Genomic DNA, 54,837 nt, shown 5'->3' on the forward strand with positions numbered 1-54,837 from the left:
GGGTAGGAGGGTGGATGAGTGGGAGGGTTGATGGGTAGGAGGGTGCAACGGGTTTCATAGGGTGCATTAGGCCGCAGAATCCCTTGGGGAGAGCCGTTAACCTAAGCCTGGCCGTAATGCACCGCCTAAGGATTTCGCCATGCCAAAATCTAAAATCCAAAATCAGTAATGGTTGCTGGCTTTGCGATGGTGCACCGCCGTCAGCCCATCGGGTTTCGCCACCCGCCCGGCCCTGGCGGTGCAGTAGATCACCCAGTGGTCTCCGGCTTCCAGCCGATGGGTGACGGTGCATTCCAGGTAGGCCAAGGCTTCGGCCAAAATGGGGGAACCGTTGGCGGCGGCATAGGTGGCAATGCCCTCAAAGCGATCGCCACCTGGAGGAAAGCGCTTCAGAAAGTGCTTCATCAATCGCTGGTAGTGGCCTTCTTCCAGCACGTTGAGCACAAAGGTGTCGCCCCCGTGCAGCAGCGATTCAATGGCGCGATCTTTGGCGACGGCGATCGCCACACCGGGGGGCTCGATGCTGGCCTGAATTACCCAGGAGGCCAGCATGGCGCTGCTGACGTCGCCCTTGCGGGCGGTCAATATATAGAGGCCGGTGCTGAGGCGGCCCAGGGCTTGATCGAGCCCCGAATCGTGTGATTGGGTTTGTTTTTGGCTGAGATCGCGGTTGACCCACTGGCCCAGGTCGGTGCTCGCCTCTTCGCAGAGTTTGTCGGTGGTCTCGGTAGGGGCGGCCTTGATCAAAATCGGCTCAAAGGCTGGTTTCAGGCCCAGCTCCTGAAAGCGGTTGCGCAGGGGAAAGATCGGTTCATCCTGACCGCCGCCGGTTTCAAACAGCCCGATAGCCTGCTTGGGGTGGGCCGCCGCCAAAATCGTGCTAAGGATCGGCCCCAGGTCACGAGCCGACTGCGGCGGCATGCCTAAAATCAGGCCAGCAGCGCTGGTCACCAGCTCTCGCACGGTAGCAATATCGGTATCGAGCAAATCCACGAGTTCTACGGCGGTGGCAGTTTTGAGCAATCCCTGGCCCAGGGCGTGAGCAATGCGATCGCTAAACCCGTATTCCCCGACATAAAAGATCGCTACGAAGGATTCGGCCTGAGCCTGGGTCTCGCTCCAGATGCGGTAGCGCCCGGTCCAGTCGGCCACATGGTGGCGCAGCAGCGGGCCGTGGCCCGTGGCAATTTGGTTGAGCTCAAAGGGCTCCATCCGCTTCAGCGCCGCCAGTACCGAGCGGGCGTTTGGCCCCATTAAGCAGTCGTAGTAGAGCTGAAAATCGGCCTCCAGCAGTGCGGGTATCTCGTCGTAGAGAGTGTCATCGCAGTAGTGCAGGCCAAACACATCGCAGGTGTACAGCACCTCGGTGCCGCTGTCGTAGGTGAGGATGGTGTCGGGCCAGTGCAGATTGGGGGCCGAGATAAAGGCCAGCTCGTGGCCCAGGCCCAGATCCAGGCGATCGCCGCTCTTCACCACCTGAGCCGCAAAGGGTCGATGAATCTGGTTCTGCAAAAACTGAATCGCCACCTTCGACCCCACCACCGTAATCTGGGGAGCCAGGGCCAATACATCAGCAATCAGCCCACTGTGGTCAGGCTCGGTGTGGTTCACAATCAGGTAGTCGACCTGCCGCAGATCAACCTGTTGCCTCAGCTCACGGAAATAGAGATCTTTAAACTTGGCATGGGCGGTATCGATCAGAGCCGTTTTCTTGCCCTTCAGGAGAAACGAGTTGTAGGTGGTGCCATTGCGCAACTCAAACTCAATATCAAAGCGATCGCGATCCCAATCTAGGCAGCGCAGCACCGTGGAGTCAGCGGCAATCTCCGCCACCTGAACACTCAGCCGACCCTGTACTAGGTTTTTCGAGGGCACATCCGTGAGAGCAACCATGAGTTATCTCTATCCTCATCGAGATTACGATCTGAATGGCTCAATGATTACTCACAGGGCAAGTTTTGTAAAATGTCAATATCAAAACTGTTGCATCAGTTTTTTATATGGCTAAATCTCAATGCATTTATTTTGCAAATGTATTAAGTAATCTCAAGGGCAGGCGGCAACGCTTGCCCTGCCCTGGCTCCTATTGCGATGCAGAGGGGCGGGTTTTGCTGGATCAATGAGACTCCCAACCTTGTCTCACCGCCGGGATGGGTTGACCGGAGGCGCTGTCGAGCACCAGGGTGTTGAGCACGAGGGAGACGTAGCGCTACTGGTCGGCACTCACACCAGGATGCAGCCATCTTGATAGCGGGCGATCGCAACCTCGTTTTTTGCTCCGTCTACTCACCAAGTACGGCGTGCTGTCGGCGGCGGATATAGAGCGGCAGAGTTTGCCCGCTGGCCAGTTTGCCCTGGTGCCCGAAATGCCCCTCACCTGCGAGTATTACGGGCTAATTTTGCCCAACAATGCCCCCCAGTGGCGCAACACGCAAAACCAGTCCAGTTTTTGCGCGAGGCGGCGGCGGTGCAAACTATCCTAGACGAAGATATGCGCGACTTAAACTATTGTCTCAACCGCTAGTAAGCTAAGGCAATTAGTGGTCTATCAGACCTAAGTTTGGTAGCTACTGGATTAGCTACTTAGGATCAAGACGACTGAGGGGCTAACCCAGTAGCTACACAGTTTGGTTGTAGTCACCATCCATACCTCAGCTTCGCTGACTGGCCTTAAACCATTTCCACGGCGGCTACCAGGCCGAAGATAATAAACAACAATCCGCCGCCGGTTGTCAGCCAGCGTTCTGAAATGCGCCCGGCGACGAGTTTGCCACAGGCAACGGCGATCGCAGCACACACCGCATGCCCCAGTGTTGCCCCCAGCACCACCCCCACCGGGTGGTTAGCTGCCGCCAGGGCAATGGTGGCAAACTGAGTGCGATCGCCCCATTCCGCCACAAAGGTCAGGCTAAAGGATTGGATCAGCACGGTTCTAACCGACCATTTACTGACCTCAGCCTCGCTCTCTTCGACGGCCTCTAGGGCCTCGGCCTGCTCATCGGCCAGGCTACCGCCTCCGACCATGCGACTGGCATCGTATAGCAGCTTGAAACCAAATCCTAGAAATAGAGCTACCGTCAGCCCCTGAACGTAATGCTCAGGAACAATGGTGACTACCTGGCCAATCGCTACCGACAAAACCGTCATCACAAACAGCGCGGCGGTAACCCCTACAAACACCAAACGGCGGGGATGGCGGGTGGCCAAAATCATGCCGATAAAAAAGGTTTTATCCCCCAGTTCAGATAGGGTGATGAGTAATAAAGCAGCGGTAAATCCGGTCAGTGGGTGCATGCTCGTCTCCAGGATTGTAGACCTGAGCGGGCATGATGGATACTCAAAAGAACTCCACCAAGCCCACGTCAGTTGTGGACTCAGTGAAGGTCTCGCTTGCGAATGCACGGTGTTAATTCACGGTGCTAATCACCATCTGAACCAGGCTCATCGCCAGTATGTTGACTCAGATGATCGAGCTGCAACGCAGCTCTAAGCTACTCCCCTTCATGACCTTAACCGTATCATGAATGGCAGATTTAATCGTAATCAAAAATACTGATTAAATCTATGAGAAGCAGGCTTTTATTTCATAATTCAATCATTTTTGAGCTAATCCCGTTTCATTTTCTATTCATTTTCTCTTGTTTGCCATGGAGGTATTTCCTGGCGTATGATATTCTCCGGCAGGCAAAATACTTTATATTTTCGAATAAAATGCCCAAATCAATCCCCTATCAGCCTTTAATTTTGAGGCTTTTGCACAGCATTGCTGGCTTACTGGCGATTGGTGCTTTGCTCACCGGCTTTCTAGTTTACAACACCTATGACGGTCGGTTTGGCTCTATTCCTTTACCTTCGCTGCCAGATATTCAAGGCATTCATGGTACGTTTGGTCTTTTCTTTTTGCTAATATTCCCCGCTCTTGCTATTTATAGTTTTCATTGGGGATATCGACGATTATTGTTTCCTGACTTTTGGGTGCGGCTCACGCATCAAGTAGGTAAACCCGGTTGGTGGGTCAATCTTCAGCGACTTTTAAACACCGCCATGCTCTTAGCTAGCACATTAGCTGTAGTTACCGGCAGAATGATGCAAGAGGCATGGTTGCCCGCTGGCGAGCTATATCATGTTTGGTACCGACTGCATTTGACAGCTTGGCTGGTGCTATTGCTAACGCTGTTGGGCCACATTGCCATGAGTCTTAAGGTCGGCGGGATGCCTTTGCTGCTGTCAATGGCTCAGACAAGATACCGACCTGAAGAGTCGCCATTGCTGTGGATAGGCTATCTACAAGAAAAACTCCGCGAGCGATTTGGGCGCTAGGTCTCAATTAAGAATTCTCGAAGAACCTGTATTTATGAAACGAACAAACGTTCCACTAAAGGCTGTTGAGTTAGTAGTAATTAGCGGCATTTTTGCTGCATTTTTTTTGCCGTTGTTTGCCTATTTAGCCAAACTGTAGCAACTGCCCAATAGCTACGCAGTTGCTACAGTTTGGCGATCGCAACTATTCACAATATTCAGCCAGCTATAGCTCAGCGGCGCAGGCTAAGAGCTAATTTCTAAACGAAATCTTAAAGCTTGCTTCCTTGCTTAGCGTCTCAACAGGCGCAGACCACTGAGGGTGACGATAACAGTAGATCCTTCATGTCCCAACACGCCTATTGGCAAGGTGATGTGCCCGCTCAAGGTACCGATGATTAGTACCCCAATCAGCCCCAGGGCAAAGACGATATTTTGTCGCACGATCGCCCGTGCCCGCCGCCCTAGGCCAATAGCGTGTTCTAGTTTTTCCAGGCGATCGGCCATGAGCACAACATCGGCGGTTTCTAAGGCCACATCGCTGCCCGCAGCGCCCATGGCAATGCCGACTGTGGCCAGAGCCAGGGCGGGGGCATCGTTAATGCCATCGCCGACCATCGCCACGCTGCCATACTGCTGCTGCAATTGCCGTAGAATCGTGACCTTATCGTCAGGCATTAAATCAGCATGCACCTGATCTATCCCCAGTTGTTGAGCCATACTTTGAGCCGTACGGGCATTGTCACCCGTTAGCATCACCACTTGCTCAATGCCCAGCTGCTTGAGGCGGGCGATCGCCCTTGCCGCCTCTGGACGCACTCGGTCGGCCACCGCAATCAAGCCCAGCACTGTACCGCCGTGGGCTACCCAGACCACTGTTTTGCCCTCTGCCTCCCACTGCTGGCTTTGCTTCGTTAGACGCGGGGCAACGGCCTGCCCACGAGCTTGAACCTGGGCACTAACAAAGGCTGCTTTACCTACCACCGCAGACTGCCCAGCCACCTCTCCTGTGATGCCCTGACCTATCTGAGCCTGACCGTTAACCGCCGCTTGCCAGGTCAGGGCTCGGCGCTGCGCCGCTTGCACAATCGCCGCACCAATGGGATGCTCCGATAGGCTCTCCAGGGCGGCGGCCACAGTGAGCAGCTGATCCGGGTCGTCAGCCAGCACATTCACCACGTCGAGCTGGCCAGTCGTGAGGGTGCCGGTTTTGTCAAAGGCGATCGCTCTGATTTGACCCATCTGCTCCAGCTGCGCCCCATTTTTGAATAAAATGCCCTGTCGCGCCCCGTTAGCAATACCAGAGAGCAGGGTCGGCATGATTGAGGCCATCAGCGCACAGGGAGAAGCCACGACCAAAAACACCAGGGCGCGGTAAATTGTTTCCTCCCAGCTCCAGCCCAGCAGCAGGGGTGGCAGCGTGGCTAGCAAAACGCCCACCAGCACAATTACTTGGGCGTAGCGGCGCTCAAAGCGCTGCATAAATTTTTGGGAGGGAGGCGCTTCGGTTTGGGCCTGCTGCACCAGGCGAATCACCCGTTGAATTAAGCTGCTCTCCGGCAGCTGGTGGAGTGTTAGGCGCAGCGCGCCGTAGCCGTTGAGGGTGCCCGCCAAGACCTCGTCGCCCACGGTTTTCTCAACCGGAATAGATTCTCCCGTAATCGACGCCTGGTTTACCGTGCTGAAACCTTCGGTCACGATCCCATCGGTGGGCACCAGCTCCCCCGGCTTGACCAAAACCTGATCGCCGACTTGCAGCGCTGAGATTGGCATGACCTGCTCGTGCCCCTGGCGGAGCACCGTTGCTGTGTCAGCCGTCAGGCTCATTAACCCTTGAATATTTCGCTCCGTTCGTCCCATGGCATAGCCTTCTAGGGCACCACTAATCGCAAAAATTAGAATCAGGACGGCCCCATCGACAATCAAGTTGTACTCTTGCTGCCACAAGCCCAAGCTGGCGGCTCCTAGGGCGGCGATAATCATCAGCAGGTCTACATCCAGCTCTTTTTCCTGCACCAGCGTTGTCAAGCCCTCACGGGCGCTCTCAAATCCACCAATGACATAGGCCGCCACTAGAAACAGCAGGGCACCCCCCACCCAGCCCAGGGCCAGGGTTTGCCAGCCCAACCCGACTAAAACCGCGCAGGCGATCGCCGCCCCCGCTTCGGGGTGCTCGTTGAAAAAACCTTTGCACAGGTCGCCGAATCGAGACTTCGACAGCGCATGCAACGGGGCAGTAGACACCATGGGCCAACCTGAGACATCTTTACTCTGCCAGGCTAAACCTTGACATTAGTGTCAATGTCAAGGTTTAGCGTAAGCTAAGCCTATGACGACCGAATTTCTGACCATTAAAGAACTCACTGATGCGGTAGGCGGAGGCGTCACCCCCCGCATGGTGCGGCACTATCACAATCTGGGGTTGCTACCGCCCGTTCCTCGCTCAGAGAGCAACTACCGACTCTATACCCAGCGGGACATACAGCGCTTACAGCGGGTGGTGGCGCTGAAGCAGCAGGGCTTTCAGCTCTCTCATATTGGGCAAATTCTAGAGAGTGACTCTGAAGCAACCGCAGACGCAAGCCTAATGACCCAGCTACAGCAACAGTATCAGGCTGTAATGCAGCAGATTGCCCGCCTGCGCCATACTGCTTCGGCTTTGGAGGGGCTGCTGGGGCGCGATCTAGATTGTCAACGCACCCAGGCTCAAGCTCTGGCTCAGCTCAGGCAGCTTGATGTAGAAACCCAGGTGGGTCTAAGCCAGATCGATCAGCTCTGGGCCAGCCTTGATGCCGAAACCACCGCCCACCCCGAAGCCTTTCAAGAATCGCTTCAGCGCCTGCTGCCCAACCTCTTGCACTACTCTGAAATTACCCAGCACTTGATCCAACAACTGGTGCTGGCCTGCGGCGATGTGAGCTTAGTTGACCTCATACGAATCAGTGCAGCTGCGATCGCAGCTGCACGCACCGCTCTCAGCAGCGGGTGTGAAATCATCACTGATGTGTCTGTTGTAGCCACGGCGATTGACCAAACTCGGCTAGCCGCTTTGAGCTGTCCGGTTACAACCTTGATTGACGATCCTCACATTACCGCTGCCAACGAGGCTGAACAGGCTTTTTGGCTCCACAAACGGTGGCAACAACCATTACATCACTGTTCACCGGGTAGTGTGCTGGTGATTGGATATGCCCCTTCAGTGCTGCTCACCGTCTGTCAGTTAATAGAGCAACAGCGTTTTCAACCCGCTCTGGTGATTGGTATGCCCATTGGCTTTAATCATGCCCCTGCTGCCAAGCGGCGACTGATGGCCACATCTATTCCTTACATTACGATTCAAGGGAGTCTTGGAGGCGGGCTGTTGGCTGCCGTGACTTTGAACGCCTTAATCGAAACACTGCTTGAGAAGCCAGATTGCCACTGCTATCTGACTCGGCCCTAAAAGCTATCGATCGCCCCAGGCAAAGATACTTTGTTTAGTTTTAGCAGTTATGCCTGGAGCGTCTACAACAGATAAAGGGCGATATGACAGACCCTGATCGTTACTCCTGCGTAAACGCGTTTAACTGCTGTAGGCTTACGCAGTAGGACTTGGTCTCTCTGCTGTATTCAAGATTTACCATGGGAAACCGCTCGGCTCGGTTTTACACGCTGCTCTCGATTGGGGCCGCTGTTTTAACGATTTTGCTGAAAGCAACGGCCTACCGGTTGACGGGTTCGGTGGGGCTACTGTCTGATGCTGCCGAATCGGTAGTAAACCTGGTGGCTGCGATCGTCGCAACTTGGGCCGTAACGTTTGCGGCTAAACCGCCCGATGACGAGCATGCCTTTGGGCATTTCAAGGCGGAATATTTTTCTAGCGGTGTCGAGAGCGTGTTGATTTTGGTGGCGGCGGGCAGTATTGCCTTTGCCGCCTGGGGTCGTCTGTTTGCCCCCCAACCCCTAGAGCAGGTGGGCATTGGCTTAGTCTTATCGCTGGTGGCAACGGCGATCAATGGGGCACTGGCTTTCGTTATGCTGCGGGCCAGTCGGCGGTTGCGCTCCATTACCCTGCGGGCAGATGCACATCATCTGCTAACCGATGTCTGGACATCGGTAGGGGTAGGCGTGGGGATCATTCTGATTCCCATTACGGGCTGGCTAATTCTTGACCCGATTATTGCTCTAGTTGTCGCGGCAAATATTGTTTTGGCGGGGCTGAGATTACTGCGCGAAACGGGGATGGGCCTGTTAGACACGGCCTTACCGGCTGAGGAGCGCCAAATTGTTGCCGATACGTTGCAGCCTTTTGAGGCCGAGGGGACCCGGTTTCATGCTTTAAGAACTCGGGTGGCCGGTGCCCGGCGGTTTGTCTCGCTACATGTGTTGGTGCCAGGTAGTTGGACAGTTAAGCAAGGGCATGACCTCTGTGAAGCAATTGAGCTGGCGATCGCCCAATCACTACCCGGCACATTTGTGTTTACCCATTTAGAACCTTTAGAAGATCCGGCATCTTGGGCCGACCAAGCTTTAGAACGCCCGCTACTTTGAGCCTGATTGAGGCTTGACCACCCTCGTTAGGGGCCAATGGCGTTACTCATCCAGGTGTTTGGCCACTTCTCGGTAGAGGGACATAATGTGGTCGTCGGCCAGGCCATAGTAGACGTTGCGACCCTGGCGACGGTAGGTAACTAGACGCTGCGATCGCAGCACCCGCACCTGGTGCAACACCGCCGATTCACCCATCTTCACTTTTCTCTAAGATACTGAGAATCGTTACCACTGAACATCTGTTCAGTGGATTGAGAGCATTAGCCTCACGGGGTTTGCTCGCTCCCATGCTGCACCTGCTGCATGAAGTACAGGGTTTGCTGATAGCCTTGGCGATCGCCCTGGGCCTGAAACAGCGCCGCCGCCTGGCGCAAATCGGCCATGGCAGCTTGAGGGTCACCGAGCTGGTACTGCAAGATACCGCGATTGCCGTAGGCTTCAGCTAACTCAGGATTGAGGCGAAGCGCGGTATTGAAGTCTGAGAGGGCGGCTGCGGCATTGCCCAGTTCGGTATAGATTTTGCCCCGGTTATAGTGGGCATCGGCATTGTCTGGGGCCAGGGCAATCGCAGCATCTAGGTCGCTGAGGGCCTGGGGTAAGTTGCCGGTGGAAGCCAAGACAAGGCCGCGATCTAGATAGGGCTGGACAACATCAGGGGCTAGCTCAATGGTCTGGGTCAGATCGGCGATCGCCGCCTCGGCATTGGTCATATGAGCGTAGGCCTCTCCCCGGTTGTACAGGGTTTCTGGATGGTCGGGGCGAAGCTGAAGCGCTCTGGAGAAGTCAGCAATGGCGAGCTGATAATCGCCCAGGTCGTGGTAGGCAATGCCGCGATGGAAATAGGCCTCAGCACTGGTGGCATCGGCTTGAATGGCCTGGCTGTAGGTTGCGATCGCCGCCTCTAGTTGCCCCTGCTCTGCCTGCTGTCGGCCTTGAATGAGAAGATTGACGGCAGCTTGCTCCACCGCGTGGGCAGGCCGCATCCCCACTGCACTTCCAGGAGCTACCACAAGGGCCATTCCTAGAGCTACTGCTAACATTCTTTGGGTTTGCATGGCTTTTCTCCTACCCGCACGACTGAGCTATGGGTCTTAACCGCGAGTCTGTACCGTAAGGCCCAGGCAACACTCCAAACCAGCGTCTTGTGACGCTTTACAAGCTGAACTAACCCCAATGAATCCGAGATTTTGGCGTTTCTGAGGCGAGCCTTTACGCTTGGGGCAGAACCTGCTCCCCTCCAGTGTAACGACCGTTTTGAGGATAAGATTTTCTTTGAAACAAGATGAAAGGGGCGATCTTGATGCCATAAAATCAGGCAAAATCAAAGGCTGACTCAGCACACTGTGAGATGCTGCATGAAACAATATCGACCGCTGGTGAGTCTAATCGGCATGGTAGGTGGGTTACTGCTGGCGCTTCCAGTCGAAGCGGCTCAGTTTAGGACTTGGCACTTTGACCCTCAGCAAAACCGGCTGGAGTTTTCGACCGATGCCGCCGTGCAGCCCAGAGCGCAGCTTCTTTTTAACCCCACTCGCATTGTGGTGGACTTGTCCGGCACCACCCTAGAGCAGCGGACAATTAACCAGACCGTTGGCGGCGCTGTTCAAGCTATTCGCATCGGGCAGTTTGATGCCCAAACGACCCGGCTGATGATTGAGCTAGCCCCTGGCTACACCCTCAACCCAGACCAAGTTGTGGTACGAGGGGAAACGCCGCAGCAGTGGGTGGTGCAACTGCCCCCACCCCAGGGTGGAGCGTCCCCTCAAGCCAACCCCAGCCAAGTCAATGCCACCCCAGTCGCTGGAGCCGCTACCCAGGTCGAAGGGGTGCGCACCACCCCTGACGGCTTTTTTATCCGCACATCCGGGGCAAGCCCAATGATGACGATCGTGCGCAGCAGTGGCACTCAGGTAGTACTTCAGCTCGAAAATGCTGCCGTAGCAGCGGCCCTAACCGGCCAAACCCTCCCCGCCAATGAGTTTGGGGTCACCGCCTGGAGTATTCAGCCGGTGAGTGCGGCAGTACCGACCCTGCAAATTACCCTCACGGTGCCCGCCAACAGCGCCGACTGGCAAGCCTCGGTCAGCAACGGCAGCGGCATTATAATTTTGCCGCCCAGGGGAATCGCCATCGCTGCCGTTCCAGCCAGCTCAGTCGCGGCACCGGCCCAGGCACCCGCAGCAGCGTCGCCCCCTATTGCTGTACAGCCGCTGCCTCAAGATCCAGTGGTGCCACTCCAGCTTGAGCCCGCGATACCGGCTATCCCAGCGGTGCCGCCGCCGAGTAGCGGCATTCCCAAACAGGCCATCACGATTGTGATTGACCCAGGCCATGGTGGGGGCGATCCGGGGGCGATCGGCGTGGGCGGCCTGCGCGAAAAGGATGTGGTCTCTGCGATCGCCTATGAAGTCGCCAGAATTTTAGAATAGAGCGGTGCTCAGGTGATTCTGACCCGCTCCGATGATCGGGAGATTGGCCTAGAGCCTCGGGTGCAAATTGCCGAGCAGGCCAATGCTGATCTCTTTGTTAGCATTCACGCCAACTCCATCAGCCTGAGTAGGCCCGAGGTAAACGGGCTTGAGACCTACTACCACAGTTCAGGGAATCGTCTTGCCCAGGTGATTCATCAATCAATCTTGAGTCTGGTGACCATACCCGATCGCGGGGTACGCCAGGCTCGTTTTCACGTCCTCGTAAACACCTCTATGCCATCGGTTCTGGTCGAGACCGGGTTTGTCACCGGGGCTCAAGATGCCCGTAATTTCAACGACCCAGCCTGGTGCAGCCGTATGGCTCAGGGCATTGCCGCAGGCATTTTGCAGTACGCCCAGCGATCGCTCTAGCTCTCAAATCTCCCTGTGGTGAGGCGAACCAGCGCCTAGGCAAATAGGGCCAAATCAACGGGCAATAGCAGCATCTGCAAGACAAAATTCAGCGTTAGTAGCGCCGTTGCGAAGCTGACATTGCCCTTGGCAATGCCGGTAAACACCAGATACCAATCGTTACAGGGGGGCACCATCAACATCAGCAGGTCCACCTGCAAATCGTCGGATCTCCCAACTTTGGGCCGGGGGCATCAATAACTGATCTAGAGTACCGATGTCTTTTTCGCGAATCACCGTAGTAGATGACATCAGCGACCCGGTTGAGGTTTAGCGCTACCCCAATCACCCCCGACACAAAAAACCAGCCGCTGGAACAGCCTCGGATTGTAGAAAACCCGCACTGTGACGTTTAGGGGGTTAAGGCAGTTTGACCTGCCCTTAAACGCATCGTCTCATGCAGATGAATTGGGGCAACTGCTGCTAGGATTCGCTGCATATCCTGAAAGGCCAATAGATCCCGTTCCTGAATCCCTGATGCTGCTGTAATCCGGATCGAGTCTGCCTCAAGTTGTCCATCAATCTTGAGTGGCCTGGCTCCCAAAGACTTCAGCGAGAACTCGTGGGACATTAGATTGTAGTCAGACGCATAGCGCTTCCCTGATAGCCGCCAGCCCCCTGGGGTTACTTCTTGCGTGGCTCCAGCCTGATGGTTGAGGGCAAAAATCTGCATCGCGATCGGTAAAATATAGCGGGCCAAATCAAGTTGCCCCATGGAGCTTTCTTGCGCCTGAGGTAATACTGGGCCGTGGTCTTGGGACTGTCTCAGCAACTGCCTGCACTGCTGGGCCGTCAGCAGATTCACCCGTCGGAGCAGTTCATCTTGTTCGGGGGCATGGTCTACCCCCAGATGCCGTTGTAATCCTTTGAACGAATAGGCTGCTCCTAGCTTGTAACCTGGAAAAGCCATTCCGTCTAAGCCATAGCTAATGCCATCGATCTGGCCGTCGCGGGCATAGAGCCGCACAGAGATATCCTCCGCCTTCAACCGGGTTACCAACATCAGCATCGAGGGCTGGTCTGCGGTGTGCTGCTGGAGCGACCGCCACAGCTTCTCCTTCGTCAGTTCCCCGCCGGTACGTTCCTTCAGCCGGTATTCTCCTGTGGTCAGGTTGTAGCGGTCGGGCTTAGCCCGAACCTTCGTCTGCTCTAGGTCAAAGGCTTCCTCCAGTTCCCGCTCTAGATGCTTCAGTCGAATTTTGATAAACGCATCATTGACCCACCGGGCACCCATATCGACGGCACTGGTGACAATATGCCAATGCTGCACCTGATGTCGCGCCTGACGATCGTGGTGCTCCACCACAAAATACTGGCAGTTTTGATGTCCAGTCCTTTCCAGCACGGCGTTGGAAATGGCGCTGATCTCCTCTGGGCTCTTATGCTCCTGGGGCGACAAGCTCACCGAGTAATGCACCATCGTCTTTTTTACCCGAGGGTTGTAGTCATGGACAAAGCGGAATTCCTCCGCCAGTTCCTCAGCATTTAGCCCCACCATGTTAGTTGCCAGGATGGGCTCAGCTTGTGCTTGCTCCTGTTTCTCAGGGGATAGGACATAGCTCGTTAGCCCGTAAGGGTTGGAACCTTTGGAATAGTTGATGTTCATGATTTTGGTAATACCTTTTCGATAGCGTCACCTAGTCTTCTCAGCGCAATCTCTCGCCGCACCTCCCAAATGAGTTCCAGGACATCTTCAAGCTGATGACCTTGCCCCTTGCTCTTGAGGGCTTCTGTGAGTTCTGCGAGCTGTTGAAACAGGCTCAGGTTAATGAGCGGCCCCTCTACCTGCCGCCGCCGCTTCAGGCCGCAGTCCAGCAGATAGGTGCTCATGCTGGTTCCGGCCCCGACCGCATACTGCCGGATCTGAGCCTTCTGTTCGGGGGTGCATTGCACCTCAATGGTTTCTGTTCGTTTTGTGGTTTTTGGCATGGCTAAAACTCCAGGAAATGGCCACAGCTTGCTGTCCTCCCAGCCCTCCTCCCACCGATAACGTCCGGGTCTACCCCAGCGACAATTCCGAGAACTACTCCAGCGACAACTTTAGGGACTACCCCACCGATAAAGGCGAGACATACTCCAGGAACTACTCTGAGATCTATTCCAAGAACTACCCTGGAGGTTACTTTGAGCATTATCCAGATGTAACTTCGAAGACGATACTGAGATAAAAGCCCCTACTGGAACCCGGGAAATTTATCCATTGAGGAGCAGGAAAAAGTTAACGCTGAGACGCACTGCAAGCTAAGGCTTTGAAAAAGATAGGAGACGTTCTAGAAAAGGCCTCAAGCTGAGATTCATTGAGAAAACAGCTCGATGGACTATCCGTTAATCCAACCCTTTCAAAAAGCCTCCATAAATTTCAGTGTACGCATCCGGGAGATTTTGTCACTACCTTTTTCAAAATCATCTCAACATTGCCATAAAGTTTTCCTATAACTGCCACAAAATTCTCTGGGCTATCCCCCATGATGAAATCACTGCATGGACAAGTACGGTGGCTCTTAAGTTCAATAAGCAATCGCTCCAAGACTTCCATGAGCGTCTGAGTTCAGTCGATGCCAGTTGGCAAGACGATTTCACCTTGAAGGAAATGGTCAAAAAGTCGCTGAAGCCCATTAGCAAAGCCAGACGCTACAAGGTGAGTTGGGAAAAGATTGCGCTGATGCTCCAAGAAGTCACAGGCGGAGAACTCGACATTAGTGCTGCGAGTGTTCGGCAATACTATTTTGAGTTAACGGATAAATCAGCTAAGAAGGAGAAGACTAATAAACCAAAACCTAAGTCATTTAAACAAGATAGGAAGACCCCTGAAACCCGAGTCAACCAATCTGGAGAACAATCAGATCATTCAGGAATAGACTCTTCAATCACTGCCGATAAATCTAATGATTCACCACAAAACCAACCTTCTGAAGAACAGCCAGAAGCTGATGAAATGTCTCAGGAGATCTCGACTAATGATGCCGTAAACCCTAGCGATAATCTTCCCGCCAGTCCTCAGAAAGAATTGGGTACATCCCAGCGTAAACCCCCATCCGAAATTCAATCCTCATTCAACTTAAGGAGACCGTAAATGGCCTGTATCCATCTCGTCGATGGCGATAAGGGCGGTGTCGGCAAAAGCTTTGTCTGCAGCACCCTGATCCAATACTTCCTCGATCGCAACATCGACTTCATCCCCGTCGAAGCAGACCGCTATAACCCCGATGTCGCCAACCGCTATGGCGATCTGACCTTCCAGTTCGCCATCTTCAGCGATGACGAACGCCAAACCCAAGCCGATCAGCTCCGTGACCTGGCCGTGAAGCAACCGCTGATTATCTCGTTGCCGTCCCAGGTCGGTCAGCCCCTGAATGACTGGCTTGAGATGGCCTGCTTTGATGCTGCCGAAAACGGGGTCAGCTTTGTGCGCTGGTTTATCACCAGCGGCACCTTTGAATCGCTCAATCTGTTTCAAATCGCCCTGGAGCGCCACGGCGGCAACTTTCCCCATGTGCTGGTCAAAAACTGGGGGGTCAGCGATGACTGGAGCGAGCTGGCGTCACTGAGCGATCTCAACAAGCTGATGAAGCGCCACAAGGTGCAGGTCATCGACTTTCCCCGCCTGCCCTGGCAGGAAACCAACCTGATTCAAAAGAAAAACTGGACGTTTGCTGAGGCCAGAGCCGCCGCTGACTTGCCTTCCATGAGCCGCACCAAGGTCAAACGCTTCCTCAAGGAGGCCTACACCGCCTTTGAATCCGCAGGACAAATCCCCGATGCCGCAACCCCACAACCAGCCCCAAAAACACCACCCGTCAAAACTCGATGAGGCCAGTGATGCCCTGATGCACCTGGCAGCCCAGATGGGCATTGACCCATCCGATCCACTGGTGCTCGTTGCCCGAGGTAATGCCCGATTAGAGGAGAAAGTAGAGCAATGGACGCAGACGAATTTACAGCTGCTGGAGCTGCTGAGCCAGCAGGTGGAGGAACAGCAGCGCTCAGCCCAGCACTACAGCAGGCTCATTCACTACTTGAACGGATTCGACGGGCAACTGCTGGGCTTGCAGCAGCAAATCGAGACAGCGCTGTCTTCCTTGAGCAGATGGGCTCCCGACACCCCGATTGGGACGGAGCTGGCTCAGATCAAGCAGGCTACGACAGCTATTCAGCAGACTACCCAAGCCTTAGGGACAACACTGAAGAGCTTATCGACTGGGGATTCCAGGCTCCAGCCGCCCAACTTGAGCCCGTCAAAAAGCCTCCCGAGGTGGAGCTTTAGGGCTGGCGCAATGGGTGGGCTAGCGATCGCGCTGGTAGCCCTCAGCCTCTGGCAGTTCAACGAAGTCGAGTTCATCAAGCAGCGAGTGACCTGGTCGCAGATCAAGCTGCAGCGGATTGAACACCTGATGGGTATCGATTCGAGGGGATAAGCGTTTCGCATTGAGACGCGGCTGAAGTCTTTTGAAAGTTCAAGTGTACTATTTAGGTTGAAGGCAACGATGAGGTGACTATGCCAAACTTGCTGCTAATTGAAAGCCCCGGCAAAGTGAAGAAGCTGGGGCAAATCCTGGGGTCAGGCTGGGTGATCAAGGCCAGTATGGGCCATGTGCGCGAACTCGCTAACGATGGTGACGATGCTCTGGGCTTTGACTTGGGGGCAGGCTCCATCGACTGTCGCTACCAGCCCCGAGATGACCGTGCCAAAAAGGTGCTCGCCGAACTCCGGCAGGCGGTCAAAGCCGCCGACCGGGTCTACATCGCCACCGACCCCGATCGCGAAGGCGAAACCATTGGCTGGCATCTGCAGCAGGCGCTGAATCTCCGCAATCCTCAGCGGGTGGTCTACAGCGAGATTACGCCCCAGGCGGTGAGGGCGGCGATCGCCCATCCCCGTACCCTCAACCAAGACCTCGTCGCCGCCGGACGCGCTCGGGATTGCCTTGATAAACTGGTGGGCTATACCGGTAGTCGCCATGTGGTTTGGCCCCTGAACAATGGCGCAAAATCTATGGGGCGAGTCCAGAGCGCGACGCTGCACCTGCTTTGTGTAAGGGAGCGAGAGATTCAAGCTTTTACGCCCCAGGATTATTGGAGCGTTTGGGTTATCTACGGAGAAGGGTTCAAGGCCTTTTACCGCAGTAGTCCCAAGCTCCAGCGAAAGGCTGCGGGCAAAGATGCCGAAGACAAAGGGGCGGACAAAGAATCGGAGCGGGTGACCTCCCAGGAGCGGGCGGATGAACTGGTGGCGATCGCCCAAACTCACTCCCACCAAGTTCTGCATATCGAAGGCAAACAGACTACCCAATCGCCTCCGGCCCCGTTCATTACCTCGACCTTGCAGCAGTCCGCTGGCTCCAAACTCCATTTCAGCCCTGAGCACACCATGAAGGTGGCCCAATCGCTCTACGAAAAGGGCCACATCACCTACATGCGCACCGATTCGGTGATTCTTTCCGCGCCCTTTTGTGAATCGGTGCGTCAGTACCTCCAGCTGCACGATTCCACCAACGTGCCGCGTAAAACCACCCAGCACCGGGCCATCAAGGGATCTCAAGAGGCCCACGAAGCGATTCGCCCCACGGAGGTCAATCACCTCCCCCAGCAGCTTCAGGGAGAACTCTCCTCCGACCAAGCCAGGCTCTATGAGCTGATCTGGAATCGGGCGGTGGCCTCGCAATGTGCCCCAGCCCGCCTGCGCAAAACGCGCATCGTCACCCAGTCCGGCGACGCCTACTGGGAAGCGCGAGGCCAGGTGCTGGAATTTGCCGGGTACACCCGCTACTGGAATAACCTCAGTGCAGATTCGGTGTTGCCTGCCCTGAGCCAGGGGCAAGGACTCCAACTTGACCAGGCCCAGGCGGATGCCAAGCAGACTCAGCCGCCGCCCCGCTACAGCGAACCCAAGCTGGTGAAGGTGATGGAGCAAAAGGGGATTGGTCGCCCCAGCACCTATGCGCCGACCATCAAAACCCTGCGGCAGCGAGAATACGTGGGCCTGCTTCAGGGCAAGCTCCAGCCGACGGCATTGGGACTGGAGCTGGATGGAGCGTTGGAGAAGCTACTGCCGGATTTGATTCAGCCGGAGTTTACGGCGCAGATGGAGACGGCCTTGGATGCGATCGCAACGGGAGAACAAGACTGGCAGGCCTACCTGATTGGTTGGAATCGGGGATATTTTGCGCCTGCGATCGCCCAAGCCAAATCCCAACTTCTCTCCCTCTCGACCTTCGCCGAGCATTCCCCGACATCGGGAGCAATGCCTGCTGAGCGATCGCCAGCCCCCACGACTAAACCCACCAACGGACAACCAACCAAAACCAAGTGCCCCACCTGCGGCGAGGCAATGGCCAAAGTCCCCTCCCGTTCCAAGAAGATGAAAGCCAAGCACTTCCTCAAATGCTCCGGCGCGGCCTGCGGTACGGTGATGTTTTGGAATGCCAAGGCCAAACGCTACGAACTGCCCCAGGCCCAGCGCCAGGCTACCAATTCAGAATTGTTTACCGATCATCCCTGCCCCGTGTGCGGTGCCCTACTAGAGCGCTATACCTACACCAAAGATGGGCAAGACAAAGTCATGCTGCGCTGTTCTCTGGTTGAACATCGTCGCGGCAAATGCAAGGAGGTTGCCTTTTTTCAAAGTCGTGGGGAGTTTTGGTCACCTGAATTTGGCACGCTGAAGCTGCCAGAGCCCCAAGTTTAGGTATGGACAGACGCAGCAAGATCAATCAAATGCTGGACAGTGTTCCAGCGATCTGCCTGAAGACCTCCTGAAAGCGCAGTTTGGCTATTTCGAACTGAGGCCATGTATGGAAAACACAGGCTGACTTACCTGGCCTGCTAACCGCTGACTGAGCAGGGTGTATCGTTCCTGTGCCTTTACCTGTCGTACTGCCAGGCCAATCGCCTTCTTTGGCCCTACCAGAATGGCCAACTGCTTGGCGCGGGTCAGCCCGGTATAGAGCAGATTACGGCTCAGCATCAAGTAATGCTGCATGTAGATTGGCAGAATCACCACCGGATATTCTGACCCCTGGCTTTTATGAATCGTCACCGCCCAGGCCAGGGTAATTTCATTCAGGTCCGCCCGATCATAGGTGACGCTGCGCGCCTCAAACTGAACGGTCACCTCCTGCTCCTCTAAGTCGATGGCGGTAATGGTTCCCAGATCGCCATTAAACACATCCCGGTTGTAGTCATTCACCTGCTGAATGACCCGGTCACCGACCCGTAGCGTCAGCCCGCCCCGGTTGATTTCAGCTTTGTCTGGTCCAGGGGGATTGAGCACCCCCTGCAGCACCTGGTTCAGGTTGCGTGTGCCCACGGCACCGCGGGTCATGGGGCAGAGCATCTGGATATCTCTGACCGGGTCAAAGCCCAGGTTGGGAATCAGATTTCGAAGGATATCCTGGATGCCCTGTACCCCATCCTCGGGTTCTGGTGCCCCCAGCCACAGGCAATCGGTGACTGGGGAAGCTGACACCGATTCTAGGGCCGGATATTGCCCCTGGTTAATGGCATGGGCATTCTGCACGATGCGACTGGCCTGGGCCTGGCGAAACACCTGGGTGAGTCGGATGACCGGCACCTGTTTGGAGGCCATTAGATCCCCCAACACGTTGCCCGCCCCCACACTGGGGAGTTGGTCGATATCGCCCACCAGCAAGAGCTGAGCCGTAGGAGGAATGGCCTTGAATAGGGAGTGGGCCAAAAACAAATCCAGCATTGAGGCTTCGTCCACCACCACCGCGTCCACCGGCAGCGGATTTTCGGTATCCCGTTTGAACCGCATCGTACTTGGGTCAAACTCCAACAGCCGATGAATGGTTTTTGCCTCTTTGCCCGTGATCTCACTCAGGCGCTGGGCCGCCCGTCCGGTAGGGGAGGCCAGGGCCATTGACTTCCCCATGGCCTGCCATAGGGCCACGATGGTGCGGGTGGTAAAGGTTTTGCCAGTCCCCGGCCCCCCGGTGAGAATGCAAACCCGCTGGCTGCTGGCCAGGGCCACCGCCTGCCGTTGTTCCTCCGAGAGGGGCAGGCCCGTGGCGGCGATAAATCGATCGATCCAGCGTTTGACCCGGGGACTGTCGACCTCAAGCGGTTCCCCTAACAGGGTCTGCACCCGCGCCGCCAGGTGTCGTTCCGCCTGGTAAAACGCGGGTGCGTAGCAGACCAGACTGTCGTCCTGAGCCTGGGTGACTAACTCTCCGGTCTGGGCCATGTCTGCAATCAGGGTGGTGAGCACCTGCGGGTCGGGATGGTGATCCTCCAGCGTGAGACATTTGACCCCTTGGCTCACCAAGTCTTCCTGGGGTAGAAAGCAATGGCCCTCCTCAGCCGCTCCATTTAGGACATGCACCAGACCACTGCGGTACCGAAAGGGTGACCCCGGCGCAATGCCAAGGTTTCGAGCAATGGTGTCTGCTGTGATGAAGCCAATACCATAGACATCCTGAGCCAGTTGATAGGGATTGCGGCTAACAATCTCGATCGCATCTTCTCCGTATTGTTTGAAGATTTTGACGGCATAGGTGGTGGATACGCCATGGCCCTGGAGAAAGAGCATCACCTCTTTGATCACCTTCTGGGTTTCCCAGGCGGTTTGAATTAGCTTTACCCGCTTGCGGGCAATACCGGGCACTTCCTGCAGGCGTTCGATGTCATGTTCAATAATGTCGAGGGTGTCTAAGCCAAAGTGGGCCACAATTCGTTTGGCGGTGACCGAACCCACACCTTTAATTAGACCGCTGCCCAGATACTTTTCGAGGCCCGTCAGGGTGGCGGGTTTGGTCTCGCGATACTTAAAGACCTGGAATTGTTCGCCGTATTTGGGATGATTCCGCCACTGCCCCGTCAAGTGCAGGGTTTGCCCCGGTTGAATGTTGGCAAAGCTGCCCGTTACGGTGACCGGTTCTGAGGTGCGCGGCACCTTGAAGCGCGCAATGGTGTAGCCAGACTCTGCCGCGTGGAACGTTAATCGCTCCACCACACCCTGTAAATATTCGGCCGGCTGTTCACCCATGGCCCTGACCGCCAGACTAAAGGCTGATACTAACGTTCTATTGTAATCAGTGGCTTCTCTCTAGTCATCCGCAAATTTGTGCTCAAGGCCAGGCTCATGTCACCGAGGCGACGATGGATGATCGCCAATTACCGATTGGCAAACCAAACAACATAATCCTTGACGGGCTGGTAATTAGCAGATTTCAAATTCGTGACTTCTAAGTCACATAGCGGGAGGTGATAAATTCGACCGTCACGTTTAACCCCAACCAGAATGCCGTACAAATCATCGACGCTGAGCATCCCTTGCGCCATGACCTTCTGGCCCACTTGCAAAGATCCTCGTTCTTGAACCTCTGCGATTTCCGCCTCAAAGGGAAAGCTTAGGCAGGTCTGCAGATGATTCTCCCAGGCGTGCCACATCGCAGTCTCATTATTCGAATCAACGCTGGCCAGTACTTGCCGGATACCAACTCCTTCTGGCCCGAGGTGGTCGAAGGCATGTTTGTCTTGCAACTGCTCGTAGACTCTGGCGACTTCCGCCGGAGTGTCTCGTGCCTCCGCCGGTTCAACCTCAGTCATCTCTAGATAAAGTTGCTCCCAGCCAAAGCCTTGCTCTTCGCATTGGGTGATGAAGTTACTAGGCATTTTCTTGAGCGTTTGGCTATCCCAATCGATGCAGACCAGATTGTCATCGGCTTGAATCTCGGAGATGCGGCCCTGCCAGCCGCCAATATCAATGCCAAAGTCAGGGTCGGTGACCTGGGCTTTGACGACAACTGAATCGCCGATTTTGAACGGAGCAAGTTTTATCATGGGGTAAACTCACCCTAAGCTCAGAAGGGTATCTGGCTTTCGATCATAGCGGTATTATGAGGCCGTGGCGCGGGTGAGGAATCGTCTGGATTCACGCTACCCCCCCAACCTGTAGCTATTGTTCACGATTGGCGACCTGCTGAAACACGATACACAACGTCTTGATCATTCTGGCCCATGGCAACCTCCACCCCCACTTACCTCAAAACCGTTAAGGAAGGCTTGAACTTCCACACTGTAGATGAGATCAAGAAGCTGCTGGGTCTACTGCCAATTCAAGACAAGCCGACCCGGAAAGCGGAACTTGTGGACGCCGTAGCCAATTACCTGTTGGGTCCTGGCTTGAAAATCCAGTGGCAAGACCTGGACGAACTGCAACAGGCGGCCGTGGCTGAAGCCCTTTATCGCACCGGAGGTCGCCACCAGGCGGAGCAATTTAAGGCCAAATATGGGGCATTGCCCCAGTGGCACGATCGCAGTTCCATGTATAGCTACAAGCGACCAGCGGCCAAGCTTGACCTGTTTTTCTACCCCACCGGCAACTATGCGGTCTCGAATTTGTTGCCCGAAGATCTGCGACTCAAGCTCAGTGCCTTTGTCCCTGAGCCCAAGGCCCTCACTCTGCCCAGCGCTGAACAACCGCCCCAAACCTTTCGAGTTGAACGTCGGTCCTTCGATTATGAAAAGCGTCAGTCTGTAGAGACGGCGGAAGAGGTGCCGGTGGTGTGCTGTCCCATGGAGCAAGTGGCTCAGCAAGACCTGCTGGCGGTGCTGCGGCTGATTCACCTGGGTAAAGTGAGCGTCAGCGACAAAACCCTGATGCCCAGCAAGGCTACGCTAAACACCATTGCCCCCCTCCTGCAGGGCGGCGACTACTACAGCGAAGCCGATGAACCCGACAACCATGGCCCCATTGGCCATGACCCGATTGGCACCATCAAGCCCTTTGCCTGGGCGATGCTGGTGCAGGGGGGCGGACTGGCCAGCCTAGATGGCAAGAAGCTGCAGCTGACCAAGGCAGGCCAAAAGGCGATGGGGGCTGCCCCGGCGAAAACCATTCAGGCGATCTGGAAGAAGTGGCTCAAAACCACCTTTTTAGATGAGCTGCGTCGGGTGGAGTCGATTAAAGGTCAAACCGGAAAGGCCAAGCGCAGCTTGACGGCGGTCAGCGGTCGCCGGGCTCAGATTGTAGAGGCGCTGGGGCATTGTCCGGTGGGAGAATGGGTGACCTATGATGACCTCAAGCGCCACATGATTGGCAGTGGCCAGACCTTCGAGGTCAGCCGTAACCCCGAGAATCTTTACATTAGCGAGCCTGGCTATGGCTACCTGTATGAGGCCGGAGGCTCCTGGAGCATTCTGCAAGATGCCTATATGAGGTGTTTTCTGTTTGAATATGCCGCTACCCTGGGGCTGCTGGATGTGGCTTATATCACGCCCTACGATGCCCCCCGAGGCGACTTTGATAGCTTCTGGGGTGCCGATGACCTCTCGTTTTTGAGTCGCTACGATGGCTTGCTGGCATTCCGGCTCACCCCTCTGGGAGCCTTTTGTTTTGGGCTGAGCGATGCCTACACCGCCGCGCCTATTACCACTGAAAGTACCCTGCGGGTGTTGCCCAATCTCGACGTGGTGATGACCGGAGCGCCTCTCAACCCGGCAGAACTCTTGATGATGGAGACCTTTACCCGGCAAACAGGGGATGCGGTCTGGAAGCTGGACCGAGAAGTGGCCCTGAAAGCGGCTGAGGCGGGGCATTCGCTGCAGGAGTTTTACGACTTTTTAACCCAGGTCAGTGCTGAGGCTCTGCCCAAGACCGTCGAGCAGTTTTTTGCCGACTGCCGCAGCCGTTCCCAGAGTCTGCAAGATCAGGGGATGGCCCGACTGATTGAATGCGCCGATGCGACTTTGGCGGCACAGATTGCCCACGACTCGCGCACGAAGAAATATTGTCAGTTGGCAGGGGAGCGGCATTTGGTGGTGTTGTTAGATCAGGAGACTCGGTTTCGGAATGGGTTGCGCAAGCTGGGGTATAGTTTGCCGATGAGTAAGGGTTAGGGATAGTGCGGTGCATGATGCTTTAGGCCCCATGACTCTCTCAACTATGCCAACAACTTCTCCGGTCTTGGTCGGGTAGGCGGCTCAGTAAGAAGGGGTGAACTCTGTAGCAAAAACCACATAATAGTTTATGGACACTAGACCTGAAAAGATGGAGAAAGTTTCTCGCGATCTTGCTGATTTAGGTAGATAGGCAGAAGGTTTCTCGCTATCTACCCTGTCAAGGTTAATATAAATTAACTCTCTAATAAGATTGTTATGTGCCGAAGCTATCCCGATGTATGGAGAGAAATCTCATAGATGAAGATACGTATACAGAAGTTCAAAAAAATTGATGATGTTGAAGTTGAGTTGTCATCAATTAACATTTTTATTGGGACAAACAATTCCGGGAAAAGCAGCTTTATACAAGGAATCCAATTCGCAACCTCTGCCTGTCAGACACTTGATTTGCTAGGTGCAAACTGGGTAAAAGGTAAATCCAAAACCCTTGCATTAGACTCAAAAGATTTCCTGTATACGCCGACTAATGATATTTCTTATTTATATCATGGAAAGCGTCTATCGGGTTCAAGACGAAAAGAAGATCGAAATTGGATCGAGTTTACCTTGAATAATGGCAACGAATCAAAACTTAGAATATCTCGAGGTAAAAATGGTGGGTTTACAACTCTATTGGAGGGCAAGGCCTTAGGAGACGAATTGTGTTCAATAGAAAATCCATATTGCGTATATGTGCCAGGGATTGCAGGAATTCCAGTTCTAGAAAAATACGAGGTACCAATAGCAGTTAAAAAATCCGCAACAAGAGGGGATTCAAATAATTACTTAAGAAATATTCTGTACACAATAAACAGTGATGAAAATAAGTGGTCATCATTTCTTCAGTCGGTCAACTCTGTTTATAGTGATGTCGATTTATCCGTAGACTTTGATGAGCATGCTTCCGAATACATTTATGTGTATGTATCTTCAAGTGGTATCAGATTACCTCTTGATTCGGTTGGCACCGGATTACTCCAAGTAATACAGATATTTGCTTATATTGAATATTTTTCACCAAAGATTGTACTTCTAGATGAGCCAGATTCGCATATTCATCCTACCAAGCAGAAAGAACTAGCTAATGAATTGGTGAAGAGATTGGCGAACAACCCAGAGTTGAAGGTGGTGTTTTCCACGCACTCTCGCTACATATTAGAAGCCTTAGAAAATGAAGCGAAAGTGGTTCATTTTCAATCAGGAAATGCGTTGGATGATGTAAAAGGTAGCAATATCCTGCTCGACATAGGAGCCGCTGATGCAGATTATCTCTTTTCTAAGAAAAATTTGAAATACGTTATTGTTACCGAAGATAAAGTAGACAATATTTCAGAGAAAAAAGAGTTTATAAAAAAGTTTTTAATAGCCAATGGCCTCCCTGAGGATGAGTTTGTTCTTCATTCCTACGAAGGTTGCACAAAAGTGGAGTTCGCTAAGATTCTTCAGGGATTTGTAAGAAAACAAATTCCTACAGCAAAAGTTATTCTCCATATCGATAGAGATCAGAAAGTCGAAGGAGACCGTGAATTAGAGAAATTAAAAGAAGATTGTCAGAATAGAGGTATATTGCTATTTGTAACAAGATTCCAAGAAATTGAGTCCTATTTTTGCACGCCACAAAATATCCAAAAAGTATACGGAATCACTGTTGAACAGGCTAAGGGAGAGTATGACAGGATAGTCGCTTCGCTAGAAGAAGAGACACGACGAAAATTGACAAATTTTATCTTACGAGATCGCCCAGAATTAGGTAAAAATAAAGAAGGCAAAATAGATATTGCCCAGGCTAACAGTATTGTAGACGAGTGGTATGCGAAATATGGGACAGAGCTAACCCCTGGAAAGGAGATGCTTGGGGCAGTTAAGAAGTTTGCTCAAGAGATACTAAAGGACGACCCGAATAAGATAGTAGGCTACTCAGACGGCCTAGCATCTGAAGATTTTCAAGCGTTATTTTATGCTCAATAAGCACCTAACGAGGCGCTGCTACGGAAAATTTACTCGCTAGCGCTCCTAAATCTCCGCAGAGCGCGGCGTTAGGCGTCACCGAAAAATTATGCCCAGTATCAAGTGCACAGCGAAACTGGCTAGACGAGCCGGTCTCAGCCTTCCCCCTCCAAGCGAAGATACGTCTGATGACTGGCACGCCAACGTTTTCACATTTGATCGTCGTTTTTATGTCATCTTCTGCGAAGATCGATCGAGACTGACTTGCCTCGCAGGACCAGTTCAAAAAGCTGACCTTCAGGATTTGGCTCAAGTCCTTAGAAATGCCCTTATGGCCGTTTTGAGTCATGAAGGTTTCAGTGAAACATCTATCCAATACGCACTGTCGAAAATCGAAGATATGTCTATGGCCAAAACTAACAATCGATCCGTTCTAGGCACCATGAACGACAACATCTTTCATATTGAGACCTATGCTTATCAGGCAGGCGGCGTAGAAAGTATTGGTCTGGCGAATCTCGCCGCCACCGTAAACCACATGCCAATGAGCCCCCTGAAATGGAAGTACGCCATTGAAGAGTATCGCCGGAGCATCATTCACAGCGCCGCCGACACCCAACTCCCATCTTGAGCCTGATGACCTATTCCCCCGACAATGCGCTGATCATCCAGAGCGATCGCACCGTTCTGCTCGACGTCCACGCCCCCAAAGCCGAGGCGGCCCAGGCGGCGATCGCGCCCTTTGCGGAGCTGGTCAAAAGCCCCGAACACATCCACACCTACCGCCTCAGTCCTCTCAGCATTTGGAATGCCCGCGCCGCCGGAATGCCCGTTGCCGATATGGTGGCGGCCCTTCAGGACCATGCCAAATACCCCATGCCCGAGTCGGTGGCCCAGGAACTGGAAGCCCTCGGTCAACGGTATGGCCTGACCACCCTGAAAGCGGGAACGGGTGGAGATTTGCTGTTACAGGTCGCCGATCAACCCCTGGCAGAACTGCTGCAGCGCCAGGAGCAGGTGGGGCCACTGCTGGGAGAGCGGTTGTCGCCCACCACCTTTGCGATCGCCCTAGGCTATCGCGGCGTTCTCAAGCAGGCGCTGCTGACCGCAGGCTATCCGGCAGAAGATCTGGCCGGTTATCTGACGGGGGATGCGTTGCCCCTAGACCTCCTATCGACCACTCGCAGCGGCGAACCCTTTCACCTGCGGCCCTACCAGAAAACGGCGGCAGATCTGTTTTACCAGGCCGGGCATGCCAGGGGTGGCAGCGGGGTGATCGTCCTCCCCTGTGGTGCGGGTAAAACCATGGTGGGCATGGCGGCGATGGCGGTGATCCAGCAAAAGACGCTGATCCTCACCAGCAGCCTCACCTCCGTCCACCAGTGGCAACGGGAACTGGTGGATAAAACCACCCTAACCGCCGACCAGATTGCCAAGTATAGCGGTCAACAAAAAGCCACTGGGCCAGTTACCCTGGCCACCTACCAAATCCTCACCTATCGGGCCAGTCAAGACGACGACTTTCTGCATCTGGGGTTGTTTGATCAGCAATCCTGGGGGTTGATTATCTACGACGAAGTTCACCTCCTGCCCGCGCCTGTCTTTCGCATCACCGCCCAACTCCAGGCCCGTCGTCGCCTGGGCCTAACGGCTACCCTAATTCGCGAAGATGGCCGAGAAGGGGATGTGTTCACCCTGATTGGCCCCAAACGCTACGACGTGCCCTGGCGTGAATTAGAGGGGCAGGGGTTTATTGCCGCCGCCGACTGTACAGAAATTCGCATTCCCCAAACCAAGGAACGGCAGATGGAATACGCCACGGCGGGACGACGGTACCAGTTTCGCATCGCCGCCGAAAATCCCCTCAAGTTAGACGTGGTGCAAGCCGTGCTGGAACAAGAAGCTGGCCACCGAATTTTAATTATTGGTGAATACCTGGATCAGCTCCAGGCCATCGCCCAGCGGGTAGACTTTCCCCTGATTACCGGCAAGACCAGTCAGCCAGAGCGCGATCGCCTCTATGCCAGTTTTCGCAATGGCGAGATTTCCGGCCTCATCCTCTCGCGAGTCGGCAACTTTGCCCTCGACCTGCCCGACGCCGATGTGTTGATTCAGGTCTCTGGTAAATACGGTTCTCGCCAAGAAGAAGCTCAGCGGTTAGGTCGGGTGCTGCGGCCCAAGTCGGATGGCCGCAGCGCTCAGTTTTATACGCTGGTGTCGCAGCGCACCTGTGAGGAGGAGTTTGCCCAGCATCGCCAGTTGTTTTTAACAGAACAGGGCTATCGTTATCACATTCAGTTTTGGGAGGTTTAGCCGCGTTAAGGGCTGCCCAGGGGGCCACCGACTCATCGGTGCCACTGCGGGCCAGCAGTTGGATGTGTGCAAATTTAGGGCCAGACTGTCAATCTGAGTCGCCCGGTTCGCCTGAACTGCCCCTTGGAATGTCCCAGTTTTTTTCTATTGAACGATGGGTGATAGGTTAAGCTCAGCGCTGATTTGTCAAGAGATGTTCGAGAGGATGCCCAAGTAGGGGCTGAGGTGAGGTTTTTCGGGGGTTTACGGAGAGCTTTAATGACGCAGAGGTTAAAGTTTTGGTAGTGCATTAGTGTACCTGGAGTTTAGACTAAGCCCACAGAAAAAAGCGGCCTGAGCCAGGCTCAGGCAGCTTTTTAGCCGAAGCTGAGAAAGCACAACCAATCTCAGTGATGGCCTATGACCTACAATAGCTTGTACGGATTCCGACACCGCGCCCATCAGTATCTGGGCCGGGCTCACGACGCGACCTTTGAGCTGGTCGATGCGGTACTGACGACCCGTCATCTCTATAGCTTTGCGGAACTTTCGCAGTCGCCTCTGTTTCGACGGCAGTGGTCGAGTGCCTATGAAGCGCTCCAAGATAGTCGCCCTCAACGGCAGCGGTTGAGGCGACTGTATCTAGAGCAAATTCCAAACAAGGGTCCCATTGTTCTAGCAGGAGACCATACCGGGTGGCCCCGCCCGGAGGCCAAGCGGTTGCGGGAACGCACCCATGAGCATCAGGCCAAGAGCGGCGGGAACCTGGGACCGGTAAGTCTCGGGCAAGGGTATAGCACCGTGGCCTGGATTCCTGAAACCGAGGGCAGTTGGGCGCTGCCCTTACGCCATGAGCGCATCACGAGTTGGGAGAGCCCGATTAGCTTAGCCGCCTTTCAACTCAGACAAGTGTGCCAACACTTACCCCATCGACCCTTGAGCCTGTGGGATAGCGAATATGGCTGTGCCAGCTTTGTGCTGAAAACAGCGGACATCCAGGCTGACAAGCTGATGCGCCTGCGCTCTAATCGCAATCTCTGGGGGGCACCGCCCCCCTATTCAGGTCACGGACGGCCCCGAGTCCATGGCGACTGTTTCAAGCTCAATGACCCAGCGACCTGGCGAGAGGCCGACGCTGGGCTAACCGTCGTGCATCCGACACTGGGGTCGGTGCGGGTGCGCAGCTGGCACCCGATGCATTTTCGCCAGGCAGCGAAGCATCCGATGACCCTAATTCAGGTGCAACGGCTTGACGAGGACGGACAGCCCCGCTCGACTCGGCCGTTGTGGTTAGTCTGGGTTGGCGACACGATGCCCGACCTTGAGCACCTGTGGCAACGCTACCTCAGGCGCTTTGCCCTAGAGCACTGGTATCGATTCCTGAAGCAGCGCCTCCACTGGACGGTGCCCAAACTCGGTGAACCCAAAGCTGCCGAGCGCTGGAGCGATCTGATGCCCTTGGCGACCTGGCAACTCTGGCTCGCCCGAGACCTCGTACAGGATTCCCCTCTGCCCTGGCAGAAAACCCTGCCTCTCCTCACCCCCGGACGGGTCGCTGATTCCATTGCCACACTTTTAGCCCGTTTGGGGACACCGACCACTCCCCCCAAACCCCGAGGTAAGTCTCCGGGCTGGCCCAAAGGCCAAAAGCGTAACCGCAAACCTCGCTATCCCACCGTCAGAAAACGCGCGAGTCGTCCTAAAAAAACCTCAAAAACCGTCGCTTAGCTCTCGGACCATCCTCGAGTAGTCGATATTTCTCCCCTCTGACGGCAGGGGGAAATTCGCTTTAGTCTAAACTCCAAAGTGTACGGGACGGAGGAAAATCAGGCTACGCCATCGCGATGAAAAGGAAGCCAGTCCCATGACGATTGAGATGACCTGTCCCACCTGTGGGTCTCACGATATCTCCAAGAACGGCACCACCCACCGAGGGAAACAAAACTACAAGTGTCGGGACTGTGAGCGTCAATTCGTCGACAATCCGCAATGGCAACCGAAGCCGAAGGAGACGAAGACACTCGTGAATCGGCTGTTACACGAGAAGATTCCACTGGCGGGCATTGCCCGGGCCGCTAGGGTGTCACAGAGTTGGCTACAAGCCCATGCCAATGCCGTCTATGCAGCGGTTCCTCAAACGGCGGAGGTGTTACCCAAACCCGAAGGTTCCTTGAGGGTGCAGATGGATGAACTGTGGTCATTTGTGGGTCACAAAGGGAATAAACAATGGGTCTGGTTAGCGATGGATGCCGAGACCCGCGAAATCCTTGGGTGTCATATCGGGGATCGTTCTCGGGAATCGGCCATGGCGCTCTGGCAGTCTATTCCAGCAGTCTATCGACAATGCGCCAAGGTCTATACCGACTTCTGGGAAGCCTACGTCACGGTCATTCCGAGTAAACAGCATGAGGCCGTGGGCAAAGACAGCGGCTTGACCAGTTATATCGAGCGCCTGAACAACACGCTGAGGCAGCGGGTTTCCCGACTGGTGAGGAAGACCCTGTCGTTCTCCAAGAAGATCGAGAATCACAGCGGAGCCATCTGGCTGTTCATCCATGACTACAATCGCCAAATCAGACAGAAGCTGGCAGAGCAAGGTCATCCCGTTTTTTCTTCTGCCCTGCACTAAAATGCACTACCAAAGTTTTGTGGGGCAACCAAATAGGCCACGGGGTCAGTGGCTAAGCCCCGATTGTACGCTTGCCTGGGGAACTGCAAATAGCTCCTGCTTGAGCACCTGAGCATAGATGCTGTCTCTGGTGCTTTCCGCGATCGCCTTCCAATCCTCTTGGGAGAGCACCTTGCCAAAAACTGCTCGAATCTCGGTGTGAACCGTCTCGGTCATCTCCCATTCCCCCTGCGGTTTCGAGAGCTTCGCTTCCAGCAGCGCCATCAAAGTTTCCTGAATATCAGCTTCGGGCTGATGAAGCCGCGCCATAACCAACTCCTGGCCCTTGACTTCAGCCGCCTCTGTCCCAATACCCAGATCCCACTCAGTCACCAGCTGCTGCCATGCTTGCATCACCATGGAACGCAGCTCGGTAAAGTGGCTGTAACCCTTGGGGTTAGCCATCACTGCCCCCAAGTGGGAACCCCAGCCGTATCCTGCCAGCGCCTCACAATCCACCGACTCTTCCCGACGAGCCGACGCTTCAAACCAGGCGTCATCGTCCAGTAAATCCATGACATTGAAGTCATCCTGCATCATCATTCGTTCCTCGAATCGACGGTACTCAAGGCATGTCAGGGTAGGTCAGAAGGTTAAGGGCTCGAATAAATCGAAAGTCGCGCTGATTCTTGCTGAGGAGAGGAATTTGGTTCTCGATCGCCGTAGCAGCAACCAAGGAATCAGCAATTAACAGGCCATGGCTGAGGAAATAGTCTTGCAGTAGTTGGGTGGCACGTTCGCTGACCTGGCTTGTGAGAGTCAGCACCTGGAACTGAGCCAGGAATCGGGTCAAAGCCTGTAGTTCGGCTTTATTACGACATCCAACTGTCAGTTCCATAACGGTAATCGTAGAGACCGCCAGGATGGATGTCTGGCTTTCATAGGCGAGGCGGGGCTTAGCGATCGCGTCGTTGTTGGCGACATCGATGAGGATGTCAGTATCTACCAGGAGTTGAGCCATATCAACTGCGCCAGTGCTGTTGCCGCACTTGCCGCACCCAGGTCGTGCTGTCTTGCATCTCAGGGCGATCGCTCCACATACCTACAAACGGCTCATTGTCCAAGTCAAGGGGCTTAGGAGAAGGGCTCGCAGAGGCGGAATAGCGTTGCTTAAGGAACGCCACGAAATCGACTACAAGCTGCTGAGCGGTAGTCGGCAAGGTGGAAATATCGTCTCTTAGTTGTTCAAACTCAGGCATGGGTGTTTCTCTGGATCAAGCGGTGGTTAAGACGAAGCCAATTTCAGGATGGGCTGAACCTGTTGTCTAATTTCTCCCCAGTAATGGAGGCGATGTTCCCAGTAGAGGTTTTGGGCTGCAAGAGCATGACGGGTAGTCAGTTGTCTCTTAAGCGCCGCAAAGGACTACCTCTATTGAATCTCAATTCCACAGGATTAGCGGCCAAGCTCATCGAGACATCTTGAGCTGGACAGGCTCCTCAGACAGATCAAACATCACCTCAAAGACCCCCTGCGGAATATGTCGCCGCATGGCCCTGAGGTGGTCATCCGCATCCTGCCGGTTCCGAAAGCGAGTAATGACCGATCGCTGCACGGCGTCTCGAATCATCACGATCGCCCAGGGCCGACAATCAGGATGCAGCTCGGCGTCTGAGGCTAGAACCTGTCGCCAGGACAGCCGCTCTGGAGCCAGCACCGACTGGACAATTTCGGTGATTTGCTGTCTCACCGGACTCTCATCGATGGGATGCAGCACCCAGCCACTAATAGGGACGGGCTGAAAGCTGAGCCGGTAGCTTTGAGCATCCGTGGCCGTAATCGCCCAAATGGGCTGCTTGGGCTGTTTGCGTGTGCGAAAGCCAACTTGATGAAGGGCGCTCTGAATGCGCTGAATCTCGGCGGCGACTCGGTGACCTTCTGGGCCAGTCTGACATGGTTGAAGCATGATGTAAAACCTCGATGGCATGGGCGTTGAGGTGAGCGATTCAGGATCATTCGCTCACCCTACGTAGAGGATTTTTGAAAAGACAGATCCAATGGATCTTGAAAAAGGCAGACTTATATGCTGGTTCCACCAGGGTGTTCTGGTTCTGAACTCGACAGATCTGGGCACAGCAGTTGCAGCAGGTCAGTCGGCATCGTCTCGAAGTGCTCCAGCAGGAAGTCCATTAGCGCTAGATGCCACAGATCACTCGCCTGGGGCGAGCGATACTCCGGGCCTTGCTTAAACCAGCGTCGTACTGTGACCGGAGAGCGCGAGCAAATAGCCGCAATGACTTCGTAGCTAACGCCCCATTTGCTGTAGAACGCCCTGGGCGAGAGGCCCAAGCGGCACTGGGTGTAAAGCTGAATCAATTCCAATTCCCGATCAGTCAAGGGGCGAGTCATGGCATTGTCTCCAGGTCATCTTCCCAGGCGCTATCGGCCAGTACCTGTCCGGTGGGATCACTCAGCCAAACCAGGTAGTTCCAGGCCCAGCAGCCCCGGTGATGAGCATAGGCAAAGTAGCGACCGATGACGGTGCCGGTCGTCAGGGTATCGGCAGTCCAGCGAACAGGGTCGCCGTACAGAAACACCGGCAACGGCGCTGCCTCAGGGAAATTGACCGGTAGACACCGCATGGGATGGCGAACCCGGATTTTGATCGGGGGCAGATCAAGGCTCTCTCCAGAACGCAGGGCATGGAGATAGGTCGCAAGCAGCTTGCCAGAGAGCGATCGCGCCAATTGATGAATCAGCAACGCCGCCAGCGCTTCGGCTTCCTCCACACTCAGATGCATCCAGGCGGCATCAAAGTAGGTATCGGAGAAGTTGCCCAGGCGATCAATCAACGCAGAAACGTTAAAGTCTCGGGTAGGGGCGGCTTCAATCGGTGTAGATGACATAGAACATCTCCAAAAGAAAAGCCCCCGATGGGTGTCATCAGGGGCGGTGGCAAAGATTGAACGGGTTTACAGAAGCGAAAGCTGGAGGGATTCTCCGAACTTCAGCTCAATGGTGTCGCCGGTTAAGGCATACCAGCGTTCGCGAAACTTACTCAGGTTGCGGCACTTGTCCTCGGCCTGGTGAATGGTGGCAACAAAGAACTCTTCCCAGGCGGGATACTGCTTCTCAATGCGCTTGTGGACGTAGAAACGTTGACCGTGCTGCTCAATTACGGGTTTGCCGTAGCGCTGAGCCAGTTCGCTCAGGCAGGAGTCGATGTAGGTGTGGTCGCCCGTTGTCACCACACAGTTGTAGCGATCGGCATCGACGCGAAACTTCCCCGGCTTGTCTTTGACCGGCAGCTGTCGGTAAATCCGGTAGACGTGATACAGCGCCCAGGTTTCTTGGGCCAGCCGTTGTTCGTAGCGCTTCAGGACGGCCTGGAGGTTATTGCGAACCACTAGGTCGTAGGCGGTTCCCGAGGAAAACAGATGCATCCGGGGATTGTGGGCCAGGGCATTTTGCTCCATCAGCAGGGCTTGAGCGGCGGCTTCAGGGTCTCGCTGAAACCGCTCGACCGCCGTGCCACAGTCCTGAAACGGGCAAAAGCTACAGGCGGATTTTGCGAACCAGATGCCCCACTGGCGGTAAAGATACTGAAGGCAATCGTCTCGGCTCCAGCCCCATTCCACCAGGGGATAGATGTAGTCAAAGCCCCGGCAGCTATAGCCATCTGACTTGGCCACGCGCTTCGACTCTTCGCAGTTGTAGCCCAGATAGGGGCCAAAAGCATCGTCGATGTGATCAGCTAACCAGGCATCGAGCACTTCCCCTTTCCACCGCTGGGCGCAGATGTGGGGCCGTCCCAATCGCGGCACTGTGCCGGAGAGCAGCAGGTTTTGACTCAGCTTGAAATAACCCTCAATATGCAGCGTCTCCGGCGTTCGGGTGTCAGAGAGAACTACGTAACCGTCGCGCTTGCTGGCAGAGGCTTTGGCCACCTGCACCACGCGAACCCGGTGCTGTCGCAGCAGAGGAAACAGGTACGTTTCACAGAGGGTTTGGGTGTAGGGCATCTCATCACCCGTTTGGGCTGTGAGCACCACCAGGTCTGAGAGATTGGCGCACGGTCGATGCTCCGGCTCCAGCAGCCAGCGCAGCAGAATCGCGGTGCTCTCCACCCCCATGCCCCAGTTCAGGATATGGAGGTAGCGGCGAAGCACCAGTTGCTTGAACAAAAACAGCCCTGGCTCAAGAACAAACGCCAGGGCATACCAGGTTTTGGGGGATAGCATGATTGACCCCGAATGAAGAGTCGTGAGGGGAGTTATGGATACTAGGCGACGCGGTCTTGCTGTTCGTTCAGTTGTAGAAACCCAGGGCCATTGCCCTCGGCATCACACTGGGCAATAACGTAGAAAACGCGGGATTCGTCGGTCTTGGTGATGATCAGGTAAGGGTAGCCATCCTGGCTCAGGGCCGCGTGGCGCACCTGACCACCAATCAGAGCTTTGAGGTCGTCTTCGTAGGGCAGTGGCATGGTGAAGTCCTCTGAGGGGGATTAAGAAAACAGCCCGAAGAAAGGTCTCCGGGCTGTGAACATCAGTTCTAGAAGTCGTCGTAGCCAAAGGCGGGTTCATCCGATGGGCTTTGGGCAGGAGTGGTCATCGCGCCCTTGCCGAAATCAGCCCAGGACTCGAAGTCACGCAAGATGCGCTCTTTGATCGCCTCGTCGTAGCCCACAAAATAGGACTTCCAATTCTCGGCGGTAGGCTGCCCGTAACCCGCTACGGAACAGACCCAGGACTTTTTCTCCTTGCCCTTGAGTGCTGGCTCCACGCGCACCGCCAGCACCGAAAGCGCCATGAAGCGATCGCCCCGTGGCCGCTTCGCTCCCGTCGCCGCTCCGTAAGCCTTGCTCATATCGCTGTGGAACGCCCGCACGGTATCGCCAAAGCTACCGCAGAAGGAACCCTTTGTGGTCAGCATCAGCGGGGAGTCGTGCATCAGCTGCTTATCTTTGGTGATCAGGTAGACCAGATAGCGCTGCTTCAGCAAGTGGATGGTGCGGTCGTAGGTGGACTTTTGAAAGTCACTGATGAACTCGCCGCTTTCGCGGTTATACATCAGCAGCTTGGACTTGCCCAGAATCAGCAGTCGGGCCAGCAAAGAGCGATAGCCTTCAGCGGTTTCTCCCCGCTGAAAGGTGGCGGTGTGCAGCGACCAGTCTTCGTTAGGGACAAAGAAAGAGGCCTCCATATTCTCAGCGGTGATGAAGAAGCCTGCCTGGTTGGGGTCTTGATAATTCAGCATTTGCAGGTAGGGCAAGGATTCGCGCCCTTCCTCGTAGTCAGCGGTATCAAACTCGTCGTGCTGGGGCACAGGAGCCAGCGTTTCAGCAGCGTGGGGATTGTGGCCGTTTTGAGCAGCGGCGGTCACGGTCGTTGACGTAGTCATGGGAAGTCTCCTTGGAAAAATGAAGTGAAGGGGGCAAAGCCCTAGCTCTACCCCGGTAAATAGGAATGAATCGGTCTAGAACTCGTTGTCGCAGATGCAAGGCTTGGGACCGTCCACATAGCCAAAGGCGAAGTGCTGCCTGGGTGTGTAGTGGATGAGCCGCCCGATTGGGTCTTTGGGCAACTCTTTGAGCTTGGCGACATAGCCTTCCAGATAAGCGTCGTGGGCATATTCCGGCAGGCGACCCATGGCAGCATCGGTGCTGCCATCGAGGTAGCGCTCGGCGTAGGCGGCCTCGGCCTGCTCGGCCTGCTCGGTTTGGATAGAATCAGTGAATGCAGGTAACACGGTCATTTCTCCCAAAATGAAAGTGAATCCGGCAGTGCCCCGGTGGTCGTTGGTAGCGCTCCGGGGCATCACCGTATGCAAGTGAAAGTTGGACTTGGTCAGTTTTCAGTCGTGGGGGACATCGGAATCAGCTCCGGCGGCTGCGGTATCAGCAGGTTCCCCGTACTTTGTGGCTCCGGCGTCCTGTTCAATTCCCTTCCTCTTTTATTATATCCCGTGTATACGCGGGATATAGATTCTAGGAAGGGGGTTTTACAGGATTTTCGATGAGAGTTTCTGATCGATTTCAGGAAAAAATTGGCAAAGCGATAAGCCCCACTGATCGATAGCGGAGGAAGCCTGATGCCTCGTATACTCGGGGTGAATTCAACCCCCCAACTGTGGAGTTTTTCGGTCATGAGTGATGAGGCTCCCCGCAGAGATTATTTGACTCGCTTCCAGCAGCAGGGCGAGGTGGCCATGGCGGAGCGGCCCCTCTGTGTCAGGTTGCCGGAGGATATTGACAGGCTGATGCGGGAGAAGGAGAACCGGACGGCGTGGTTGCGCGATGCCATTATGGAAAAGCTCTGGCGCGAAGGAGCCCTGCCAGAGCAGTATCAGGGGTTGATGGATGCAGACGCGGATTAATAGGAGTGCCCGATGGCGGTGCAAGGGAGGCGATTCAGGCAATGCTCCAGCAGATGCATGTTTGCGGATTTGCTGAAATCTTTGAATGGACTGACTTCATGCCAACTCCTACGCCTGAAAGGCCGCTGCAATGTCAACCGGGCGAATTGATGAGGATGCTGGTGAAATATTTCTCTAAACCTCACGTCAAGTAGGTAAGAGACTGTCACTCTGTGGCGATATTCCCAAGCCAACAAAACTGCATGAAAGGCATGAATTATCCCAATTCTCTAGCCAGCTTCATCGTTGTCTTCTAGCAGGATTGTGTTTAGCAAGTTAAGCTCGCTGGATGCCATGAAATATCGGTTGTCAAATACGGTTTCTAGCTGGCTGATAGTTCGTTGACCAACAACAGCTGCCCAGGGGAACTCTTGATAAATAGGCAAAACTGGCATAACCAGTCCCTGGGATGTCAATGCAGTTCCTAGGGCATCGCGCCAGGTCACTGGGTCTTCTAGTAGTTTTTTCCTGCCACCATCTTCGGGCTGTGCTTTCCAGAAATGGGGATAGTCTAGCGGTAGAGCAACCACAATGTTATCGGTCTTAGTGTCTTGTAAGGTCGAGTATTCTCTGACCGGTGTTTTTTTCTCTCGAATGAGCAGTCGGTGAAGCTCTTTGGCAGGTTGCCGCAGCTTAGGTGGAAAGCTAATGTTGTCAGCAATAGAGTTTAGCAGCCCCAGCAAACTGAGGCTGCCCTGATCAACATCGGTACGCCAGGTCTCGAAACTAAATCTCTCTTCGGATGTTCTCCCGCGCCAGTCTTCTATCCAGAAGGGGCCGACACAGGTCAGCTCCTGGGGAATGGTTAAGCTTTCATCGGTAAGCGCTCCTAGTAATCGACTGGTGGGGCGTGAGATAGTTTTGGCCAGGGCTTCAATGGCGGTGTAGTCCACATAGGAGGCTATGCCTACCTCTGGAGAAAATCCCTTTAGGTTAAAGTGGGCAAAAAGCCCTTCCACCAGCTGCTGGGCTTTTCTTACCAAGGCTTTATCGTCTTGGGTGTGGTCATCGCACAGAAACACCTGAGCCTCCCGCAGAAAGTCTCGGAGGTCATCAGACATAAGGCTGAGCAATTCTTCATCGCCGACAAACCCCACTGGCACAAAGGCAATGCGCTGTCGCTGAAGCCCGGCGTCTCCTTTGATGCGGGTATGGATGGTGGAGCGTAGCATCAACAGCAGTGTCAGTAGGTCAGTTGACTGCCGTAGCCAACGGCGATCGCGGTCTTCGGAGCCGTCTACAATTATGAAGTCGTTGATGAGCATCACCAGACGGCGGGCCTTATGGTCGCCTGATACCTTTTTGCCTGTTACGGCATCGGTGTATAAGCCACGACCTCGATAGACGAGTTGGGCTACCTCCATAAGGGCCGCTTCGATGTTGAATCGGGGAATGGAGGCAATGATCCAATCAGTTTTTGGGAAAGAGACTCCCCTAGCCCCGGAGGATGTCATTAGAAAGACACGGACTTGGTCGCGCTGAGGCTCTTGAACCAACTTGAGGCGCTGGTCTTCTCGCACGCTTTGATCCAAGATTTTTACATCATCGGGGGTGAGCGGCGGCGCTTCGCCTGCCGTTAGGTTTTGCCGCAGTTGTCTCAAGAAGGCTTTATCTTGGGCAAAAAAGATAATTTGTTCAGCCCCCTGATTCAGCGCAGCTTCGATTTCGATCTGAGCATTTCTGAGCAACTCATCGGCAGACTGCTCGCGCACGGCCTGGCGGATGAACTGAGGCTGCCCATCACTGGTAAGGCCTGGGGTAATAGACGCTAACCGAATGCTGTAGTTGATATCGAGGGTAGACGCCGGATAACTGTTGGTCATAATGTGCAGGGTGGGATGCAGACCTGACCCAACTTTCAGGGTTGTGCCGGTGACACGAAACGCACTGCTGCCAGCGGTTGGGCTAATCAACACCTTATCCGGGGCACGGTCGCCAGAGTTTAGATAGCTGTTGAGCACCACTTCGTTACTTAACGAAGCATCCGAAATGATCAGCACTACCCGAAAGGGACAGTGCTCTCCTTCAAAGGGTTCGATGAACTGCTGGGTGAGCCATTCTGCTAGCCCATGGCAGAAGAGCGCCCCAGCCCCATCACCGGCTACCTCATCGACCATGGCGATAACAGTCGGAATGTTTTTGGCAAAGTTTCGCCGCTCCTGCTTGCCTGCGGTGGTGTTGGCTTTTTTGGTAAACAACTGGCTGAGGGCGTCGATGGTTGTCTGGTTCCTGAGGGAGCGATACCCCTGGATGGCAGCGGTCAGCACCAGCCGGTTGACCTTGGGATTTACATCGAGCAACTTGCGGGCCGCGATCGCGAGTGTCCTCAAAACCCCTGGGCGCGTTTTTGACTGCATGCTGTCTTCTCGCTCGGTGCGAGCACGCTTATACCGCCTTGAGGCGACAATTTCGGTGTCAATCTCCTGCTCTTCCTGGGGCGTGACAAATAAGGTGTTGCAGACGGGATGCTTTAGTTCAGCGACGCCGTCTGCAACGACAGCGCTGTCAATTTGCAGTTTTTTGCTACCTGGAGTGTAAATCTTTTGCTCGTACCACGGAGCCGCTGAGCTGATCAGCCTTGCGTTTGAGGTTAGGGTTAAAATGCCGCTCGGCTGGCCCTCGTCATTGTGGGCGAGTTTGGCGGTCACATCACGGTTGATGACGACTCGGGGGCTGACATAGAGAAAGCAATAGCCTTCATTTTGCTGGGCTAAAAATTGGGTGACCGCAGTGGTCTTGCCGATACCTGGATTCCCCTCTAGCGCAATCACATTCAGCCTGCCCGGTTGCGCTGCTGTAAGTCCGGCTACCACCGCAGCGGCGTGGGCATCTCTGAGGGTAACCTCACCGGTTGAAGACAGACGCTGTTTGAGCGCGGTGGTAATGGCCGGTTGGGGGGCACCGTCGAAAAAATCCTCCAGGGCCTCTGTGGACTCCAGGGAAGAGAGAGCATCCTCTACCGATAGCGCCTGCATCGGGGTATAGAAGTCTTTGACCGTTTCTGAAAGAGACAGGTGCAGCGAACTGCCTAGGTCGGGGACGTCACCGATGGTTTTGGCGTGTTTTCTAAAGTCTGACGGGAGCGATCGCACCAGCTTATTGAACACAATCCGAATTTCTTTATCCAGATCATCACGGGCACCATCCTTTAGTTTGTGGGCCTTGCGGTAAGCTTCCCCTAGGGATGCCATAAGCTGAATGCGAGGATCGCTCCCCTGGACACCGTCGTCAAACTCGGCGGTTACGCTTTCTAGCCCGTTGGAGGTAACGGCGATCGCGCTAGCTCGACACCCTTTGGTTAGACGTTCCTGCTTTACTAACAGGTTGACCAGCCGTTCGGTGTAGGAGGAAGCCTGGCAGAGTTTGAAGAGAGGCTTATCGCTGCCGCTAAAGGCCACCAGGTGCCCCGACAGCTGTTGGCTGATCTCTAGCCCACTGCCTTCAACCTCGGCACAGACTCGGGCGAATACGCCACGCGACTCAATGTAGCGAGCATAGCGGCGAACTTCGTTACAGTGGGGCTCCTCGGTTCTAAAATCTGCCAGCTTAGGGGGCGCGTTGTAAGAAAACTCAAGACAAAGGATGACATTCTCGGGTCGCTTACTTCTGCGTCGATTTGAGGCCTCAGCAGCCTTTAACCACAGCAAAAAATCGGCTCGGCCAGGTTGACCACGCTGTAGTAACGCAATATCGGCGGGGCCAGGTAGCTTAAATGCCTGCTTAAAGGCAAAGGCAGTTTTCTCAATCTCTTCGTCGTAGGATTCTTCAACCCCAGGCAGCGACAGAGGAGCCCAGATAGCCTCGATTTGGTAATGTTTGGGGGCATTGCGCTTTAGGTATTCACGCATGGTGCTCCACCCCAGCCCATAGCCATAGACCAACAGATGCCGAATGTTGGACTCTACCCACTCTCTAACATTTTGGTCGGTGATGTGGAGATCCCGGACAACACCCTGGGTCACATCTGCAACCTTATACTCTCGCCATCCTTCTAGGGATGGATGCCCTAAGGACAGCAGATCTTGCTGGACTAGGTAGGCAATTACGCCGCGCTGAACTGCGATCTCGAACACGCGGCCCCAGGTCGAGGCCTGCAACAGAAAGTCAGTTTCCATTACGGTTGCCTCCGATGCAGGGTCTGCGACACATGGGTTAGGAGGGCGGGGTAGCTGAGATGAACTAGGCCTCGGCGGCGGGAGTGCAAAATCTCGACTTCTCCGGCAGCTTCCCGAGTCGCGGGGGAGATCCATCGAAAGGGATCTAACACTGGGATGAGCTGTCCACCTTTTACCCCTCGCTCAGCTTCAATAAAGTGCAACCCCCGCAGTACCGCTGTGAGACAGGGATGGATGGGGGAATCGCCCTCTGGGTCAAGCAGATGCTGGCGGGCACGCTCTGTCCAGGTAATGTTACTCACCCGCTGGTCAGACACCAAGAAGTACACACAGAAGCCCGACTGGGGCCGTTTTTCTTCATCGATAACGTGCAGCGTGGCAAAGGTGTAGACCGGAATGATGTCTCGCACCCGATCCATGGCGGGATTGCGGAGAAAGTTGACGTGGTCTCCAGCTTTCAAAATTTCAAAGGCGGCTTCCTCGCGACCCCGCTTGCGCAGGCGGGTAGCGGGAAAAACATCTCGCAGTAGGGGGTAAAGGGTCAGGTCTGGAAACGACTGAAAGACCTCTTCGAGAAAAGTGACTGGGGTCAAAGGCGAGTTGTGGTCGGCAATGCGGTTGAGATGACGCCCCCCATAGGCATGGGACAGCAAAATGATGTGCTTGCAGCCGAGCTGCCGAAGATGCCCGATTTCTTCTCGAACGATGCGCTGGTTCTGCATCTCCTCTTCGGATCTGACAATGTCAGATTGGGTGCGCTCTGGCTTTAGCTCGTACCCGGAAAAGGGTTGGGCGATCGCTGAGGCAACATAGCTCTGGGTAAAGAATAGGTGACTTCTGTTGTCGCCGTTTAGGGTGGGGGCTTCGTCGCAGGGGCGCGTAGAGTAGGAGATCAGACCGATTTTCTCGACCTGGGGTTGAGATGGGGTAGTCAGTGCCAGGGGAAAAGCGCTGACCAGGGCATCAAACGCGCCAGACTTAACATACCGTGCTGAATCAGAGGCCAAGTTATCTAGGGTAATTCCCTGCATGCGGACTGGGCCATCTTGGGCCAGTAGTGCCTCTATGGACTGGGCAGCTCCATAGACGTAGGCTTCGCCTTCGCTGTCGCTGTTTTTGCCAGTCTGCTGAAGGCGCAACATTAGGGTTGTAAAGTCTGTCGGCGACTCAGCTGCACCCTCGCGCAATCGCTGAATGATGCGCCATAGGCAGCAGTAAATTAATAGAGGAAAGGCAGCGATCGCGGCAGCATGCCACTGTTGGGTATCGGCTTGTCCTTTTTGCTTTCCCTCTCGACGGGCTAGGGTGCGCAACTCATACTCCACTAGCACTGCCGACGACAGCGCCCATGCATTAGCTTTCTGAGCCTCTTTAGTGGGTTGATAGAACGGGTTTTGACTGGATGGGTATTTACCCGACTCGCAAGGTACCCAGACGACCTGAAGTAGCTGCCCCGGAAACAAGCGCTGGGCCTGCATGACTTGGGGGTCTCCGCCCTTGGGTACCAGGTTGTGCTCTGTCAGTTCGGTGGTGACTTTGAGAGAAAACAGCAGTTGAGGCACATCGGGAGTATCAGAAATTTCGATGTGGTTAAACCACTCCACTGACTCCTGGTTCTGATTTGAGGCACTCACCAACAGGTCTTTAACCCCTCGTTCAGCCCCTTCCATCCGGCTCCAGGCGACAACGCCCTGTTTCACGCAAATAAATTGCTGCGCTGTGCGGCGCTGGGCCTGGGCCACAATCTTATTACCCTTGTCTTGCAGCAACTTAACCAGCGCCCGTGAAACGGCCTGTATGGCTCCAGTGCGATCGCTAAGGTCTTGAATCAAAGCTTGAATACCGGATCTGCCTTCAGCCATTAAGGTCGCCAGGCGTGTCTGGAGAGTCTGGGTAATTGTTGTCGCCGAAATCTCCTGAGCTTCTCCAGAGAGTTTAGGGATGACGGCATCCAGCACAATTAGCTCAGCCAGGCGTCGGCACAGGCTGTAGGGCGACACGCTAAGCGGGTCTTCCGCCAGAAGAGTTTCGCTGATAAAGTCTAGGCGAGCATCAAAGGCCAGTTTCCCTTTTTCAGGATTATTGCCATTGATGCGGAAGCGATAGCTGACTCCTCGCTGCACACCATAGCTGTCTTTACTGCTGACCTTCTCCTCAAAAATTTGAGTTTTCCATTCGGGCCATACTGCTAGGCATGTGTAGAAGGTGGCTTGGTTTAGGTAGGTGGCCAGGTCAAACTCAGCATTCTGACCGTAATGGGCGGTCAGGTCAACAGATAGGCCATCCGCTTTGACCGTTTCCACCAGCGCTAGAGCCCTGTCAATATACTCCACCAGGTATTGATTATCGCGCTGGGTACTGCTGCGTGCCTGCTCGGCAATGGTCTCCATGATTCTGAAGGTGACGTTTAGCCGCACGCGGGACAGCGCTGCGTCGTCTAGAAAATTGAGGAATCGCGTAATTTGGCTATCGGCGCGATCGCGTTCAGCCTCCAGGCTGTCGATGGCATCGCCGATATCATCTTCGTCAAAACCGCGCTGCTCAAGGCGAGATGCGATCGCTTCTTTCATGCGGCCAAAGCAGTTATCGGCCTCGACCTGTTCGACCGCCACCAAAACCTTGGCGACTGCCGCAGAACGGTTGCGATCGCTGGAGTCAAACGCCAGGGGCTGAAGATTAGCCTGGTAAACCTGATTTTTGAAAATGGCTCCTACAGAGGAGGCCAGGGTTTGAAGCTGCTGGGCCGGGCGATCTAGCAACAGCTTGGGCAGGTCAGACTCATCGGGTAGAGCAGCGTCCAGAGCCTGATCGATAGCCGCGATCATTTTGTCGAGGTGCCCCGGTAGCTTGGCTGGGTTGCCCTCGGGCAGCTCTCCGCCCAGCTTGGCCCTGAGGCCAAAGGGAGGCGCATTGAAATCTTGGACAAAACCGCCTGTATCCGAGGGCTTGAAGGCGTCTTTGAACTTGGGGTGGGAGAAAAGCCTAAGCAAGACCGCTGAGGTACAAACCCGCAGACGGGTCTTGTTTGTTGCTGGGTCGGCGCTGAAGAGAAACAGCGATCGCTTTCTAGGGTCGGAATCCTGAGATGGATCCTGTTCGGTAACAATTGAATCGGCCAGCAGCTCTAGGAGCTTAGCCAGATCGACAGATGGGCGAGCTGAAGGTGCCTGAATCTTGGCACCCCGATCTTGGGTAGTCATATTGGGTGGTCCTCCTTATCTCGGTCTTGCGACCGCTTCACTCTCCCAGGCGACCAACCCAGAGGAGTGGGAACTAAACAATGAATAACTTAGTATTTCCCAGGACGTCAAGGGCAGACCATAATCTGTTGGGAAAGCCAGACTTTAAATATGAAGTACAAGGAACTGTGTAGGACTTCCCTGCCAGCAGAGATAGGCGAAATCGCGGGCGCGGGTGATGGTGACGTAGAGCAGATGTCGTTCTAGTTCGATAGATTCTGCCTTGGCCTCATCATCGGATGCTTCCGAAAGAGCTTTCGGGAGCGGCAGAATGTTATGTGACAAATCGATGGCGAATACCGCTTTGAACTCTAGGCCTTTGGCACGATGCATGGTGCCGAGGCGAACGGCGAGACCTGACTCGTTGTCTTGACTGTTTAGGTTAATGTAAGGGATCTGTAGGCTCTGTAAATGCTCTTGAACTGGGGATAGAAGATAGCGAGTTCTAGCAAATATGCCGATTTCAGATAGCAAAAGCCCTCGCTCGGTCAGGTTTTGAATTTCTTTGGCAACGAATTGGGCTTGCTGCTCGGGGCTGTCAAAGGCGGTGAGAACAGGTTCTGGGCCTTGAAGTAAACTCACGGTGCCCTTGCGGGTTTCGCGGCTACCGTCTAAGTCATCGCTTTCTAGGTCGGTAATGCGGTCGGCAAAGCGACGAATTTGCTCGGTGGTGCGGTAGTTGATCTTGAGCGTGCGCGATCGCCCTTGAACGTTGACACCCAGAGACTTGAGAGAGAATTTGCCTTGATAGATACGCTGCCCCCCATCGCCTACCATCATGAAGCGGTTGGGGCCATCTCCAGCTAGGCTGGCAAGGAACTTGAGCTCTTGGGGGCGGAGGTCTTGGACTTCATCGACAATAACGGCGTCAAAGCCCTGGCTGACTAAACCATGGGCTAGAACGTCGCTGGCGCGGCGAAAGTAGTGACCCCAATCGGCTTTGTGCTCATTGTCGAGGTGGGCCAAGACTTTTTCGAGCACTTGCCACACCTGGCGACGATCGCGCACGGTGAGGGGAGTGCCACGTCCTTTTCGGCTAACGGAGCGATATTCATCCCAGGTCAGAATGCCGTGGGGTTGAATGACTAAACGCCACTCTTGCCAGAGGGACGCAATGTCTAGAGGGCAGGTGGGCGAGCTGTAGAGTTCGAGGAGCGGTTTGATGTCGCTATCGCCGACGGTGCGACAGCCTTGTTTTGCTTTGCCCAAAACTGAACTGGCTTGGCTGGCTATGGAGGTGACCGTGATATTGTCCAACTCTTCTGGAGTGCAGAGGAGTTGGAGGTTGTGCTTGAGGTTGTCGCACAGGGTGTTAACGAAGGTCGTTAAGAGTAGCTTTTTGCCTTGGCGGGCTAGGTGCCGGGCGCGATGGAGGGCGACGACGGTTTTGCCCGTGCCTGCAGAACCTGTCACTTTGACAGGGCCATTGAAATTACCGGTCACAAGCCGCCGCTGGGAGGGATGGAGAAAACCAATCCAGGTAGCTAGCGGGGCCTGAAGCATTTTCTCCAGTTCGCCCTGGCTTTTGACGGTAATAAAGCGACGCTGGGTGTCGGCATTGTCAGCCACAGTCTTGGATGTGGGCGCAACCGGGGGAGCCACCAATTCCCCTGAGGCCAGTTGCAGCAGTCGTTCTGAGACTTCTTCGGGAAGTCTTTCGATGATGCTGAGCAGGTCATCGGCGGTGATCAGCTGCCGCAGCACGGGCAGCCAGTCGTTGGGCAACCCTAAGCTCAGCAAGTAATCGTCTTCATAGGCATCAAATAGGCCAACCTGCCAAGATGCTCGCCTGGGGACAATTTCTTCGACGGACTCAACGACTTCGACGATCTGTAGGGCTCCTGTTTTGTCATTAAACTCGACCTTGCGGTTGCTGGCCCAGTGGTAGGCATCGTCGTGGTGCCCGGCATGGAGCAACGCCCAGGTATCGCCATCTTTATAGACGATTGCTCTCAGATCTTGGGTAATGCGTGCTGACCAGAGGTTATCGTTTTTGATTTTGGTAAGGCGCTCCAAACTGAGGCTGGGTTGAGCCGGGTTGTCCTGAAATTTGAGAATAAAGTCGTTAGCCCGTTTGACTTCTGCTCCACTCAAGCTCACCAAGGATTGAAATAGCGACTTACAGATCAGTACATTCATAGGGTGGCCTACAGCGCCTGGAGGATGGTTTCGATGGCCTGAGGGCTAGTGGGGTTAATGGCGAGCACTGATTTACCCTGGGCGGTTAAAGCCGCTTGGAGATCGTCCACGTCGTCTGCTCTGGCATCGACCAGGTAAATGAGAGTGATCCCTCGATAGACTTGGGCGGTGTAGGCACCCACGACTTGACCGTTGACTTCCACATCACTGCCGCCATCGACTTGGATATCACCGTGCTGGGCCAGGGCTTTGATCAGGGATCGCCAGTCTGGCTCAAAGAGTTCAAGGGTCTCTTGAAAGTCGGTATTGTCTGAACCGGCTGAGGGGGGCTCAGCAGGGTTAGGCACTTCCGGTTGGGTAACGAACCAATCCGACGAATTGCGAATGGCATCGGCCCTGGGCCTGTCTAGTAAAAGTCTGCCCAGGCGGAAGAAATATTTAGCCATCCGATCGCGATCCTCTAAATCGCCTGCGGGGATAGCAATCACTTCGTAGCCTTCATTACTCAGCTCGTCGCGAATGGCTTGGTCTTTGGCCTGGCGCTCAGCATTGCCGTGGAGAGATCGGCTCATACCATCGAGATAGATACAGACTCCTTCTTTAATGTCGGTGGGATCGGGGTAGAAGAAGTCTGGGGTGGTAGTGCCCAAGGGCTTGCCCAGGTCAATGCTGTGCTGGGGGATGGGGTCAGGAAACCCAGCTCGCCTCAGCATGGTCTGGAGCCGGGCTTCAGCATGGTTGACCGGACGGTGCTCATCGTCTTCTTCATTCCTGGGCAGGTTGGCTGGAATGGTGTGACTTCTAGTGAGAATGTCTTCCCACTCCAGCAATTTTTTCAGCGCCGTATGCCGGTTGAGGTGCCTGTGGTAGTAGGCATTGCGGAAATTAAACAGGCAGTCGATACAAGCAGCCTGGCAGCGAGATTTGCAATCGCTGAGCACTGAGATGGCCGCTTCAACCACCCCTGTCCACTTGGTCAGCAATTGCTCTAGCAGACCAGAACCGCCCGGCATAGGGTCGTAGAGCAACACGTCTACCCGTTCACTGCCGGGATGGCCAATGGTGAGGATTTGAAGATCTTCTAGCTCCATTTCTAGAACGTTGCTGGCTCCGTGGCGAATGGCTTCCATGATGCTGTAGGCTACTTCGCGGTTTTCGCAGTCTTGGAGACTGAAGGCATCGGCAATGACATCGGCAAAGAAACCAACAGGCTCAATTTTGGTGCGACAGCGATTTTCGTGATCCTCTTTGAAGAGATTTAGGTCTTGCTCAGACGTGAAGGGGGAACGGCTGCGACCACAGACCAGACAGACGGTGTAGCCTAGGTCTCCAGTTCGCACTAGGTTAGCGGGGCCAACGTTGACCAGTCGCAGGTGAACTCCTCGGCGGAGTTGAACCGATTGGTCTTTCCACTGAAAGGCGAGGCCGCCGCTGTGACGCCCTTGCTCGTAGCCCAGGATGGTAACCGGCATCTGGAAGCGGTTGTCTTCGTCGTCGGAAATGTTTGACTGGTGGGACAGATCCACGTCGCACATGGGGACAGCTTTGATAGAAGCTGAAGACAAGCTGGACGAGAGCTGTTGCCCACTGCCGATTTCTTTGATGGCTTCGCTGGCAACATCGACCTGGAAGTAGGTGGGGTCTTCGGGCTCTAGGTGGAAGTAGCGGGGCACGAAGCGCTGGCCGTTGGCATAGATTAAATTGCCGGGGACGTATTCGCGCAGGGCCACACTGGGGGGCCGAGGCAGGTCAAAGTCTGACATCCAGGTGATGCTGCGGGGCATCTGGGCTGTCCCCTGGATGTGTCCACCATCAAGCCCGTAGCCGGGGAGAAAGCTCTCGGCGGCGAGAACGCTGTAGGTGATGGTGTCGTCAACTCCTTCGGCATCGCTACCTTTTCTAAAGGTTTGCCCTTTGAGACGTTTGACCAGGCGATCGCAGCGGCGAAACAGCGCATCATCTTCCGGATCGAGTGCCCCCTTGAGGATGCGTTCGTCACTGAGCCGCCGAAGCTGACCCATAGCCCACTGTAGGCGCTTCCACAGGGTCAAAATGACTTTGGCTAGCTCATCGCCCATAGTGGCAATGTGGTGCTTTAGCTCAGCTTCCTTAACGGCCATGGCGTCGCTCTCGGGCCAGGCTTTAGCAAAGGCTTGATCGACATGCCCATACAGGGCGATCGCATGTTTCTGAATCAGCCCAGTCAGGCTGCTGACATCCAGGGGCTCAGAACGCACAAAGCCGCTGTCATCAAACAGGTAGTTTTTGACCTGGCCGGGGAAGCAGGTCTCTAGGACGGATTGAATTTCGTCGCGATCGCCCTGGGGAATGCCGTGGCCGGTGCGGGCCATCTGGTGCAGCGTGGTCAGCACCGCTGCCCGCACGTGCTTACCCACCATCAGGGTATTGCGGAGATTAAGCTTGGGGGGCTCGATCAGCCCATCCAACAGGCGCAGGGGATCGGCAAAATAGGAGCGATCGTGGCTGGCCCCTCGGGCATAGGTGAGGTTGACGGCCATACGGTGGCGACGACCGGCTCGACCCGCTCGCTGCCAGTAGTTAGCGGGGAGCGGCGGTACGTTGCGCATAAGGACAGAATCTAGGGAGCCAATATCGATGCCCATTTCGAGGGTGGGGGTACAGACCAGGGCGTTGATCAATTCGCTGTCGCCTTTGAAAATGCGCTCAATGCGATCGCGGGTTTCGTGGGGTACCTGGGCCGAGTGTTCTTCGGGCCGCAGCATTTCAAACTGCTCGTCTAACACGCGCAGGTCATAGTCATCAGCGCTCTCGGGCTCAAAGGCGATGGTGCCATTACAGCGCCAGGCGATACAGGCCATGCGAGGGGCTGGGCGTGGGTGAGCTCGGCGACAGATGTTGCAGCGGTAGACCCCATTGCCAGGGGCAATACGCAGCTTATCGGCATCGATTTGGTACACCCCTTCGCAGCCTTTGAGGGTTTGCTTCCAAGCATTTTTTAAGACGGTCGGCACTAAGAGTTTTAGTTCATCCTTGAGGCAGTACCAAAGTTCTTGAAAGAATACGTCCATATCCTCTGGGGCAACGCCCCAACTGCGGGCTGCCTGCCGGGGCACTGTGTCTCCCTTGGGGCTGAGCCACTGCTGCACGCGGGAGGGAGTATCTCCGGCATCGCGAGTAAGCTTTAGCCCCCTGGGAACTCCGGCCAAAATGGGCATGTAGCCTCGCTGGATTTCAAAGTCGCCCTCTTTCCATTTTTTAGAAAAAATTTGACCTTCGCGATCGAGCAGGATGTTGTTGCGACGGTTGTTGTCGAGCAGAGCCGCAATGCCCTGCACCAGATCTTCGGCGGGCACCCCCAGACGCGGTGCCCAATGTCGGATGAACGGCAGGTCGGCGGTTAAGCCGCGATACTCAATGCGAAGGCGACCCCAGGGTTCTAGGCCAATACGCTGTTTCACCCCGGTGGTAATTTCGCGCAGCACCTGGATTCTTAAAAAGCGCTTGCGCTCTTCAGCATGTTTTAGCCCTTCGGCCTCTTTGCGGTGGACTCGCCACACTTCTGGAATCAGGGAGCGGCTGAGGTCGTCATCGCCATCGAGCAGTACATCAAGGCGGGCGGTCAGGTCACCGATGGAGATAGAGCCTGTGCTCATCTGGTCGTACATCAGGCTACGCAGGCGATAGCGGCGGGCGTGGTCTTGCATCCAACCGGCCTGGAAGGCTGCATCTTGGCGGTTGTCGGCAAAGACCAGCAACCGTCGGCGCTCGGCATGGTGAAGCATGTTCTGCGCCAGCACATGCACGTCGGAGACAGTGGTGGCCCGGATAGGGCGAGCCGGTTCGCGATAGCGGCCAAAGGCGCTGCGACCTGAGGATTGGCAGGCCACACAGGAAGTGAGCATGCCGGGATGTTTGGGGTTTTGGCGCACGGCCAGCAGCGGCACTAATTTGCCCTTACGGCCACAGCTGCCGCAGCGATCGGCAGATTCGGAGTGGAGGGTACCGCAGGCTCGACAAAAATGAATGGGGGAAGTTGAACGAGGATGGTTACGGGGTGTAGTGTCTTCGTCGGTGTCGTCTTGGGTGATTAGGCGATCAACTAAAAGCAGGCGATCGCCCTCTAGTTCTGCGGCTAGGGGTTCCCAGAGAGTGATATCGCCGTGGGCTTGGCCACCGGAGGGATGTTTGTCGGTGAGCTTAAAGTCGGCAACCCAGTGAGAAAAGTAGTGCTGTCCGCAGGTGTTGCAGGTCAACACTGGCAGCCGATACAGATCGTCCTGGTTGGTACCCACCGTATCTTCGGCGGAGAGCCACAGCTTGGGGCGATCTTGGTCTTTGGGGAAGGTGACCACAGCACCGCCAACGCCGCGTACAAAGCCGTGAACCACGGGGCGCAGCAGGGGCCGCCCGTCTTTGCGAGAGGCGGCCCCCAGGGCCAGCCAGATTAGCACTTCTTCTTCGGTGATGGGGCGACCAATGATGGTCTCAAGCTGGTGCAGCAGGTCGGTAAGGTGGCGGGGATGGTTGAGGGCGACGGTGAGTTGGTAGACCAGCTCGTTGGCGGCTAGGGCATCGTAGAGTTGGTCTTCCCACTGGTGGGGGTCGAGGCTGACGCCAGTAATTTGGCGGTAGATGTGGCTAACGGAGGGGCCTGCCTCTTCTTTTTCAACGGCGGCGAGGACGTATTGCAGCAAGGTGGCGGGGTCTGCGGTGAGCGGCCGGGGCAGTTGGCGCTGGGGCGACCACACATCGTCTTGATATTGCTCGCCGACTAGGGCAACCTGGTCTTTAGCGATGCCAAAGAAGCGGGAGGCAAAGGACTGGGCGACGTTAAAGCCTTCGCTGGTTTTGGGGTCGGCAATGGTGGCCGAGGTGGCAATGCAGACGGTCTCGGCGGGAGTTTTGCCACAAAAGGTGCGCAGGCGGCGGATCAGGCAGGCAGTTTCAGCCCCGTTTGCGCCGCTGAAGGTGTGGGCTTCGTCGAAGACGAGAAAGTCTAGGGAGGCGTTGTCGAAGAGGGAGATGTCTCGCTGGCGGGTGAGCAGCAGCTCTAACTGTTTGACGTTGGTGAGTAGGATGCGGGGAGGCTTTTCGCGCATTTCTTCGCGGGAGACACGCTCTTCGGCGGGGAAGACGGGCTCCGGGCGTTTTTCTCGCTGGGCTCGGGCGGTGGCGGCTTCGTAGTCGGCTCTGGAGGCTCCGGGTTTGAGGCGCAGGCCGGAGGCTTGGGAGGTTTTCTCTGGAGTCTTGCCAACGTACATGCCGAAGGTGATGCCGGTGCCTGCCAATAGTCCCCGCAGGCGGCCTAGCTGGTCTTCGGCCAGGGCGTTCATGGGGTAGACGATGACGGCGGTAATGCCCTGGGGTGCGCCTTGGTCACGGAGGTTGAGGCAGTGGCTAATGATGGGATAGAGAAAGCACTCGGTTTTGCCAGAGCCGGTTCCGGTGGAGACGAGGGTGGTTTTGCCCTGGTGGATGGCGCGAACAGCGGTCTCTTGATGCCCGTAGACGGAGGGATACGGGATCAGCTGTTTCATGAAGGGGTGGAAGATGCCCTCGTGGATCAGGTCGTCTACGGTGTCTCCCTGCTGGAAGACCCGGCTGAGGCTGATGTAGGGGCCTTTGAGCAAGGGGGTAGAGCGGGTGGTCTCTAAGTTGAGCAGATTGCGCATCTGCTCGTAGAGGTTGGTATCGGCAAAGGGATAGGCAGTGAGCTGATAGCGGAGAAAGTCGCTGACGACTTTCTCTGTGTAGACGATGGGGTTGAGCATGGGGGCTATGGTTGAGGGATGCTTTGGCCTGTAACCGCTGACTAGAATCAGGCATTGCTAGGCGCTAAAGCTTGGTTTGGGCATCTTCTACTTTTTGACTGGCAGAGCTCCAGACTGTTGACAGAGCTGTATCCAAGTAGATTTTCTGATTCCCTACAATATCTGTTGGTTCTACTTTATAAGTGCTAACTAGAACTGCTTAGTGGTGCAGAAAACTTTTTCGAGTCTCATGGTGGATGGCCCAGACGGTCAAAATAGCGGCTGAAACCCATTGCCTTCGTTCCGTTCGTCGAGAAATCCCAAATCCGCTGTCTCGTTGAGAATCCTTTATTAACAAGGGTTTCAGGAGTTTTCTGCACCACTAAGACTAGAACTGTGCCGTAGGTAGAGCTAGCTGAAAAGAAGCTATGGCGCTCATCAGATTCAATGTAGTAGTTCCAGACATTATAGGCAAACTCATAATGTTTGTAAGCCTGGTCTAAATCTTGGTAAACAAGATGTTCTTCAGCGCCAGGTTGTCTCCCTAGTTTGTCTAATGCAACCTTTAAGCCGCGTACCTCAGTTCCATAGTCCCGATAGCTCATGCCGACATCTAGGGCAGAGTCTAACGCTGCAAACTGGTCTAGGACATCCTCAATTTCTGGAATGAGTGCTTCATAGGCTTCAATTCCTTCATTGACATCTGACAACTGGGCTTGGATGTTGTCAGCTTCAGTAGAGAGGGCGGCGATGCTCAAAAGTGGGACTTTAGGGGCTGTGTCTAAAATATTGGCTGCCTCCTGCAAGTTTTCTTGATCAGTTTTGAGGACTTGAATATCTCCAGGATTTTCAGCTTTGCCAACATCTTTAATCAAGTCCTGAGCCTGGGCGATCGCACTACTCTGAGTCGATCGAATCCAAAAGGTTAGTCCCCCCAGGCTGAGCAGCGCGACTGCTACTACGCTACTGGCAATCACTGAAACCCATAGAACAAGTCGATTATTTGGCTGGCTAGGGACAACCGCAACTCGGCTGGGTGTAACTTTGGTGATCTGGCTTTTTTGAACCGGATTGACGATTGTTGAAGCCACGACGATCGCTTCGCTCTCGTCAACTTCTGGCTCGATATAGGTACTTAGCTTAAATTCCTCAGCCCAGTCGGGTAAGTCGCTACCCATCTGCCTACCATGAACTCTGACGGCTTTAATAGTTTGAATAGCTAGGGCGTGTTTTAAAACTAAGCCCACATCATAATGGAGGCTAGAGTTAGCATGGCCAGGTAGTTTTCAGCCTTTTTCTCATAGCGAGTTGCGATGCGGCGGTATTGCTTCAAGCGATTGAAACACCGCTCAACCTGATTGCGCTGGCGGTATAGAGCCTTGTCAAACGTACCTCGACGTCGTTCATTGCTTTTGCGAGGAATGGTCACCCGAATCCCCCGCCGTCGCAAATAGCGGCGAATGGAGCCACTGCTGTAGGCTTTGTCCCCACTGACCCGCTTGGGACGTAAGCGCGGTCGTCCCCCGTGAGGACGTTTCACCGCCCCTTGCTCCATCAATTGTTCAAACACGACGGCCTCATGACGCTCACCGACGGTCAGCAGAAAGGTCATCGGTAAGCCGTTCCCCTCACAGCGCAGATGCAGTTTGGTGCTAAAGCCCCCTTGGGAACGTCCTAAGGCCTCCCGGATTTGCACCTGTTGAACCGCAGAGAGGTCCGGATCTGGCTCTAGGTCCCCCTTTTTGCTCCAGCGGCATGCTGGTGGGCACGGATGACACTGCCATCGACAAAATGAACATCCCAATTGAGCTTGCCCTCGGCATCGGCTTTCGCCTGAAGGGCTGTGAGCACCTGTTGCCACACGCCGACCTTGCGCCAGTGGTAAAACCGCCCGGCAACAGTTGACCAAACCCCATAGCGCTTCGGCAAGTCTCGCCATGGCGCACCCGTGCGCAAAATCCACAAGATGCCATTGATGATCAGGCGATGGTTTATGGCAGGTCGGCCCGTGTGAGCTTTTTGCGGTGGTAGCAGGGGTTTAATCTGGTTCCACTGTTTTTCGCTCATTTCACCCCGACGAGGGGCTGGCTGAGGTGGAAGAATCATCGCAGTTAAAAGTTCACTTGTACTGCTACCATTATGCCAAAAGGTTTTAAAACACGCCCTAGCCCTTCAATACCTTTTTTAGTAAAGCTGACCAATGCCTGTTGAGGAGGAACCTCGGCTGATTCCAGAAAAATATTGAGGCGATCGCCCTTTGTGAAAGCTTTAACCTCGATGCCTTTGGGCTTGAGGGAATGACTCATAAGAGCGGCGATCGCCTTGGGATTCCCCTGCTTGGCGGTGGCAACAACGTCGGACTGAATGGCAGACATGGGTCTTCCTTGCGCGTGCGTAGAACGTATACCCATGTTTCCCCAGGGTCTTATGTCGCAACCGCCAAAGTACGGAAAATCTTTAATGAATGAATTTAGAGTAAAGCTGTCGTTTTCGGCGGAGGGCGATCGCCCTCATCGCCACAGCCAGCTGAGCTGGAGGGTAAAGCTGGGTAAAATTGACTCACCAGAGATGATGGCAGGGGCAGACAAGATTTGGGGGGGCTGTTGGGGGCGGTAGATCTCGACTTGTTTGTCTTGGGGGTTGATGAGCCAGCCGAGGCGAAGGCCACTGTCGAGGTATTCCTGCATTTTGGCGCGGACGGTGGTGGGGTTGTCGCTGGGGGAGACTAGCTCTAGGGC

Annotated in this window: 41 protein-coding genes and 3 pseudogenes; 16 read left to right on the forward strand and 28 right to left on the reverse strand. The window is 54.9% G+C overall.

Translation table 11 applies throughout. From position 1 onward, the window contains the following. Positions 1-162: 162 nt before the first annotated feature. The gene (locus tag IQ273_RS02965) at positions 163-1,893 is read right to left on the reverse strand and encodes a diflavin flavoprotein (protein WP_194021691.1); all 1,731 of its coding nucleotides are present in this window, start codon (positions 1,891-1,893) and stop codon (positions 163-165) included. A gap of 380 nt (positions 1,894-2,273) precedes the next feature. Between IQ273_RS02965 and IQ273_RS02970 the strand changes: the two genes are divergently transcribed. Further along, positions 2,274-2,483 carry a hypothetical protein gene (locus tag IQ273_RS02970; protein ID WP_194021692.1) on the forward strand — a complete coding sequence of 70 codons (210 nt, stop codon included), beginning with the start codon at positions 2,274-2,276 and terminating at the stop codon, positions 2,481-2,483. Positions 2,484-2,670: 187 nt separating this feature from the next. Here IQ273_RS02970 and IQ273_RS02975 read toward each other — a convergent pair whose 3' ends face one another. Continuing rightward, entirely contained in the window at positions 2,671-3,294 is a 624-nt protein-coding gene (locus tag IQ273_RS02975; protein WP_194021693.1) for a TMEM165/GDT1 family protein, read from the reverse strand. Positions 3,295-3,564: 270 nt separating this feature from the next. On the opposite strand from IQ273_RS02975, the gene IQ273_RS02980 reads away from it, so the two are divergent. Further along, positions 3,565-4,320, forward strand: coding sequence for a cytochrome b/b6 domain-containing protein (locus tag IQ273_RS02980; RefSeq protein WP_228052259.1), 756 nt, complete (start codon positions 3,565-3,567; stop codon positions 4,318-4,320). 270 nt (positions 4,321-4,590) lie between these two features. Here IQ273_RS02980 and IQ273_RS02985 read toward each other — a convergent pair whose 3' ends face one another. After that, the gene (locus IQ273_RS02985) at positions 4,591-6,546 is read right to left on the reverse strand and encodes a heavy metal translocating P-type ATPase (protein ID WP_194021694.1); all 1,956 of its coding nucleotides are present in this window, start codon (positions 6,544-6,546) and stop codon (positions 4,591-4,593) included. Positions 6,547-6,628: 82 nt separating this feature from the next. Here IQ273_RS02985 and IQ273_RS02990 point away from each other — a divergent pair, with 82 nt between their 5' ends. After that, complete coding sequence (locus IQ273_RS02990; RefSeq protein ID WP_194021695.1) at positions 6,629-7,741, forward strand: precorrin-8X methylmutase; 1,113 nt, start codon at positions 6,629-6,631, stop codon at positions 7,739-7,741. A gap of 179 nt (positions 7,742-7,920) precedes the next feature. Beyond that, on the forward strand, positions 7,921-8,829 hold the full coding sequence (locus IQ273_RS02995; RefSeq protein WP_194021696.1) for a cation diffusion facilitator family transporter: 909 nt from the start codon (positions 7,921-7,923) through the stop codon (positions 8,827-8,829). Between the two features lie 42 nt (positions 8,830-8,871). Here the strand turns inward: IQ273_RS02995 and IQ273_RS03000 are convergent. Both IQ273_RS03000 and IQ273_RS03005 read right to left on the reverse strand, forming a co-directional pair. Then, positions 8,872-9,030: pseudogene (locus tag IQ273_RS03000) on the reverse strand (ArsR family transcriptional regulator); the annotation flags it as partial. Between the two features lie 65 nt (positions 9,031-9,095). Next, entirely contained in the window at positions 9,096-9,884 is a 789-nt protein-coding gene (locus IQ273_RS03005; RefSeq protein WP_194021697.1) for a tetratricopeptide repeat protein, read from the reverse strand. Between the two features lie 336 nt (positions 9,885-10,220). Here IQ273_RS03005 and IQ273_RS03010 point away from each other — a divergent pair. Beyond that, a pseudogene (locus IQ273_RS03010) lies at positions 10,221-11,672 on the forward strand (N-acetylmuramoyl-L-alanine amidase). Between the two features lie 41 nt (positions 11,673-11,713). Here the strand turns inward: IQ273_RS03010 and IQ273_RS03015 are convergent. The 3 genes and pseudogenes from IQ273_RS03015 to IQ273_RS03025 all read right to left on the reverse strand — a co-directional run. Then, positions 11,714-11,881: pseudogene (locus IQ273_RS03015) on the reverse strand (arsenic resistance protein); the annotation flags it as partial. Between the two features lie 182 nt (positions 11,882-12,063). Further along, positions 12,064-13,317 (reverse strand): relaxase/mobilization nuclease domain-containing protein, encoded by a 1,254-nt coding sequence (locus IQ273_RS03020; RefSeq protein ID WP_194021698.1) that lies wholly within the window; start codon positions 13,315-13,317, stop codon positions 12,064-12,066. After that, positions 13,314-13,640 (reverse strand): plasmid mobilization protein, encoded by a 327-nt coding sequence (locus IQ273_RS03025; protein ID WP_194021699.1) that lies wholly within the window; start codon positions 13,638-13,640, stop codon positions 13,314-13,316. The genes IQ273_RS03020 and IQ273_RS03025 overlap by 4 nt, the downstream gene beginning before the upstream one ends. Positions 13,641-14,205: 565 nt before the next feature. Here IQ273_RS03025 and IQ273_RS03030 point away from each other — a divergent pair. The 4 genes from IQ273_RS03030 (at position 14,206) to topA (ending at position 18,396) form a co-directional block, all read left to right on the forward strand. Continuing rightward, a complete protein-coding gene (locus IQ273_RS03030) occupies positions 14,206-14,784 on the forward strand; it encodes a hypothetical protein (protein ID WP_194021700.1) in 579 nt (192 codons plus the stop codon). Beyond that, positions 14,785-15,522: a hypothetical protein gene (locus tag IQ273_RS03035; RefSeq protein ID WP_194021701.1), complete on the forward strand. Its 738-nt coding sequence runs from the start codon at positions 14,785-14,787 to the stop codon at positions 15,520-15,522. Then, a complete protein-coding gene (locus IQ273_RS03040) occupies positions 15,470-16,126 on the forward strand; it encodes a hypothetical protein (protein WP_228052261.1) in 657 nt (218 codons plus the stop codon). The genes IQ273_RS03035 and IQ273_RS03040 overlap by 53 nt, the downstream gene beginning before the upstream one ends. Before the next feature lie 80 nt (positions 16,127-16,206). Beyond that, the gene (topA, locus tag IQ273_RS03045; RefSeq protein ID WP_194021702.1) at positions 16,207-18,396 is read left to right on the forward strand and encodes a type I DNA topoisomerase; all 2,190 of its coding nucleotides are present in this window, start codon (positions 16,207-16,209) and stop codon (positions 18,394-18,396) included. A gap of 84 nt (positions 18,397-18,480) precedes the next feature. On the opposite strand, the gene IQ273_RS03050 is transcribed toward topA, so the two are convergent. After that, positions 18,481-20,715 carry an ATP-dependent RecD-like DNA helicase gene (locus IQ273_RS03050; protein WP_194021703.1) on the reverse strand — a complete coding sequence of 745 codons (2,235 nt, stop codon included), beginning with the start codon at positions 20,713-20,715 and terminating at the stop codon, positions 18,481-18,483. A gap of 128 nt (positions 20,716-20,843) precedes the next feature. Further along, complete coding sequence (locus IQ273_RS03055) at positions 20,844-21,512, reverse strand: calcium-binding protein (RefSeq protein WP_194021704.1); 669 nt, start codon at positions 21,510-21,512, stop codon at positions 20,844-20,846. A gap of 177 nt (positions 21,513-21,689) precedes the next feature. On the opposite strand from IQ273_RS03055, the gene IQ273_RS03060 reads away from it, so the two are divergent. The 6 genes from IQ273_RS03060 (at position 21,690) to IQ273_RS03085 (ending at position 30,480) form a co-directional block, all read left to right on the forward strand. Beyond that, complete coding sequence (locus IQ273_RS03060) at positions 21,690-23,570, forward strand: hypothetical protein (protein ID WP_194021705.1); 1,881 nt, start codon at positions 21,690-21,692, stop codon at positions 23,568-23,570. Positions 23,571-23,870: 300 nt separating this feature from the next. Further along, a complete protein-coding gene (locus tag IQ273_RS03065) occupies positions 23,871-25,580 on the forward strand; it encodes an ATP-dependent endonuclease (RefSeq protein WP_194021706.1) in 1,710 nt (569 codons plus the stop codon). 88 nt (positions 25,581-25,668) lie between these two features. After that, a complete protein-coding gene (locus IQ273_RS03070) occupies positions 25,669-26,190 on the forward strand; it encodes a DUF6933 domain-containing protein (protein WP_194021707.1) in 522 nt (173 codons plus the stop codon). Between the two features lie 5 nt (positions 26,191-26,195). Beyond that, positions 26,196-27,872, forward strand: a complete 1,677-nt coding sequence (locus IQ273_RS03075) for a DNA repair helicase XPB (protein ID WP_194021708.1) — start codon at positions 26,196-26,198, stop codon at positions 27,870-27,872. A gap of 399 nt (positions 27,873-28,271) precedes the next feature. Further along, on the forward strand, positions 28,272-29,579 hold the full coding sequence (locus IQ273_RS03080; RefSeq protein ID WP_194021709.1) for an NF041680 family putative transposase: 1,308 nt from the start codon (positions 28,272-28,274) through the stop codon (positions 29,577-29,579). Positions 29,580-29,727: 148 nt separating this feature from the next. Beyond that, positions 29,728-30,480: an IS1 family transposase gene (locus IQ273_RS03085; protein ID WP_194021730.1), complete on the forward strand. Its 753-nt coding sequence runs from the start codon at positions 29,728-29,730 to the stop codon at positions 30,478-30,480. Between the two features lie 45 nt (positions 30,481-30,525). On the opposite strand, the gene IQ273_RS03090 is transcribed toward IQ273_RS03085, so the two are convergent. From IQ273_RS03090 to IQ273_RS03135, 10 genes are all read right to left on the reverse strand, one after another. Then, positions 30,526-31,059, reverse strand: coding sequence for a hypothetical protein (locus IQ273_RS03090; protein WP_194021710.1), 534 nt, complete (start codon positions 31,057-31,059; stop codon positions 30,526-30,528). A gap of 25 nt (positions 31,060-31,084) precedes the next feature. Next, positions 31,085-31,480 (reverse strand): type II toxin-antitoxin system VapC family toxin, encoded by a 396-nt coding sequence (locus tag IQ273_RS03095; RefSeq protein ID WP_194021711.1) that lies wholly within the window; start codon positions 31,478-31,480, stop codon positions 31,085-31,087. 1 nt (position 31,481) lies between these two features. Continuing rightward, entirely contained in the window at positions 31,482-31,718 is a 237-nt protein-coding gene (locus tag IQ273_RS03100) for a DUF2281 domain-containing protein (protein ID WP_194021712.1), read from the reverse strand. A 207-nt stretch (positions 31,719-31,925) separates the two neighbouring features. Beyond that, positions 31,926-32,423: a hypothetical protein gene (locus IQ273_RS03105; RefSeq protein ID WP_194021713.1), complete on the reverse strand. Its 498-nt coding sequence runs from the start codon at positions 32,421-32,423 to the stop codon at positions 31,926-31,928. 113 nt (positions 32,424-32,536) lie between these two features. Continuing rightward, entirely contained in the window at positions 32,537-32,866 is a 330-nt protein-coding gene (locus IQ273_RS03110; RefSeq protein WP_194021714.1) for a helix-turn-helix domain-containing protein, read from the reverse strand. Next, positions 32,863-33,363, reverse strand: coding sequence for a hypothetical protein (locus IQ273_RS03115; RefSeq protein WP_194021715.1), 501 nt, complete (start codon positions 33,361-33,363; stop codon positions 32,863-32,865). Before IQ273_RS03115 ends, IQ273_RS03110 begins: the two co-directional genes overlap by 4 nt. Before the next feature lie 66 nt (positions 33,364-33,429). Beyond that, positions 33,430-34,698: a hypothetical protein gene (locus tag IQ273_RS03120; protein WP_194021716.1), complete on the reverse strand. Its 1,269-nt coding sequence runs from the start codon at positions 34,696-34,698 to the stop codon at positions 33,430-33,432. A gap of 41 nt (positions 34,699-34,739) precedes the next feature. After that, complete coding sequence (locus IQ273_RS03125; protein ID WP_194021717.1) at positions 34,740-34,943, reverse strand: hypothetical protein; 204 nt, start codon at positions 34,941-34,943, stop codon at positions 34,740-34,742. 68 nt (positions 34,944-35,011) lie between these two features. Continuing rightward, positions 35,012-35,860: a DUF5895 domain-containing protein gene (locus tag IQ273_RS03130; RefSeq protein WP_194021718.1), complete on the reverse strand. Its 849-nt coding sequence runs from the start codon at positions 35,858-35,860 to the stop codon at positions 35,012-35,014. A 75-nt stretch (positions 35,861-35,935) separates the two neighbouring features. After that, on the reverse strand, positions 35,936-36,277 hold the full coding sequence (locus tag IQ273_RS03135) for a hypothetical protein (RefSeq protein ID WP_194021719.1): 342 nt from the start codon (positions 36,275-36,277) through the stop codon (positions 35,936-35,938). A 273-nt stretch (positions 36,278-36,550) separates the two neighbouring features. Here IQ273_RS03135 and IQ273_RS03140 point away from each other — a divergent pair, with 273 nt between their 5' ends. Then, entirely contained in the window at positions 36,551-36,835 is a 285-nt protein-coding gene (locus IQ273_RS03140; protein WP_228052262.1) for a hypothetical protein, read from the forward strand. Positions 36,836-37,104: 269 nt separating this feature from the next. Here IQ273_RS03140 and IQ273_RS03145 read toward each other — a convergent pair whose 3' ends face one another. The 8 genes from IQ273_RS03145 to IQ273_RS03180 all read right to left on the reverse strand — a co-directional run. Beyond that, on the reverse strand, positions 37,105-40,989 hold the full coding sequence (locus IQ273_RS03145; RefSeq protein WP_194021720.1) for a helicase: 3,885 nt from the start codon (positions 40,987-40,989) through the stop codon (positions 37,105-37,107). After that, a complete protein-coding gene (locus tag IQ273_RS03150; protein WP_194021721.1) occupies positions 40,989-44,189 on the reverse strand; it encodes a hypothetical protein in 3,201 nt (1,066 codons plus the stop codon). The genes IQ273_RS03145 and IQ273_RS03150 overlap by 1 nt, the downstream gene beginning before the upstream one ends. A gap of 144 nt (positions 44,190-44,333) precedes the next feature. Continuing rightward, positions 44,334-46,367 carry a 3'-5' exonuclease gene (locus IQ273_RS03155; protein WP_194021722.1) on the reverse strand — a complete coding sequence of 678 codons (2,034 nt, stop codon included), beginning with the start codon at positions 46,365-46,367 and terminating at the stop codon, positions 44,334-44,336. An 8-nt stretch (positions 46,368-46,375) separates the two neighbouring features. Then, a complete protein-coding gene (locus tag IQ273_RS03160) occupies positions 46,376-52,120 on the reverse strand; it encodes a DEAD/DEAH box helicase (RefSeq protein WP_194021723.1) in 5,745 nt (1,914 codons plus the stop codon). Between the two features lie 227 nt (positions 52,121-52,347). Further along, complete coding sequence (locus IQ273_RS03165) at positions 52,348-53,277, reverse strand: hypothetical protein (protein ID WP_228052263.1); 930 nt, start codon at positions 53,275-53,277, stop codon at positions 52,348-52,350. Positions 53,278-53,336: 59 nt separating this feature from the next. Next, a protein-coding gene (locus IQ273_RS03170) for an IS5 family transposase (protein WP_397196927.1) occupies positions 53,337-54,205 on the reverse strand; the annotation gives its coding sequence in 2 pieces (ribosomal slippage) (positions 53,337-53,828 and positions 53,831-54,205; 867 coding nt in all). Between the two features lie 5 nt (positions 54,206-54,210). Beyond that, positions 54,211-54,474, reverse strand: coding sequence for a hypothetical protein (locus IQ273_RS03175; protein ID WP_194021725.1), 264 nt, complete (start codon positions 54,472-54,474; stop codon positions 54,211-54,213). 135 nt (positions 54,475-54,609) lie between these two features. Further along, positions 54,610-54,837: Uma2 family endonuclease (locus IQ273_RS03180; protein ID WP_194021726.1), on the reverse strand; the 228-nt coding region annotated here is incomplete at its 5' end.

Origin of the sequence: Nodosilinea sp. LEGE 07298 (genome assembly GCF_015207265.1) — a bacterium.
Taxonomy (GTDB): domain Bacteria; phylum Cyanobacteriota; class Cyanobacteriia; order Phormidesmidales; family Phormidesmidaceae; genus Nodosilinea.

What these genes read in the sequence shown, in the direction of transcription:
- IQ273_RS03035 (WP_194021701.1), top strand. Translation starts at nt 14,785, where the DNA reads ATGGCCTGTATCCATCTCGTCGATGGCGATAAGGGCGGTGTCGGCAAA.
- IQ273_RS03110 (WP_194021714.1), bottom strand. Translation starts at nt 32,866, where the DNA reads ATGACTCGCCCCTTGACTGATCGGGAATTGGAATTGATTCAGCTTTAC.
- IQ273_RS03005 (WP_194021697.1), bottom strand. Translation starts at nt 9,884, where the DNA reads ATGCAAACCCAAAGAATGTTAGCAGTAGCTCTAGGAATGGCCCTTGTG.
- IQ273_RS03040 (WP_228052261.1), top strand. Translation starts at nt 15,470, where the DNA reads ATGCCGCAACCCCACAACCAGCCCCAAAAACACCACCCGTCAAAACTC.
- IQ273_RS03165 (WP_228052263.1), bottom strand. Translation starts at nt 53,277, where the DNA reads ATGGGTAGCGACTTACCCGACTGGGCTGAGGAATTTAAGCTAAGTACC.
- IQ273_RS03025 (WP_194021699.1), bottom strand. Translation starts at nt 13,640, where the DNA reads ATGCCAAAAACCACAAAACGAACAGAAACCATTGAGGTGCAATGCACC.
- IQ273_RS02965 (WP_194021691.1), bottom strand. Translation starts at nt 1,893, where the DNA reads ATGGTTGCTCTCACGGATGTGCCCTCGAAAAACCTAGTACAGGGTCGG.
- IQ273_RS02980 (WP_228052259.1), top strand. Translation starts at nt 3,565, where the DNA reads ATGAGAAGCAGGCTTTTATTTCATAATTCAATCATTTTTGAGCTAATC.
- IQ273_RS03135 (WP_194021719.1), bottom strand. Translation starts at nt 36,277, where the DNA reads ATGCCCCGGAGCGCTACCAACGACCACCGGGGCACTGCCGGATTCACT.
- IQ273_RS03090 (WP_194021710.1), bottom strand. Translation starts at nt 31,059, where the DNA reads ATGATGCAGGATGACTTCAATGTCATGGATTTACTGGACGATGACGCC.
- IQ273_RS03120 (WP_194021716.1), bottom strand. Translation starts at nt 34,698, where the DNA reads ATGCTATCCCCCAAAACCTGGTATGCCCTGGCGTTTGTTCTTGAGCCA.
- IQ273_RS03080 (WP_194021709.1), top strand. Translation starts at nt 28,272, where the DNA reads ATGACCTACAATAGCTTGTACGGATTCCGACACCGCGCCCATCAGTAT.
- IQ273_RS03085 (WP_194021730.1), top strand. Translation starts at nt 29,728, where the DNA reads ATGACCTGTCCCACCTGTGGGTCTCACGATATCTCCAAGAACGGCACC.
- IQ273_RS03160 (WP_194021723.1), bottom strand. Translation starts at nt 52,120, where the DNA reads ATGCTCAACCCCATCGTCTACACAGAGAAAGTCGTCAGCGACTTTCTC.
- IQ273_RS03140 (WP_228052262.1), top strand. Translation starts at nt 36,551, where the DNA reads ATGCCTCGTATACTCGGGGTGAATTCAACCCCCCAACTGTGGAGTTTT.
- IQ273_RS03145 (WP_194021720.1), bottom strand. Translation starts at nt 40,989, where the DNA reads ATGGAAACTGACTTTCTGTTGCAGGCCTCGACCTGGGGCCGCGTGTTC.
- IQ273_RS03095 (WP_194021711.1), bottom strand. Translation starts at nt 31,480, where the DNA reads ATGGCTCAACTCCTGGTAGATACTGACATCCTCATCGATGTCGCCAAC.
- IQ273_RS02985 (WP_194021694.1), bottom strand. Translation starts at nt 6,546, where the DNA reads ATGGTGTCTACTGCCCCGTTGCATGCGCTGTCGAAGTCTCGATTCGGC.
- IQ273_RS03075 (WP_194021708.1), top strand. Translation starts at nt 26,196, where the DNA reads ATGACCTATTCCCCCGACAATGCGCTGATCATCCAGAGCGATCGCACC.
- IQ273_RS03105 (WP_194021713.1), bottom strand. Translation starts at nt 32,423, where the DNA reads ATGCTTCAACCATGTCAGACTGGCCCAGAAGGTCACCGAGTCGCCGCC.
- IQ273_RS03055 (WP_194021704.1), bottom strand. Translation starts at nt 21,512, where the DNA reads ATGATAAAACTTGCTCCGTTCAAAATCGGCGATTCAGTTGTCGTCAAA.
- topA (WP_194021702.1), top strand. Translation starts at nt 16,207, where the DNA reads ATGCCAAACTTGCTGCTAATTGAAAGCCCCGGCAAAGTGAAGAAGCTG.
- IQ273_RS03050 (WP_194021703.1), bottom strand. Translation starts at nt 20,715, where the DNA reads ATGGGTGAACAGCCGGCCGAATATTTACAGGGTGTGGTGGAGCGATTA.
- IQ273_RS03065 (WP_194021706.1), top strand. Translation starts at nt 23,871, where the DNA reads ATGAAGATACGTATACAGAAGTTCAAAAAAATTGATGATGTTGAAGTT.
- IQ273_RS03115 (WP_194021715.1), bottom strand. Translation starts at nt 33,363, where the DNA reads ATGTCATCTACACCGATTGAAGCCGCCCCTACCCGAGACTTTAACGTT.
- IQ273_RS03060 (WP_194021705.1), top strand. Translation starts at nt 21,690, where the DNA reads ATGGCAACCTCCACCCCCACTTACCTCAAAACCGTTAAGGAAGGCTTG.
- IQ273_RS03020 (WP_194021698.1), bottom strand. Translation starts at nt 13,317, where the DNA reads ATGAACATCAACTATTCCAAAGGTTCCAACCCTTACGGGCTAACGAGC.
- IQ273_RS03125 (WP_194021717.1), bottom strand. Translation starts at nt 34,943, where the DNA reads ATGCCACTGCCCTACGAAGACGACCTCAAAGCTCTGATTGGTGGTCAG.
- IQ273_RS03175 (WP_194021725.1), bottom strand. Translation starts at nt 54,474, where the DNA reads ATGTCTGCCATTCAGTCCGACGTTGTTGCCACCGCCAAGCAGGGGAAT.
- IQ273_RS03150 (WP_194021721.1), bottom strand. Translation starts at nt 44,189, where the DNA reads ATGACTACCCAAGATCGGGGTGCCAAGATTCAGGCACCTTCAGCTCGC.
- IQ273_RS03100 (WP_194021712.1), bottom strand. Translation starts at nt 31,718, where the DNA reads ATGCCTGAGTTTGAACAACTAAGAGACGATATTTCCACCTTGCCGACT.
- IQ273_RS02995 (WP_194021696.1), top strand. Translation starts at nt 7,921, where the DNA reads ATGGGAAACCGCTCGGCTCGGTTTTACACGCTGCTCTCGATTGGGGCC.
- IQ273_RS02975 (WP_194021693.1), bottom strand. Translation starts at nt 3,294, where the DNA reads ATGCACCCACTGACCGGATTTACCGCTGCTTTATTACTCATCACCCTA.
- IQ273_RS03130 (WP_194021718.1), bottom strand. Translation starts at nt 35,860, where the DNA reads ATGACTACGTCAACGACCGTGACCGCCGCTGCTCAAAACGGCCACAAT.
- IQ273_RS03070 (WP_194021707.1), top strand. Translation starts at nt 25,669, where the DNA reads ATGCCCAGTATCAAGTGCACAGCGAAACTGGCTAGACGAGCCGGTCTC.
- IQ273_RS03155 (WP_194021722.1), bottom strand. Translation starts at nt 46,367, where the DNA reads ATGAATGTACTGATCTGTAAGTCGCTATTTCAATCCTTGGTGAGCTTG.
- IQ273_RS02990 (WP_194021695.1), top strand. Translation starts at nt 6,629, where the DNA reads ATGACGACCGAATTTCTGACCATTAAAGAACTCACTGATGCGGTAGGC.